The organism is Pontibacter virosus (genome assembly GCF_003096355.1).
In the GTDB taxonomy this organism is placed as follows: Bacteria; Bacteroidota; Bacteroidia; order Cytophagales; family Hymenobacteraceae; genus Pontibacter; species Pontibacter virosus.
Map to the genome: position 1 here is coordinate 1 of NZ_QEKI01000019.1, position 57,012 is coordinate 57,012.

Annotated in this window: 54 protein-coding genes (1 of these 54 only partly in view); 15 read left to right on the plus strand and 39 right to left on the minus strand. The window is 50.8% G+C overall.

Annotated elements, in window-relative coordinates:
• Positions 1-93: 93 nt before the first annotated feature.
• The 4 genes from C8E01_RS19260 to C8E01_RS19275 form a co-directional block, all read right to left on the minus strand.
• On the minus strand, positions 94-393 hold the full coding sequence (locus C8E01_RS19260; protein ID WP_007656043.1) for a HigA family addiction module antitoxin: 300 nt from the start codon (positions 391-393) through the stop codon (positions 94-96).
• 10 nt (positions 394-403) lie between these two features.
• Entirely contained in the window at positions 404-685 is a 282-nt protein-coding gene (locus C8E01_RS19265) for a type II toxin-antitoxin system RelE/ParE family toxin (protein ID WP_116545148.1), read from the minus strand.
• Between the two features lie 204 nt (positions 686-889).
• Complete coding sequence (locus C8E01_RS19270; RefSeq protein WP_116545091.1) at positions 890-1,660, minus strand: arylamine N-acetyltransferase family protein; 771 nt, start codon at positions 1,658-1,660, stop codon at positions 890-892.
• A 91-nt stretch (positions 1,661-1,751) separates the two neighbouring features.
• On the minus strand, positions 1,752-2,651 hold the full coding sequence (locus C8E01_RS19275; protein WP_116545092.1) for a S66 peptidase family protein: 900 nt from the start codon (positions 2,649-2,651) through the stop codon (positions 1,752-1,754).
• A 164-nt stretch (positions 2,652-2,815) separates the two neighbouring features.
• On the opposite strand from C8E01_RS19275, the gene C8E01_RS19280 reads away from it, so the two are divergent.
• Positions 2,816-4,348 (plus strand): AbgT family transporter, encoded by a 1,533-nt coding sequence (locus C8E01_RS19280; RefSeq protein ID WP_116545149.1) that lies wholly within the window; start codon positions 2,816-2,818, stop codon positions 4,346-4,348.
• A gap of 99 nt (positions 4,349-4,447) precedes the next feature.
• Here the strand turns inward: C8E01_RS19280 and C8E01_RS19285 are convergent, their stop codons facing one another.
• Positions 4,448-5,050, minus strand: a complete 603-nt coding sequence (locus C8E01_RS19285) for a porin family protein (RefSeq protein ID WP_116545093.1) — start codon at positions 5,048-5,050, stop codon at positions 4,448-4,450.
• Between the two features lie 361 nt (positions 5,051-5,411).
• A complete protein-coding gene (locus C8E01_RS19290) occupies positions 5,412-5,807 on the minus strand; it encodes a RidA family protein (protein ID WP_207774921.1) in 396 nt (131 codons plus the stop codon).
• 386 nt (positions 5,808-6,193) lie between these two features.
• Here C8E01_RS19290 and C8E01_RS19295 point away from each other — a divergent pair, with 386 nt between their 5' ends.
• On the plus strand, positions 6,194-7,171 hold the full coding sequence (locus C8E01_RS19295) for a radical SAM protein (protein WP_116545095.1): 978 nt from the start codon (positions 6,194-6,196) through the stop codon (positions 7,169-7,171).
• 189 nt (positions 7,172-7,360) lie between these two features.
• Complete coding sequence (locus C8E01_RS19300; RefSeq protein ID WP_116545096.1) at positions 7,361-7,882, plus strand: gamma carbonic anhydrase family protein; 522 nt, start codon at positions 7,361-7,363, stop codon at positions 7,880-7,882.
• A 43-nt stretch (positions 7,883-7,925) separates the two neighbouring features.
• Here the strand turns inward: C8E01_RS19300 and C8E01_RS19305 are convergent, their stop codons facing one another.
• Entirely contained in the window at positions 7,926-9,263 is a 1,338-nt protein-coding gene (locus C8E01_RS19305) for a hemolysin family protein (protein ID WP_116545097.1), read from the minus strand.
• A gap of 186 nt (positions 9,264-9,449) precedes the next feature.
• Positions 9,450-9,758, minus strand: coding sequence for a hypothetical protein (locus tag C8E01_RS19310; protein WP_116545098.1), 309 nt, complete (start codon positions 9,756-9,758; stop codon positions 9,450-9,452).
• A gap of 402 nt (positions 9,759-10,160) precedes the next feature.
• Between C8E01_RS19310 and C8E01_RS19315 the strand changes: the two genes are divergently transcribed.
• On the plus strand, positions 10,161-12,380 hold the full coding sequence (locus C8E01_RS19315) for a protein-disulfide reductase DsbD family protein (protein WP_116545099.1): 2,220 nt from the start codon (positions 10,161-10,163) through the stop codon (positions 12,378-12,380).
• Between the two features lie 97 nt (positions 12,381-12,477).
• On the opposite strand, the gene C8E01_RS19320 is transcribed toward C8E01_RS19315, so the two are convergent.
• From C8E01_RS19320 to C8E01_RS19330, 3 genes are all read right to left on the minus strand, one after another.
• Positions 12,478-13,086: a superoxide dismutase gene (locus C8E01_RS19320; RefSeq protein WP_116545100.1), complete on the minus strand. Its 609-nt coding sequence runs from the start codon at positions 13,084-13,086 to the stop codon at positions 12,478-12,480.
• 87 nt (positions 13,087-13,173) lie between these two features.
• Positions 13,174-13,623 carry a nucleoside deaminase gene (locus C8E01_RS19325; RefSeq protein WP_262509651.1) on the minus strand — a complete coding sequence of 150 codons (450 nt, stop codon included), beginning with the start codon at positions 13,621-13,623 and terminating at the stop codon, positions 13,174-13,176.
• A 94-nt stretch (positions 13,624-13,717) separates the two neighbouring features.
• Positions 13,718-14,272, minus strand: coding sequence for a hypothetical protein (locus tag C8E01_RS19330; RefSeq protein WP_116545150.1), 555 nt, complete (start codon positions 14,270-14,272; stop codon positions 13,718-13,720).
• A 211-nt stretch (positions 14,273-14,483) separates the two neighbouring features.
• On the opposite strand from C8E01_RS19330, the gene C8E01_RS19335 reads away from it, so the two are divergent.
• Positions 14,484-14,915, plus strand: coding sequence for a hypothetical protein (locus C8E01_RS19335; RefSeq protein ID WP_116545101.1), 432 nt, complete (start codon positions 14,484-14,486; stop codon positions 14,913-14,915).
• Positions 14,916-15,474: 559 nt separating this feature from the next.
• Complete coding sequence (locus C8E01_RS19340; protein ID WP_116545102.1) at positions 15,475-15,870, plus strand: GtrA family protein; 396 nt, start codon at positions 15,475-15,477, stop codon at positions 15,868-15,870.
• On the opposite strand, the gene C8E01_RS19345 is transcribed toward C8E01_RS19340, so the two are convergent.
• Positions 15,871-17,490 (minus strand): glycosyltransferase family 39 protein, encoded by a 1,620-nt coding sequence (locus C8E01_RS19345; RefSeq protein ID WP_116545103.1) that lies wholly within the window; start codon positions 17,488-17,490, stop codon positions 15,871-15,873.
• A gap of 85 nt (positions 17,491-17,575) precedes the next feature.
• Here C8E01_RS19345 and C8E01_RS19350 point away from each other — a divergent pair, with 85 nt between their 5' ends.
• Both C8E01_RS19350 and aspS read left to right on the plus strand, forming a co-directional pair.
• Positions 17,576-18,484: a glycerophosphodiester phosphodiesterase gene (locus tag C8E01_RS19350; protein WP_116545104.1), complete on the plus strand. Its 909-nt coding sequence runs from the start codon at positions 17,576-17,578 to the stop codon at positions 18,482-18,484.
• A gap of 251 nt (positions 18,485-18,735) precedes the next feature.
• The gene (gene aspS / locus C8E01_RS19355; RefSeq protein ID WP_116545105.1) at positions 18,736-20,493 is read left to right on the plus strand and encodes an aspartate--tRNA ligase; all 1,758 of its coding nucleotides are present in this window, start codon (positions 18,736-18,738) and stop codon (positions 20,491-20,493) included.
• 606 nt (positions 20,494-21,099) lie between these two features.
• Here the strand turns inward: aspS and C8E01_RS19360 are convergent.
• The 4 genes from C8E01_RS19360 to nuoK are packed head-to-tail and all read right to left on the minus strand — an operon-like array spanning position 21,100 to position 26,330.
• Complete coding sequence (locus tag C8E01_RS19360) at positions 21,100-22,491, minus strand: NADH-quinone oxidoreductase subunit N (protein WP_116545106.1); 1,392 nt, start codon at positions 22,489-22,491, stop codon at positions 21,100-21,102.
• Positions 22,492-22,519: 28 nt separating this feature from the next.
• Positions 22,520-23,980: a complex I subunit 4 family protein gene (locus tag C8E01_RS19365; RefSeq protein ID WP_116545107.1), complete on the minus strand. Its 1,461-nt coding sequence runs from the start codon at positions 23,978-23,980 to the stop codon at positions 22,520-22,522.
• Between the two features lie 12 nt (positions 23,981-23,992).
• Positions 23,993-25,954, minus strand: a complete 1,962-nt coding sequence (gene nuoL / locus C8E01_RS19370) for an NADH-quinone oxidoreductase subunit L (RefSeq protein ID WP_243409712.1) — start codon at positions 25,952-25,954, stop codon at positions 23,993-23,995.
• Positions 25,955-26,000: 46 nt separating this feature from the next.
• The gene (gene nuoK, locus C8E01_RS19375; RefSeq protein WP_116545108.1) at positions 26,001-26,330 is read right to left on the minus strand and encodes an NADH-quinone oxidoreductase subunit NuoK; all 330 of its coding nucleotides are present in this window, start codon (positions 26,328-26,330) and stop codon (positions 26,001-26,003) included.
• Between the two features lie 440 nt (positions 26,331-26,770).
• Between nuoK and C8E01_RS19380 the strand changes: the two genes are divergently transcribed.
• Positions 26,771-27,712: a DUF6929 family protein gene (locus C8E01_RS19380; protein WP_116545109.1), complete on the plus strand. Its 942-nt coding sequence runs from the start codon at positions 26,771-26,773 to the stop codon at positions 27,710-27,712.
• Between the two features lie 54 nt (positions 27,713-27,766).
• Here the strand turns inward: C8E01_RS19380 and C8E01_RS19385 are convergent, their stop codons facing one another.
• The 13 genes from C8E01_RS19385 to C8E01_RS19445 form a co-directional block, all read right to left on the minus strand.
• Entirely contained in the window at positions 27,767-28,285 is a 519-nt protein-coding gene (locus C8E01_RS19385) for an NADH-quinone oxidoreductase subunit J family protein (protein ID WP_116545110.1), read from the minus strand.
• A gap of 4 nt (positions 28,286-28,289) precedes the next feature.
• Complete coding sequence (locus tag C8E01_RS19390) at positions 28,290-28,799, minus strand: NuoI/complex I 23 kDa subunit family protein (protein WP_165820697.1); 510 nt, start codon at positions 28,797-28,799, stop codon at positions 28,290-28,292.
• 73 nt (positions 28,800-28,872) lie between these two features.
• Entirely contained in the window at positions 28,873-29,934 is a 1,062-nt protein-coding gene (gene nuoH / locus C8E01_RS19395) for an NADH-quinone oxidoreductase subunit NuoH (protein WP_116545112.1), read from the minus strand.
• Positions 29,935-29,937: 3 nt separating this feature from the next.
• Positions 29,938-30,918, minus strand: coding sequence for a 2Fe-2S iron-sulfur cluster-binding protein (locus C8E01_RS19400; protein WP_116545113.1), 981 nt, complete (start codon positions 30,916-30,918; stop codon positions 29,938-29,940).
• A 225-nt stretch (positions 30,919-31,143) separates the two neighbouring features.
• The gene (nuoF, locus tag C8E01_RS19405; RefSeq protein ID WP_116545114.1) at positions 31,144-32,490 is read right to left on the minus strand and encodes an NADH-quinone oxidoreductase subunit NuoF; all 1,347 of its coding nucleotides are present in this window, start codon (positions 32,488-32,490) and stop codon (positions 31,144-31,146) included.
• Between the two features lie 63 nt (positions 32,491-32,553).
• A complete protein-coding gene (nuoE, locus tag C8E01_RS19410; protein ID WP_116545115.1) occupies positions 32,554-33,087 on the minus strand; it encodes an NADH-quinone oxidoreductase subunit NuoE in 534 nt (177 codons plus the stop codon).
• Positions 33,088-33,140: 53 nt separating this feature from the next.
• Positions 33,141-34,391, minus strand: a complete 1,251-nt coding sequence (gene nuoD / locus C8E01_RS19415) for an NADH dehydrogenase (quinone) subunit D (RefSeq protein ID WP_007655230.1) — start codon at positions 34,389-34,391, stop codon at positions 33,141-33,143.
• Between the two features lie 15 nt (positions 34,392-34,406).
• On the minus strand, positions 34,407-34,913 hold the full coding sequence (locus C8E01_RS19420) for an NADH-quinone oxidoreductase subunit C (RefSeq protein WP_116545116.1): 507 nt from the start codon (positions 34,911-34,913) through the stop codon (positions 34,407-34,409).
• Positions 34,914-34,918: 5 nt separating this feature from the next.
• Entirely contained in the window at positions 34,919-35,446 is a 528-nt protein-coding gene (locus C8E01_RS19425) for an NADH-quinone oxidoreductase subunit B (RefSeq protein ID WP_243409714.1), read from the minus strand.
• Between the two features lie 107 nt (positions 35,447-35,553).
• Positions 35,554-35,928: an NADH-quinone oxidoreductase subunit A gene (locus C8E01_RS19430; protein ID WP_116545118.1), complete on the minus strand. Its 375-nt coding sequence runs from the start codon at positions 35,926-35,928 to the stop codon at positions 35,554-35,556.
• A gap of 596 nt (positions 35,929-36,524) precedes the next feature.
• The gene (gene pruA, locus C8E01_RS19435; RefSeq protein ID WP_116545119.1) at positions 36,525-38,159 is read right to left on the minus strand and encodes an L-glutamate gamma-semialdehyde dehydrogenase; all 1,635 of its coding nucleotides are present in this window, start codon (positions 38,157-38,159) and stop codon (positions 36,525-36,527) included.
• Between the two features lie 117 nt (positions 38,160-38,276).
• The gene (locus tag C8E01_RS19440) at positions 38,277-38,981 is read right to left on the minus strand and encodes a YjjG family noncanonical pyrimidine nucleotidase (RefSeq protein ID WP_116545120.1); all 705 of its coding nucleotides are present in this window, start codon (positions 38,979-38,981) and stop codon (positions 38,277-38,279) included.
• A gap of 137 nt (positions 38,982-39,118) precedes the next feature.
• Positions 39,119-39,505 carry an ArsR/SmtB family transcription factor gene (locus C8E01_RS19445; RefSeq protein ID WP_116545121.1) on the minus strand — a complete coding sequence of 129 codons (387 nt, stop codon included), beginning with the start codon at positions 39,503-39,505 and terminating at the stop codon, positions 39,119-39,121.
• Positions 39,506-39,578: 73 nt separating this feature from the next.
• Between C8E01_RS19445 and C8E01_RS19450 the strand changes: the two genes are divergently transcribed.
• Positions 39,579-40,253: a carboxypeptidase-like regulatory domain-containing protein gene (locus tag C8E01_RS19450; RefSeq protein ID WP_243409715.1), complete on the plus strand. Its 675-nt coding sequence runs from the start codon at positions 39,579-39,581 to the stop codon at positions 40,251-40,253.
• A gap of 212 nt (positions 40,254-40,465) precedes the next feature.
• Positions 40,466-41,812, plus strand: coding sequence for an NAD(P)/FAD-dependent oxidoreductase (locus tag C8E01_RS19455; RefSeq protein ID WP_116545122.1), 1,347 nt, complete (start codon positions 40,466-40,468; stop codon positions 41,810-41,812).
• A 226-nt stretch (positions 41,813-42,038) separates the two neighbouring features.
• Here the strand turns inward: C8E01_RS19455 and C8E01_RS19460 are convergent, their stop codons facing one another.
• Positions 42,039-42,884 carry an alpha/beta hydrolase gene (locus tag C8E01_RS19460; protein ID WP_116545153.1) on the minus strand — a complete coding sequence of 282 codons (846 nt, stop codon included), beginning with the start codon at positions 42,882-42,884 and terminating at the stop codon, positions 42,039-42,041.
• Positions 42,885-43,042: 158 nt separating this feature from the next.
• On the opposite strand from C8E01_RS19460, the gene C8E01_RS19465 reads away from it, so the two are divergent.
• Complete coding sequence (locus C8E01_RS19465; protein ID WP_116545123.1) at positions 43,043-43,405, plus strand: SpoIIAA family protein; 363 nt, start codon at positions 43,043-43,045, stop codon at positions 43,403-43,405.
• A gap of 161 nt (positions 43,406-43,566) precedes the next feature.
• Here C8E01_RS19465 and C8E01_RS19470 read toward each other — a convergent pair whose 3' ends face one another.
• The 7 genes from C8E01_RS19470 to C8E01_RS19500 form a co-directional block, all read right to left on the minus strand.
• Positions 43,567-44,004 (minus strand): nucleoside deaminase, encoded by a 438-nt coding sequence (locus C8E01_RS19470; RefSeq protein WP_116545124.1) that lies wholly within the window; start codon positions 44,002-44,004, stop codon positions 43,567-43,569.
• A gap of 144 nt (positions 44,005-44,148) precedes the next feature.
• Positions 44,149-46,767, minus strand: a complete 2,619-nt coding sequence (gene clpB / locus C8E01_RS19475; RefSeq protein WP_116545125.1) for an ATP-dependent chaperone ClpB — start codon at positions 46,765-46,767, stop codon at positions 44,149-44,151.
• A gap of 223 nt (positions 46,768-46,990) precedes the next feature.
• The gene (locus C8E01_RS19480; RefSeq protein WP_116545126.1) at positions 46,991-47,548 is read right to left on the minus strand and encodes a hypothetical protein; all 558 of its coding nucleotides are present in this window, start codon (positions 47,546-47,548) and stop codon (positions 46,991-46,993) included.
• A gap of 11 nt (positions 47,549-47,559) precedes the next feature.
• Positions 47,560-48,915, minus strand: a complete 1,356-nt coding sequence (locus C8E01_RS19485; RefSeq protein WP_116545127.1) for a hypothetical protein — start codon at positions 48,913-48,915, stop codon at positions 47,560-47,562.
• A gap of 23 nt (positions 48,916-48,938) precedes the next feature.
• The gene (locus tag C8E01_RS19490; RefSeq protein WP_116545128.1) at positions 48,939-49,538 is read right to left on the minus strand and encodes a YceI family protein; all 600 of its coding nucleotides are present in this window, start codon (positions 49,536-49,538) and stop codon (positions 48,939-48,941) included.
• A 411-nt stretch (positions 49,539-49,949) separates the two neighbouring features.
• On the minus strand, positions 49,950-50,636 hold the full coding sequence (gene nfi / locus C8E01_RS19495) for a deoxyribonuclease V (RefSeq protein WP_116545129.1): 687 nt from the start codon (positions 50,634-50,636) through the stop codon (positions 49,950-49,952).
• 220 nt (positions 50,637-50,856) lie between these two features.
• Positions 50,857-51,546, minus strand: a complete 690-nt coding sequence (locus C8E01_RS19500; RefSeq protein WP_116545130.1) for a hypothetical protein — start codon at positions 51,544-51,546, stop codon at positions 50,857-50,859.
• Between the two features lie 145 nt (positions 51,547-51,691).
• Here C8E01_RS19500 and C8E01_RS19505 point away from each other — a divergent pair, with 145 nt between their 5' ends.
• Together C8E01_RS19505 and C8E01_RS19510 are read left to right on the plus strand one after the other, a co-directional pair.
• The gene (locus C8E01_RS19505) at positions 51,692-52,369 is read left to right on the plus strand and encodes a dienelactone hydrolase family protein (protein WP_116545131.1); all 678 of its coding nucleotides are present in this window, start codon (positions 51,692-51,694) and stop codon (positions 52,367-52,369) included.
• A gap of 136 nt (positions 52,370-52,505) precedes the next feature.
• Positions 52,506-53,129 (plus strand): phosphoribosyltransferase, encoded by a 624-nt coding sequence (locus C8E01_RS19510; RefSeq protein WP_116545132.1) that lies wholly within the window; start codon positions 52,506-52,508, stop codon positions 53,127-53,129.
• Between the two features lie 11 nt (positions 53,130-53,140).
• Here the strand turns inward: C8E01_RS19510 and C8E01_RS19515 are convergent, their stop codons facing one another.
• Together C8E01_RS19515 and C8E01_RS19520 are read right to left on the minus strand one after the other, a co-directional pair.
• Positions 53,141-54,460, minus strand: a complete 1,320-nt coding sequence (locus C8E01_RS19515) for an SGNH/GDSL hydrolase family protein (RefSeq protein WP_116545133.1) — start codon at positions 54,458-54,460, stop codon at positions 53,141-53,143.
• Between the two features lie 87 nt (positions 54,461-54,547).
• Positions 54,548-55,426 carry an SGNH/GDSL hydrolase family protein gene (locus tag C8E01_RS19520; protein WP_116545134.1) on the minus strand — a complete coding sequence of 293 codons (879 nt, stop codon included), beginning with the start codon at positions 55,424-55,426 and terminating at the stop codon, positions 54,548-54,550.
• A gap of 284 nt (positions 55,427-55,710) precedes the next feature.
• Between C8E01_RS19520 and C8E01_RS19525 the strand changes: the two genes are divergently transcribed.
• On the plus strand, positions 55,711-57,012 hold the 5' portion of the coding sequence (locus C8E01_RS19525; protein ID WP_116545135.1) for an NADP-dependent isocitrate dehydrogenase. The gene runs 927 nt beyond the window's last position; 1,302 of the gene's 2,229 nt are visible here — the first part of the coding sequence; it begins with the start codon at positions 55,711-55,713; the stop codon falls past the right edge of the window.

Sequence of the window (57,012 nt, forward strand, 5' to 3'; positions counted from 1 at the left end):
AATCTCTTCCGACTTAAAACCCATAACGGGTCGCACGGTTAGTGCAACCACGGCTTCATTGTCGGAACTCCGTACCCAACGAAGCCTTAGTTGTTAGGCTGCGTTTTTCTCAAATCGTTTTATGGATTCCAGTTCTTGCTGCTTGTTAGCCTTCTCTTCTTCCAAATCGTAATCATCTTGCAAACCAAGCCAGAACTTAGGTGAGTTGCCAAAGTAGTAGCTTAGCCTTAAAGCCGTGTCAGCTGTAATGCGCCTGTTTCCTTTCAAAATTTCAGACACTCTGGTTTGAGGTATACCAATGTCCTTTGAAAGTCTGTAGGCGGTAATGTTTAGCGGAACAAGAAACTCTTCTTGCAGTATTTCTCCTGGATGAATATTAGGTAGTCGCTCCATGTTGTTCTTTTTAGTGGTAATCAATGATTTCTACTTCTGATGCCTGGCCGTTACTCCATTGGAAGATGATTCTCCACTGGCTGTTTATTCTGATGCTGTAGAACTCTTTCAGGTTTCCCGACAACTTTTCTAATCTGTTGGAGGGAGGAATGCGAAGGTCAGCAATATCCTGGGAGTTATTAAGCATCCTTAATTTACGTCTGCCAATCGTTTGTATTTCCAAGGGCAGCTTAACAACCCTTTCCCCATTCCAGATTTTTTCAGTTTCCTTTGACCCAAAAGATATAATCATACTTACTTTTAGCGTTACTAACGCCAAAAGTAAGTATTGAGTTTTATTCTAAAAAGATTTGTAGAAATTTTATTCTTTGAAATACAAACACTGTGTACACGTCATAATGACGTTTATCCACCTAATATAGCATTTTAGGGGGATAATCTTGCCCTGACATCCCCAGCTTTCAGCCTTGCTTGTTCGCAACATACCTGTGCCAGGCTAGTTACTGCGGCCAGCTGGTTTTACCCCGAAGTATTCCCACAGGTATGCTTCGTACTCAGTTGCGTCTTTCAGTGTGATTTCTTTGGTAAGGTCACCCTCTTTTATCTTGAGTTTGTTCTCTGTAAGTGTGATCCGGCCTTGTTCGGTGGGGATCGTGATCATACTTCGCTGCCTGAAATGGGAACGAGGATCGGTCTGGTGGAAGTGACACATGCCGGAAAAATCCTCAAATGTCCTTTCTTCTTTCCGGAAGATGTATTTGGGCCGGATCTCACCGTTCTCAACACGGCTTACCCGGAAATAGCTCTCATCATACCTGTCGAAGACGTAATTGCCCCGTGCATCAGCTTGTACCTTGTTTAACTCAATCTTCAGCGGCTCAAAACTAAATTCTCCGAACCCGACATCTGTCAGATATTCTTCGCCCGCTATCGTTACCAGCAAGGCCAGATGATCATACTCCGGTGAGTAGGTACCATCGTTGCTGGAATAGACCTTTGCGGAAATTCGTCTTACATCAAAACCGAGTGCAGAGAGTAATTCGAAGTATAAACCGTTCAGCTCGTAGCAGAAACCGCCCCGCTTCTGAAGCATCACCTTGTCAAAGATCTTTTCAACGTCAAGTTCGATGAGAACACCGTTGTGAATGTCAAGGTTTTCGAAGGGAACGGATAACAGGTGACGTTTCTGTAATCGCTGCAGTACTTCAAGGGTTGGCTGCAATTCCCCGATGTATCCGATGCGCTCCAGGTATGCTGTGTAGTTCATGTGCTTTGATGTTCCTTTTGCAAGCTTTGTGCTCAGTAGTACATACGTTTTGCCATACCTGATACCTGCCCTTTTACATCCGGGAGTCAAATTAACTAAATTGTACGTATGTCAGTGACGTGCTTTGAGATGTTACTTCCAGCCTCGCTTTTCTGCCGCATACCAGCGCCAGGTTGTCCGGTTCGTGGCCGGTCGGGAAGCCGTAGCATACGGGGTAGTTGTACTTGCCGGTATGCTCAGCTATGATCTCGTAGGCGTCTTTGCCGAAAGGTATAGCGTTATCTTTCATGTCGCTGAAATGGCCGACGATCAGGCCTGCTAAGTCCTTCAGCTTGCCGGCACGGTCGAGGTGGACCATCATGCGGTCGATGCTGTAGAGGTACTCGTCCACGTCTTCCAGGAACAGGATTTTACCCTTCGTAGTGAAGTCGGAGCGGGTACCGGAGACGTTGTGCAAAAGTGCCAGGTTACCACCGATCAACTGGCCTTCAGCTATACCTGTGCGGTTGAAGGCGTGGGGGCCGGTGCTGTAGCTGAGATCCTCACCGAAGAGTACACGGCGTAGGCTGTCCAGCGCTTCTTCTGTTCCTTTCGGGAAAAGCAGGGGCATAATGCCATGCACGCTTTCTATACCTAAACTGTGGATGTGGCAGAGGAGGGAAGTGATGTCGCTGAAACCAACGATCCATTTGGGATGCTTCTGAAACTGGCTGAAATCTACCTGGTCGAGGATGCGGGTGGTGCCGTAGCCGCCACGGGCACAGATGATGGCCTTGATGTCGGGACGGTCGAGGGCCAGCTGCAGGTCCTGCAGGCGCAGCGCATCGTCACCGGCAAATACACCATATTGCGCCCCTACGGTCGGGCCAACTTCCACTTCCAGGCCCCACCCTTGCAGTATGTCGATGGCGGCGGCTATAGCTTCGTGGCTGATTAGGCGGGCGGTTGCGATGATGGCGATTTTGTCGCCGTGCTGGAGAGGTGTGATCATGGAGAAAGCAATTTTTGATGATAAACGAAGGTATAGCTTTTTGCTAAAATTTGCGAGGCTGCAAAATTTTGAACAATTTCGGAACCTCGTTTGCTACGGCCTTGAACGCCCGGCGCCTATACCTGAACAAACGCTGCGCGGGCGGGAACCAAAAAAACCTTTTTATGACGCAAATCCAGAAAAAAAAGTCAGGGATTGACAGATTCCTGTCGGTGGTGGAACGCATCGGCAATGCGCTGCCGCACCCGGCCACGCTCTTTGCAGGCTTCGCGCTGCTCGTGATCATCCTGTCGTGGGTAGCCAGTTTGTTCGACCTGGCCGTAACCCACCCGGGCACAGGCAAGATCATAACACCGGTTAACCTGCTCTCCACCGAAGGTCTGCACATGATCCTGACCCGCATGGTGACCAACTTTACCGACTTCGCCCCGCTGGGCACGGTGCTCGTTTCTTTGCTAGGTATAGGTATAGCCGAGGGCACAGGCCTGATTGGTGCGGTGCTGCGCCTGGTGGTGCTTTCATCGCCTAAACGACTGCTCACTTTCGTGATCGTGTTTGCGGGCGTTATCTCCAACACCGCTTCTGAAGTGGGTTACGTACTGCTTGTGCCACTAGCGGCGGTGATCTTCCTGGCGGCCGGTCGTAATCCGCTGGCTGGTCTGGCGGCGGCTTTTGCAGGTGTGTCGGGTGGCTACAGTGCCAACTTGCTTTTGGGTACCATCGACCCGCTGCTGGCCGGTTTGTCTACGGAGGCGGCCCGCATTATCGACGCCGACTACACCGTGAACCCTGCGGCTAACTATTACTTCATGTTCGTGTCTACTTTCCTGGTGGCTGGTTTGGGTACCTGGGTGACAGAGAAAATTGTTATACCGCGGCTAGGAGAGTACAACGGCGATGAAAAACCGCAGAGCATCGATCGCCTGAACAAGCAGGAGAAGCGCGGCCTGCTATACGCTTCGCTGGCTATACTGGCTTCCATCGCTTTCATCTTAGGTGGTTTGCTACCCGAAGACGGCTACCTACGCAACCCGGAGACAGGAGAGGTGCTTAATTCGCCGTTCATGTCAGGTATAGTGGCCTTCATCTTCCTGCTGTCAGCCATTGGCGGTATAGCGTACGGCATAGGGGCTAAATCCATCAAGAACGACAGCGACGTGATGCGTGGTATGTCCAAGTCCATGGAAACGCTGGGCTCGTACATCGTGCTGGTGTTCTTCGCGGCGCAGTTTGTGGCCTATTTCAACTGGACTAATCTGGGCTTGATTTTGGCAATCAACGGAGCGGATGTGCTGCAGACGATGGGTTTGAGCGAGATTCCGCTGATGATCATGTTCATCCTGGTAGCTGCTGTAATTAATTTGGTAATGGGCTCGGCCTCAGCCAAGTGGGCGATCATGGCGCCGGTGTTCATCCCGATGTTCATGCTGCTGGGTTATACCCCGGAGTTCACGCAGGTGGCCTATCGCATCGGCGACAGCGTGACCAACATTATCTCCCCGATGATGTCGTACTTTGCCCTGATCGTGGCCTTTATACAGCGCTATGACAAGAATGCAGGTATAGGCACCGTTATCTCGACCATGCTGCCTTACTCTATCGTATTCTTCATCGGTTGGGTACTTCTGCTGATTGTCTGGATTTTGATTGGCCTGCCAATTGGACCGGGAGCCGAGATGTATATGCCGCAGCCTTAACAGGTATGCTGTCTACATAAACAAAACAGCCGATGCAGTTTTATACCTGCATCGGCTGTTTTGTTTTATACGAGGTAAGCTCGCAGCTTCGGATTATACCTAAAATAACTTCAGCCCGACACTCACCAAAATCTGTTTATTGGCCAGATCGTAGTTGCTCTGATTGCCTGGGTCATCGTAGTTGCGGCTGATGCGCTCGTAACGAACGTCCAGGGTCAGGCGCTGAATGTCTAGACCTACACCTGCCTGGTACCCCCAATCAGAGTTCTCCATAAAGCTCTTGATGTTCTGCCCATCTTGCCGCGCACTCAGCAAAGTAGAGGCCACGGGGCCAGCCTGCAAACGCACTAGGTTACCGAGGCTTATACCTGCCATAATGGGCACGTCGAGGCGGTTAAACTTGATGTCAGCTACCCGATTGGCCAGGCTCGCATTGGGGTTAGACTCCAGGCGTCCGCCTGTCTGCGTAAACACAGCTTCAGGCTGAACAAATAAGCCCAGAATGTTGAGGCGGGCAAATGCGCCGGCATGGTAACTGGTCACAGATTCTTTGTTGGCATACTCCGCCGGATTGCTGGTGACGTCGCGCACGCTTACGCTCGAAGAGCCTACGCCTGCTTTAAGTCCACCAGTTAGGGCCTGCGCCTGCGCTGTCGCACCCAAGGCAAACAGCGCGAATATAGTTAGCACTAAATTTCTCATAGCTATCGTTTTAAATTCTACATGGTTAAACCTTGGCCAAAGCGGCATGGGTATAACGAATAGTCAATAGCCCTTTAGTACGTAACGGTGTAAATATAGGGTATAAGGTATTGTATTGTGGTATTATTCTTATAATGAACTGTTTGTAGGTTAAGCCTGACTTTTCCAATGTGACACATGTTTGAGCTATTTCTTTCATCAAAATTCCCTAAAACCTTTTTGTTAGTTGTAAAGCGGAGCGTAGTACCTAGCGCGTAAATAAGCTTTAACACATTCTCGCCACGCAACAGGTTTTGCTTGACACCGGATTTGAAACAAACAAGCAACTATACCTCCCTAGCAGGTATGGCAAGCAGGTTGCTTAAGTTATCGCTGCATCGACTATAGCCGTGGCCTCTATCTCCACTAAGTGCTGTGGGTTGATCAGGGCTGCAACTTCGACCATGGTGGAGGCGGGGCGTATATCCCGGAAAAACTCCCCATGTGCCCGGCCAACTTCTTCCCACTGGCTGATATCCGTTACATAGATGCGGGTGCGCACCACCTGCTGCATGGTTGCGCCGGCTTCCTGCAGAGCCTTCTCTATTTTTTGCAGAATAAACCGGGTCTGCTGATAGGCATCGCCTATACCTATCACCTGGTCGCCATCCATAGCCGTCGTGCCTGCCACCTCCACCACATTGCCCACGCGCACAGCACGGCTATACCCGATCGTGTTTTCCCATACTGCACCGGAAGAGATGTTTTGTCTTTTCATCATTTAGAAGGTTTAGGAGTTTGAGAGTTTTGGACCTTAGAAAGTTTAAAAATCAGAAAATTATCATGTAGCGTCGTGACACTGCAACGGCGTGTTGGGATGGCAAAGGACCCCAGGGCAGTATAAATTACGAAAGCCTGTTGAGACAGCGCTGGACCGATCCGCATCGTGCCAGAAAGATCCCTTATGGGGTAGTGCCCCTCGATAAGCGAAGAGACAGACCAATAATACACCCAACCATCAGGAATCAACAATTTAACAATTTAGCCATTTAACCAAACAACCATCAAATTAGCCGATGCATCAGCAGGTATTTCGCATCCTCGCCTACTTCTATACCCGATACTCCGGCAGAATCCTTAATTTTGAGTAAACAACTGCCCTGGATGCGCCTGAGATCGAAACCCGTGCTTTGCAACTACTACGTTACGTACCGCTGTAACGCAAAGTGCTCGTTTTGCGACATCTGGGAGAAGCCGTCGCCCTATATTACCTTAGAAGATGTGGCGCAGAACCTGCGAGACCTGAAACAATTAGGCGTGCAGGTTATTGACTTCACTGGTGGGGAGCCTCTTTTGCACCGGCAGATCGACCAGATGCTGGGTATGGCACACGATATGGGCTTCATTACTACGCTCACCACCAACGGAATGCTTTACCCCAAACTGGCCGATCGCCTGAAAGGCAAAGTGGATATGCTGCACTTTTCACTGGACTCGGCCCACAAAGAAGAACACGATGCAGGCCGGGGCGTGGCCTGCTACGATTTTGTGATGGAGTCGATACAGTTAGCTAAAAAGCTGGGTGAGCGGCCGGATATTTTGTTTACAGTATTCCGACACAATCTGGACCAGTTGGAGGAAGTATACCGCACCATTACGCAGCCCAACAAACTCATGCTCATCATCAACCCGGCTTTTGAATACAATGAAGTGGCGGTTGGGAAGCAGCTCACCGAAGAAGAGTTGAACTACCTGACGGCCTTCGGTAAGCGCAAAGGGGTATACCTGAACGAGGGCTTCGTGCAGCTGCGCCGCGACGGTGGCAACAAGGTGGCAGATCCGGTTTGTAAAGCCGCCAGCACCACGCTGGTCATCTCCCCCGAAAACGAACTGGTGCTGCCCTGCTACCACCTGGGCACCAAAAGCTTCCCGATACAAGGTAAATTGCGCGAGCTATACCTGAGTCAGGAGGTGGAGGAGCTGAAACAGCTGGAGGGCCGATTGCCGGCCTGCGAAGGATGCACCATTAACTGCTACATGCAGCCGAGCTTTGCCGTAGAAATAAACAAATACTTCTGGAAAGCCCTTCCCAGCACGCTGAAGTATAACCTGAGCAAAGGGACGTGGAAGAGGTTGATTTGACGGTTGAAGTGTTAAATTGTTGAATGGTTGAATTGTTGTTCGTGTACGATTCGGATATTATTTCCTGCATGATTGTCGGTGCACGATCGGACAGGTCGCGACCTGTCCCTACAAAACCGATCTTAACTCGAGACTCTCAAATTCCCAAACTTTTTAACCTTTTAACTTTCTAACTTTTTAACTCAAAATATGCCAGTTATACTACCTGTAAAAGGAATAAGCCCGCAGTTGGGCGACGATTGTTTTGTAGCAGAAAATGCTACGATTGTGGGCGATGTGGTGATGGGCCGTGAGTGCTCTGTGTGGTTCAATGCCGTTATTCGGGGCGATGTAAATGCGATTAGGATTGGTGACAAAACCAACATTCAGGATGGCGCTGTGATTCACTGCACCTACCAGAAAGCCGCTACCACCATTGGCAGCAATGTTTCCATCGGGCACAATGCCATTGTGCATGGCTGTACTGTAGAAGACAATGTGTTGGTCGGGATGGGGGCTATTGTGATGGACAATGCCTTGGTGCAAAAGCACTGCATTGTAGCGGCAGGAGCTATTGTGCTCGAAAATACGGTGTGCGAGTCGGGTTATATTTATGCCGGTATACCTGCCAAAAAGGTAAAACAGCTCAGTCAGGAACAGATCGACGGACTGGACAAGGTAGCCAACAACTATGTGATGTACAGCGGCTGGTTTGCTAGTCCGGAGGTATAGGGATAAACATAGAGGCTATACCTGTTTGGTATAGCCTCTATGTTTAATGGTTCGGCTCTTCTGTTTGCGGCTCTATCTGGGAATGAAAGTCTTCCTTGACTGTGAAGAGTACCCATTCCACGCGGCGGTCTGATTTGTCCAGCACCCGTATCGTATACTCGCTAAAATCGGCAGCCTCGTTCAGGTCGTCTGGTATGTGGCCGTAGATCATGGTCACAAAGCCACCCACCGTTTCATAGTCGTCTCCCTCGGGAATCGGGAAGGGCAGGTAGTCGTTCACATCAGAAACTGGGGCGCCACCGTTCACACGGTATTCAAAGTCTCCTATACGCTCCACAATGGGCACCTCCTCATCGTATTCATCCTGAATCTCGCCTACCAGTTCTTCGATGATGTCTTCTATGGTCACGATGCCAGACACACCGCCAAACTCGTCGGTTACGATAGCCATGTGCATGTGGCGGCGCTGGAACTGCTGTAGCAGGCGCGGTATCTTTTTGGTCTCCGGTACAAAATAGGCCGGGCGCATCAGCTTCTCAATAATGATCGGCTCATTCAGTCGCATCAGGCTCAGGATATCCTTCACATAGAGTACGCCCACAATATTGTCGATAGAGTCATCATATACCGGGAGTCTGGAGTAGCCTTCCTCGAATATGATCTCCATCAGTTCCGGCTCTGGTATATTAACATCAATGGCCACCATGCGGGTGCGTGGTACCATGATCTGCTTCACCATGCGCTCGTTAAACTCAAACACATTTTCGAGCAGGGCATGCTGTGAGTCGACCAGTAAGCCGCCCTCGGCGCTCTGCTCAAAAAGCAGGCGAAGTTCCTCAGGTGAGTGTACCTCGGAGCCATGCACGGGGCGTATGCCCATCGAGCGCAATACCATGTTGGCAAAGCCATTGAGGATCCAGATAAAAGGTCTGAACAGGTAGTAGAAAAAGCGGAGCGGCAGCGTAATGGCCAGCGTAGTAGCTTCGGAGCGTTGAATAGCAAGCGACTTAGGGGCCAGTTCGCCAAACACAATGTGCAGGACCGTAATGATGGCAAACGAGATCGGCAGGGCTATTTTGTGCGCCAGTGCTTCGCTTCCCTGAAAGCCGAAGAAATTCATTACGTTGATCACGATCTGGGATACGACGCTTTCGCCAATCCAACCCAGACCAAGCGAGGCCAGCGTGATGCCTAGCTGCGTAGCCGAAAGATAGGCATCGAGGTGGGTGAGCATGTGCTGGGCCAATTTGGCCATAGAACTGCCCGCCTGAGCCCGAAGTTCAATTTGCGAGGCGCGCACCTTCACAATTGCAAACTCTGCCGCCACAAAGAAGCCGTTCAGCAATACCAGAAATATAGTGAGTAAGATGTTTAGAACCATAGTGTGTTACGGCGCGGTATGCTTCCGGCTGCGTAAAATTAAACTAAAATACGTGTTTTTGCTATATATGTGCGAGCTATTAACAAGAATCCGCACCTACAGTGTGCTAGGAAGGTCGCAAAGGGACTAAAACAAGAAAAGGTGCCATGGGGCACCTTTTCTTGTTGATACATCTTCAGTTGGCTACTAGCGAACCAGCATGACGGGAGCCTGGGCGGTGCTAAACAACTCGCGGGCATTTTCCAGAGAGAGCAGTGGCAAAAAGATTGCCTTTGCCTCTTCTTCGGAGATCATTCTATAAACATGCTCTGAAGAGGTATCGAGGAAGGGATTGCAGAAGGAGTAAATAAATTCATCGGAGAAAGTGCGGTACACAATATGGAAATTGTGCTTCTCGTCGCGCGCCAGCTTAATCGCCTTAAAGGTAGAACCAAGCTCTCTGCCGCAGACAGTTTTGATGGAGGTAGATTCCTGTGGCTGAAAGTTTGTATTCATAGTTTCGGATGTTGTTGCTAATGTAAACTGCTATAAAGTAGACGTTCAGAAGTCGCGTATAATTCCGTAGTAACACCTGCTATACCTCTTATATCCGCGAACGGTACTAAATACAGGGTGAATGTAAGTGTGTTGATTATCAGTGTTTTGTTATGCTTGCATACAGCTCCATGTTAAAGCTGTGTTATGAAAAGACCACTCTGTAAGCTTATTCAGAAACAACCTGTTGTTTCTTTTTGTTATTCATGGCATCAGGAGCGGCATTGACAGGCAAAAGCTTGCCTTCTGTCTTTCAGGATGGGACGTAGCTGCCAGACAGATGGGGCTTTCAACCAAAATTTGTACTTTTGTAGTGGCGCCTGCGGCGTCTGTGATCAAACCGAATTAACTAGGTATACCCTTATGAGAAATAATTTGAGGCTAGCGCTTCGTCTCCCCTGGCTGTTGGTGGTCCTGCTGACCTTTACAGCCCAACTGGTGCAGGCACAGGTGCTGAAGCCTGCTTCCTGGAGCTACGATGTTTCCAAAAAGGAAGTAAAAGTAGGTGAGGAGGTCGACCTGATTTTCAATGTAAAAATTGATAAGGACTGGTACCTCTACTCTTCTGATTTCGACCCGGACCTGGGACCAATGGTGACAGAGTTTACATTTGCCAAGCATCCCTCTTACCAACTAGTGGGCAAGATCAAGCCGGTGAACCCTAAAAAGAAGTATGATGAGCTGTGGGAGGGGGAATATACCTATTTTGTGGGCACCGCTCAGTTTAGGCAAAAAGTAAAAGTGCTGCAGCCTGACCTGGTCGTGAAGGGCTCTTACGAATACCAGGTATGTACGGATATCGACGGCAAGTGCATTCCGTTTGATGATGACTTTGCCTTTACCAATGCGCAGATAAAAGTAACTGCAGCCAGCGGTGCGGCTACGCCAGCCACTACGCCTACCCAAACACCCGCTGAAGCCATAGAACAAGCCCCTAAGCAAGCCACGACACAGGCCGCAGCACCCGACGGCCTTGATACCGCCGTGCCGCCTACCCTGCCACTTGACTCGGCGCTGGCCGCAGACGATGCCCTGGAGGCTGCAAACACTTCAGAACAAACGGTAACGCCTGCCCTGATCGATTTCTCGAACGAAGATGCGTCGTCAGACGGAAACATCTGGACTTTCATGCTGATCGCCTTTGGCTCTGGCCTGGTGGCGTTGCTTACACCCTGCGTGTTCCCGATGGTGCCCATGACGGTGAGCTTTTTTACGGGCAGCAGCCAGAGCCGGGCGCAGGCTATCGGCAAGGCCCTGCTTTACGGCATCTCCATCATCGCCATCTATACCGTAGCCGGCACCGTAGTTGCGAAGCTATTCGGCGCTGACGGCGCTAACTTCCTGAGCACACACTGGTTGCCCAATGTGCTCTTTTTCGCTGTGTTCGTGATTTTCGGTATGTCCTTTCTGGGCTTATTTGAGATTACGCTGCCAAGCTCCTGGCTGAATAAAGCCGATGCGCAGGCAGACAAGGGCGGCATACTGGGCGTGTTTTTCATGGCCTTTACCCTGGTGCTGGTGTCTTTTTCCTGCACGGGACCTATTGTGGGCAGTATTTTGGTAGCCTCTGCCGGCGGCGAAACACTGCGCCCGGTTATGGGCATGTTCGGCTTCTCGCTGGCTTTTGCCTTGCCGTTCACCTTATTCGCCATTTTCCCGTCATGGCTGAGCAGCCTGCCGAAGTCCGGTGGCTGGCTTAACTCCGTGAAAGTAGTGCTGGGCTTCCTGGAACTGGCTTTGGCGCTCAAGTTTTTGAGCATAGCTGATCAAGTATACCACTGGGGAATCCTTGACCGCGAGGTATACCTGGCGCTGTGGATCGTGATCTTCACGCTGATGGGCTTCTACCTGCTCGGCAAACTCAAGTTTGCCCACGACTCAGATCTGCCTTACATCAGCGTACCCCGTATTTTCATGGCTATCGCAACTTTTGCCTTTGTAGTATACCTGATACCGGGTATGTTCGGGGCGCCGCTCAAGGCTTTGTCTGGCTACCTGCCGCCGCAGTCCACCCACGACTTCGACATCAACGCATTGGTGCGCCAGAGTGGAGGAGGAAGCACGGCGCAGTATACCTCTAATAACCAACTGTGCGAGCCACCTAAGTATGCCGACTTCCTGCACCTGCCGCACGGCCTGCAGGGCTACTTCGATTTGGAGCAGGCCAAACGCTGCGCCGCTGAGCAGGGCAAGCCGATCTTCATCGACTTTACGGGGCACGGCTGCGTGAACTGCCGCGAGATGGAAGCCAACGTATGGTCGCATCCGGAAGTGCTGCGCCGCTTGCAGGAGAATTACGTGATTGCCGCCCTCTATGTGGATGATAAAAGCGAGCTGCCGCAAAGCGAGTGGTATGTGAGCGAGTACGACGGCAAAGAGAAGAAGACCCTTGGCAAGAAGTACGCCGACTACCAGATCACAAAGTTCAACGTGAACGCCCAGCCCTATTATGTGCTGATGGACGAGAACGAGAACGTGCTGGTAAAACCTATCGCCTACGACCTGAGCGTGGAGAACTTTGTGAAGTTCCTGGATGCTGGCGTGGAGGCGTATAAAAACAATATACAGGTAGCGAAGAAGTAGCGAGCTATACCTGTTCAGCCACTGAACAAGAAAGCCCCACCTTTGCAGGCGGGGCTTTCTTGTTTTTGAGGATGTCTCTGGCATCCTGCGATATTATTTACTTCGCCTCGTTATAGCGACGGGTTACTTCTTCCCAGTTCACCACGTTCCAGAAAGCGTTCACGTAGTCCGGACGACGGTTCTGGTAGTTGAGGTAGTAGGCGTGCTCCCACACGTCAAGACCCAGGATCGGTGTGCCTCCGCAACCCTCTGCAAACGGCATCAGGGTGTTGTCTTGGTTTGGCGTAGAGCAAATTTCCAGGGAATTGCCTTTTACGCACAGCCAGGCCCATCCAGAACCGAAGCGAGTCGCAGCAGCTGCGTTGAACTTCTCCTTCATCTGATCGAAAGAGCCAAAAGTGGAGTTGATCGCGTCTGCCAGTTCACCGGATGGCTGACCGCCGCCGTTTGGCGACAGGATAGTCCAGAACAGGTTGTGGTTGTAGTAGCCACCGCCGTTGTTGCGAACCGCTTTGTTGTCTTCCTTCACATTTTGCATGATCTCCTCGATGCTCATGTTCTCCATCTCAGTGCCTGCAATCGCCTTGTTCAGGTTGTCGGTATAAGCCTGATGATGTTTCGTATGGTGGATTTCCATCGTGCGTGCATCAATGTGCGGCTCCAGCGCGTCGTAGGCGTAAGGTAGTTTCGGTAATTCGAAAGCCATAGTTTTATGTGGTTTTATATGTGAATAATAGCATGCGTACGGATTTCTAGGTGTACGTATGCGTTTGAAATGCAAGTTTCAATTTAGTTATTTTCTTTTAGCTGCAAAGAACGAGGCCATCAGCTCAGCACACTCCTGCGCCATCACCCCACTTACCATTTCTGTTTTAGGATGCAGCAGATTGCCCACTCTTCTATACCCACGCTTGGGCTCAGATGTTCCGTACACCACCCGTTTAAGCTGCGCCCAGTAGCTGGCACCTGCGCACATCACGCAGGGCTCCACTGTCACAAAGAGGGTGCAGTCGTTCAGGTACTTGTTGCCCAGGTACTCAGCGGCGGCAGTAAGAGCCAGCATCTCAGCATGGGCAGTTACATCGTTCAGTTTTTCGGTCTGGTTATAAGCTTTGGCAATGATGCGGTTGTTGCTTACAACCACAGCCCCGATCGGAATTTCCCCTTCCTCAAAGGCGTAAGTTGCCTGCCGGTAAGCCTCCTGCATGAAATGGTCGTCACTGTGTATAGATAGTAAATCCACAGGTATAGGTATAAGTGTTCGCTTTGGCACAAGATACAAAAAAAAGCCCCTCCAGGAAAGGAGAGGCCTCAATGAAACGGGTATAGGGCGTAATCTATTTGGTTTTTATTTTCAGGGAACCCATGATCTCACGGGCTGTGTCCTGCAAGTTGTTTTTCATCATGAATGGCATGTGCATTGAGAACACCATCAACTGCTTACCCTGTATTGTGTAAAGCATGATGCTGTACTTTTGCACAGGTGCCAGATGGCTGCCGTTGCGCTCATCGGCCATCACTGACACAAATTCAAACACAATGTAGTCTCGACCATTGATATTGGCCACCTCATCTCTTATGAAATCGACTTTCGTGAAGCGCTCCAGCATGTTGGCCTTGTACACTTCGCGCAGCATCTTCAGATCCTGCACACCAAACTGTGATCGCTTTTGGGTCATACTGAAGTCAACCTGGCCATTGGGGCTCGAATAGACAGCCACCGGTCGGTTGGCAGCCGGATACTTACTGGCGATACCATCGTCATGGAGCGGGGTGAAATCGCGGGGTAGCATGATGCTCACCTCCTTGGTGATCTGTGTTTTCTTGAGCTTCGTGTCGGCCAGGGCTACGCCGGCAATCAGGATAATAGCTAAAAAGGCTAAGTAGCGCATGTTCATAGGTTTGTTGGGGCAAAGGTACCAATTAATAAGGACTGTGAGGGAGTGTAGCAATTATTTTGCCAAAGCTGAGACAGCGCCTGTTAAGTATGTATACCTGTAGCTTTATATCTTCTGTAGGTGAATGACGTTAAAAATTAAACAGCCGGACTTAGCCATATAATTCCTGCTGTCTGAAATTAAATACCATGTTAACGTTAAAGCTATGTTAGAAAACATCATCAACAGTGTAAAAGGCCAGCTGACTGGCGAGCTGCAAGACAAATTTAAGCTAGACCCAGGCCAGGCAAACCAGTCCGTTGATCTGGCAAAAGACCATGTAACGGAAGGGCTTAAGAAAGAGGCTTCGGGTGGAGATGCCGGAGGCATCATGAACATGCTGAAAGGGCAAAAGGCGCCGCAGGATAGTCCGGCCATGAACAGTACGATCCAAAAATATCTTGGTGACCTGACCTCAAAAGTAGGTATACCGGAGTCGGTAGCACAGCAGGTAGCTCCCTTTGTGGTGTCGTTTCTGATGAATAAGATAGGCGGCAACGTGGGTAGCCAGTCGGATATAATGGGGATGCTGGGGGGCGGACTGACAGACAAACTGCCCAAAGGAATGGGCGATAAGCTCGGTGGACTTTTCAAGTAAGCCAGCAAGAGGCCTAAAATAAGAGAAGCCATACCTAGCAGGTATGGCTTCTCTTTGGTTGTGTTGTTGTGTTTTTTGGTTGCAAGTCGGCAACTTACTTACATCTCACCTTAAACAAGTATGCCTATAATTGCCGGAGCGGGGAGCTCCAAGGCAATATCTTTATGAATGATCTATACCTTTCAGAAAATTAATTTACCAGTATCTGCCCGCTTCATAACCAAGGCAGGCTACAAAAAGTTTAGAGGTAGAACAAAATCTGGCGCAGATTATCAGCTTAGCAGTTGATGGTGCCTTTGTGCAGAAAGGCCATGCAAATATAGAGCAAAGTTTTAAGTTCGCTAGAAATTAGCTGCCTGCCTGTCTTTTTTTGTTGTAACACCAAAGTAGTGTTTTGCAGCGCATGATGCAAATAAATTAGACCAATACACCCGTTTCGTCGACCAATCCTTGGGCAATGATACCCAAAGCTGCATTGGCATTCTGTAGGATTTACTTAATTTTACTTTTGGATTTTTGTGTAACGGCTTCAGTCACCTTATATCAACCTCTTGCCGGCATGTCCGAAGGTATAGGCACTCTCTTTCTGAAATTCCTGAAATTTGGTCTGGTAGGCTTTACAGGGCTCATCATCGACTTCGGCGTTACTTTTCTGGCAAAGGAAAAGCTGCGCTGGAACAAGTATGTGGCCAACAGCCTGGGCTTCATTCTGGCCAGCATCAACAACTACATCCTCAACCGCCTCTGGACCTTCCACAGCCACGACCCGGAAATAGGCTGGCAGTTTTCCAAGTTCCTGCTGGTGGCCGTGGCCGGACTGATCATCAACAACCTGATTATATACCTGCTCACCGAAAAAGGGAAGCTCAATTTCTACTTCTCCAAGTTCATCGCCATTGTAGTGGTGTTTATCTGGAACTTCCTGCTCAATTACCTCTATACCTTTACCCGCTAGTTACTCGCCTTGTATGCGGTAGATGCGCACATGCTCATCTTTGTGCACACGTGGGTTGAGGAAGTGCAGCACCCGGTCGTAGAGCGAGGGCGTGATGGTGGTTTCCAACTCCAGCGTAGGGTATAGGCTGTTGATGCGCTGCATACGCTCCTCCATATCCTTCTGGCCTATCACCACGACATAGTCCGGTTGGTAAGGGTATAGGCTAAGCTCTGTTTGCAGGCTGTCCAGCGATTTTTCTCCGTTCAGGCTGTAGGTCATCGCAAAATCCTGCGGAAGCGGCTTACCGGCCTTATACACGTCCCAGTCGCGCTTTTGGTTGAAGTGGTACTCGTGGAACTCGGCTGCCAGGCGATTCAGGTAATAGAGCGGTGGCTGTTTCATAGAGGAATTACCAAACTCGAGCAATACGGCATCCATGTCCTGCTTCTCCGACAGGTATACGAGCGGCGCTATGCGGCTTTTTTTAGTGTAAGTGAAAGACATCGCCACGGCCACCACGATGTTGAGGATCCAGAAGAAGGCCCAGCTGGCGGCTAGTAGTTTCTTGCGGCCCTGCCAGAATTTGGCGGTACGCACGAAGTCCTGCCAGCCGATTACGCCCAAAATCATGATAAGCGGGAAGAGCGGCAGAATGAAGCGCTCCTGCTTGTTCGGGAACAGGGAGTGTACCACAAAGAACAGCAGTCCGCCCCAGAAGAGCATAGGAGCTAGCCTGGCCGTGCGACTGTAGCCCAGCAACAGGTATACGCTGATGGGTGGCACCATAAAGCCCAGTATGGTCAGCAGGAAGCGGTATACCGGTCCGGTGCTGTAGTTGTAGGCATTATCGGCGTTGTAGAAGAAATAAGTAACCACCGAGTGAAAAGGGTAGTCGAAGAAGATCAGGTCGATCGTGCCCTGGATCAGGGTTGCCATCAGCAGGAAGCCTAGCACCAACCAGCCAATCTCTTTCCACTGGCGGCGGTATAGCAGCACCATACCTGCACCAACTGCAAAAAGCAGAGTATGGTAGCGAAATACAAAGGCCAGCGCAAACAGTGCTCCCGCCCACAGAAAGTGCAGGTTCTTTCTTCTGTCATCCTGCTTCAGCATGAAATAGAAGGCTGCCAGGTAGGGCGGTATGCACACCATCTCCACAAGATTTCGCACACTCATAAAAGGCATGAACCACATCAGTGCGAGCATCAGCCCCACAATGCGCGCATTTGCCTGGTTCGAAAGGCGCTCCGTAATTTTGTAGCCGTAGTACACGATCAGAAGCGAGTACAACCCGTGCAGCACCCGCACAATAGTCATTTTAGTATCCGGATTCGTAATGCCGACACTCTCCATCAGGTAAAACAGGCCGTAGTGTATACCTGCATAGAACATGCTGTGGCGCGGCGGCATGGGCTCGTGCAGCCACGAAGGCAAACCATAAAGCCAGTGCTGCGCAATCGTGATCACGTCAAAGTGATCGTCGTGAAAAGCAAAGCCCTTGGAAAAAAAAGCGGCCAGCATGCGAATGACGAAAGCGATCAGCATGATGAGCGACAGCGGCACCATAAGCCGGTTATGAACTCCGACCTGATCTGCAGTAGTGGGCTTATCGGGCGCTATTTGAGGAGAGAATGACATAAGGAATATTAGATAATATGGATTGGCCTATGATTTTTTAAGACAATCCGCTCCAAAGTTAAAAGATATACACTTAAGTTTGTGTATGAATTTGACTGAGCCGAAGCAGAAGACTCCATTTTTAGAGCGCAGAAGCACTGCCATGCTGGTTGGCATACTCGGTTTAGCAGTGCTCGTGTTAAGTGTATACAACATCCTGCAGCCTGAATCAGGCATCTATTCCCGCAATGCTTTGGTGATAGGCCATGCTGGCTCGGGCTTTTTTTCACCTATCAATCCCTACAATCCGCTGCCTGCCAACAGCATGGCTTCAATTGTAAAGGCCATGGAAGAGGACGGCGCCGATGGGGTAGAGGTGGATGTGCACGTGAGCCAGGACGGCGTGCCGATTCTCTACCATGACAATACACTGGAGACGATGAGCAAAGGGGACGGCGTCATCGCAAACCTTACAGCCGCCGAAGTGGTAGGCCTTCGGTATCAAGGGGGACCGTTGTATGACTTCTTTCACAGCGAAAACATCATTTCGATGGAGACCATGCTGCAGCGTTTCCAGACCTATCCGGAGCTGCCCTATCTGCACATCGATATCCGGAACCAGGATGGTAACCGAAACACCTTTTATGCGCAATCGGTCTTGAACTTACTTCGTAAATATGAGTACCCGGTCGGGAAGTTGGCCTTTATTTTTAATGATCCGGCCATACTGCATACAGTACGGGAACTGGAACCGGAGGCCATGTTGATGCTAGACGCTGGCGAGGATTTTGACCTTTCGGCACAGCAAGCCCTGGATAATAAGTTGCACGGTGTGACTGCCAACGGCAAGCATGTGAGCCGGGAACAACTGTTGCGCGCGCGGGCACAGGGTTTGCAGGTGGTGCTCTTTGGAGGCAAATCGAAAGGCAGCATTGCCAAAATGCTGGAGATGGAGCCCGATGCCATACAGGTGAACAACGTCAGGCGCATGCGCTCGCTACTGGGCAGTGACTAGGGCCGAGTTTAGCCTACCAGCATCATCAGTAACGCCAGCAGCATAATCGCCAGCGCGATGTTCCGGAAAGTAAATATAGTGCGTTTCATGGATGCGCTTGTTTAGCATTAAACTCCAATTACAGATATAATAACGTGGTTGGCGGAGCCTTAGATTAGCGCTACAAGATTATACCCCTTCGGGCCTTGTTTTCGAGGCATAACAGCGAAACAATTATTACTTTTGCACTATATCATAACAAAACGACTTTTATGCTCCGGACACATACTTGCGGCGAACTAAGAATAGACAATGTAGGCGAAGAGGTTGTACTAACAGGCTGGGTACAGCGCCTGCGCGACAAGGGCGGCATGCTCTGGATTGACCTGCGCGACCGTTACGGCATTACGCAACTCACCTTTGAAGACGGTGTAACGTCAGCCCACTTGTTTGAGCAAGCACGCGGACTCGGTCGTGAGTACGTGATCAGGGTGGTGGGCAAAGTGATTGAGCGCTATTCCAAAAACGACAAGATTCCAACAGGCGATATCGAGATTCACGCTTCTAAAATAGAGGTGCTCAACGCGGCCAAACTGCCTCCGTTCATGATCGAAGACGAGACAGACGGCGGCGACGACCTGCGCATGAAGTACCGCTACCTGGACCTGCGCCGTACGCCGGTACGCCGCAACCTGGAGCTGCGCCACCAGATGATGCGTGCCGTGCGCTCCTACTTAGACGAGCATTATTTCATTGAAGTAGAGACGCCGGTGCTGATCAAATCAACGCCGGAAGGAGCCCGCGACTTTGTGGTGCCAAGCCGCATGAACCCAGGCGAGTTCTACGCCCTTCCGCAGTCGCCACAAACCTTCAAGCAATTGCTGATGGTGTCGGGTTTCGATAAGTACTACCAGATCGTGAAGTGCTTCCGCGACGAAGATTTGCGTGCCGACCGCCAGCCGGAATTCACCCAGATCGACTGCGAGCTCTCTTTCGTGACGCAGGAAGACATCCTGAACACGTTTGAAGGTTTGATCCGCCACTTGTTCCTGAAAGTGAAAGGCGTGCACATCGAGAAACTGCCGCGCATGACGTATGCCGATGCGATGAAGTTTTACGGTTCCGACAAGCCGGACACCCGCTTCGACATGCGTTTTGTGGAGCTGAATCCGCTGGTGAAGAACAAAGGGTTCAAGGTGTTTGATGATGCTGAGCTCGTAGTAGGTATAAACGCGAAAGGTGCGGCCAGCTATACCCGTAAGCAACTCGACGAGCTGACCGATTTCGTGAAGCGTCCGCAGATTGGTGCCACCGGTTTGGTGTACGCCCGCGTGCAGGAAGACGGCTCTGTGAAGTCATCTGTAGATAAGTTCTATACTCCGGAAGACCTGCAGGTATTGGCTACGGCTTTCAACGCTCAGCCAGGCGACCTGATCTTGGTACTGGCCGGTGGCAAAGACAAGACCCGTAAAGCCCTGAACGAGCTGCGTCTGGAGATGGGTGAGCGTATGGGATTGCGTGACAAAAACGTATTCTCACCGCTGTGGGTAGTGGACTTCCCGCTGCTGGAGTGGAACGAGGACAGCAACCGTTTCCATGCCATGCACCATCCGTTTACCTCTCCGAAGCCAGAAGACCTGGAGTTGATCGATGACCGCCCGGGTGACATCCGTGCCAATGCCTATGACATGGTGATCAATGGTGTGGAAGTGGGCGGTGGCTCAATCCGTATCCATGACCGTCGTCTGCAAGAGCAAATGTTCCGCCTGTTGGGCTTCAGCAATGACGAAGCCAAAGCACAATTTGGCTTCCTGATGGACGCCTTTGAGTACGGTGCGCCGCCACACGGTGGCATCGCCTTCGGCTTCGATCGCCTCTGCTCACTCTTCGGCGGCTCCGACTCCATCCGCGACTACATTGCCTTCCCGAAAAACAACTCAGGCCGCGATGTAATGATCGACGCACCTTCTCCTATTGCGCATGCACAGTTAGATGAACTGCATATTAAGATGAAGAGCCTGCCTTCGTAAGGTATAGGTTGAAATATTGAAAAGGCTGTTCGTGAGGACAGCCTTTTTATTTTTGTCAGAATCAGGATTTTCAGGTTTAAAGGATTGACAGGATTTTTGTGCATGATTAACATCCCCCTGCCTCCTTCGAAGGGGGACTTTCTGCCGTTGCATAATTCTATTGTATAAGCTTTGTAGTTGCATGAGTTCTATTGCTTTGCCGGGTCAAACCACCCCTGCCCCTCCTTATCCAAGGAGGGGAGTCTGTAATTGCCAATTATCAGGTATAGGCTCTGTGGCACCTGTCACACACCACTGGCAGGTATAGCAAGACTAATTTGCACTGGACCTACGAAGTAAATTACCTGGGCCCAGTGCACCAAATGACGCTCCACTGTTTGAGCGTTCAGCGAGTGGGGGTAGGGGCCATCGATTTGGAGCGTCTTGACCTTTTTGCTTACTTTTTGTGTCAAGACAAAAAGTGAGTGCCCGCCGCACAGGCGAAGCTACAAAGCAACATAGTTTGCTATACCTGCAACAGCCGCAGCTACGCCAGCAAGGTATAGACAAACAAAAAAAGCGGCTGCCCTTCCAAAGAGCAGCCGCTTCCTATATCTCAGCTATACCTTATAGCACACCACTTAACAGTGCAGGCGCTATACCTAGCAGAATCGTTAAGGCAGTAATGATAATCAGCATGGCATTGATAAAACTGGTTGATTTGATAGCAGTATGGCCCTCAGCAACAGGGTGCAGGTACATGGCAATCACTACACGGAAGTAGTAGTAGATACCCACCGCAGCCAGAATCACCGCTACTACAATCAGCCACATCATATTGGGTTGTTCGATCAGGGCGGAGAACACAAAGAACTTACCGAAGAAACCAGCCGTCAGCGGTATACCTGCCAGCGACAGCATCGCCACGGCTACCGAGAAAGCCAGCAATGGATTCGTTTTGCCGAGGCCGTTGAAGGCTTCGTAGTTCTCGCTCTGACGCTGTCTTGATACAAGCTGCAGCACACCGAAAGCGGCGATCGAAGCAGTAGAGTAAGCGAAAGAGTAGAACAGGATAGCAGAAGTAGACAAATTGTTGAAAGCAAGCAGCGTCATCAGCAGGTAGCCTGCGTGCGAGATACTGGAGTAAGCCAGCATACGCTTCATGCTTTGCTGCACCACCGCGCCTACGTTACCAATCAGGAGCGACAGTACGATAATGGCTACCAGCGTTGGCATCCAGCCTGGGTAGGAAGCAGCAAAGGCAGCATCCATCAGCTTGTAGAAAGCAGCCACACCAGCCGTCTTCACGACAGTTGACATGTAGGCCGTCCATACCGTTGGCGTACCTTCGTACACGTCAGGTGTCCAGAAGTGGAAAGGAGCAGCGGAAACTTTGAAAGAGATACCGATGATGATGATCAACACACCCAACATGAACATCACGTTGTTCACACCACCTGTGCCCAGGGCTTCGGCTGAACCGGCAATCTCGGCGATGTTAAACGTGCCTGTCGCACCGTATACCATCACGATACCAAACAGCATCACACCTGTGAAGAAAGAACCCATCAGGAAGTACTTCAGTGCAGCTTCCGCAGAGCGCATGCTTTGCTTGTCGCTACCGGCCAGCACGTACATGGCAATCGAGAGAATCTCTATACCTATGAACAGCATCAGCATGTTGTTGTAGCTTACCATCATGATGGCGCCCACCAGCGAGAACAGAATCAGGGCGTAAAGTTCGCCGATGTTTTCGTCGTTGCGGGTGATGTAGTGCTGCGTGAAAGGAAGAATCAGGAGCGTCGAAAGCACCATGATACCTGTGAAAGCCACCGCGAAATTGTCGATGGTAATCATGTTATCGAAGTAGCTCTTGGTGTCGTTCCAGTCAAGTAGGTTGATGCCGAATACGATCGCTAAAAACAGCAGCGACAGCGGCAACAGAATTCTTTTAGATTTCAGGAAACCTACAAAGAGGTTGATAATCCCAAATCCAGATAGAAGTATAATCGAAATCATGTCGTTTATTATCGTTTCTTTTTGCGGACTATCGGTTGATAATGCTCAGCAGCTGTCCAACCGCAGGCTCTGAAATGCTCAGGAAAGTGTTCGGGAACAAACCAATCCAGAAGACCATGATCACCAGTGGAATCAAAACAGCTTTCTCGTGGAAGGTCAGGTCAGCGAAGCTCTCGGTAGCCTCTGACTTCGTGCCGAACATCACGCCCTGGAACATACGCAGCATGTATACCGCTGCCAGTATAATGGTCATACCAGCCACAGCGCCGAAGATGTAGTTGTACTGGAACACGCTAGACAGCAACAGGAACTCGCCGATGAAACCGTTTGTAAGCGGAAGCGCTACAGAACCCATCAACAGAATCAGGAACATGATCGAAAGCGCTGGTGTGGTCTGGGTGATGCCGCCCAGGTTGGAAATTTCTCTCGTGTTCGTTCTGCGGAAAATGATGTCGATGATGAAGAATAGGCCTACCACATTGATACCGTGGCTCAGCATCTGAATCATGCCGCCTTGCAGACCTTGCTCGTTCAGCGTGAAGATACCCGCCGCGATCAGGCCCACGTGTGCGATAGACGAATAAGCGATCAGGCGCTTCAGGTCATGCTGGCGGATGGCGATGATAGAACCGTAGATGATACCAATGATAGACAGTACCAGCACCGTGTCAGCCCACTGGCTTACACCAAGCGGCACAACTGGCAGCAACCAGCGAATAACGCCATAGATACCCATTTTGAGCATGATACCGGCCAGCAACATTGTCGCCTGCGTAGGAGACTCGGTATAGGTATCCGGCTGCCAGGTATGGAATGGGAAAACAGGCATTTTGATGGCGAAGGCAAGGAACAGGAACCAGAAGATCCAGCTCTGCGTCGCGCTGTCCATCGTCAGTTGGTAGAAGGCGTTCACATTAGACGAGTGCGCTGCCAGTTCTGTGCCAGCCGTCTGGAAGTACAGGTATATAAACGCGGCCAGCATGAAGAGCGAACCGAAAATCGTATAGATAAAGAACTTAAACGTAACCGGTATTCTGCGTGCACCGCCCCAGATGGCCGCGATGAAGTAAATCGGAATCAGGGCCACTTCCCAGAAGAAGTAGAACAGGAACGCGTCCATCGACACAAACACACCAATCAGACCCGTCTGCATGAACAGCACCAGCGCGTAAAACACGTGTGGGTTCTTGTAGTCATGTTTGAAGGAAGAAAGCACGATAAGCGGCACCAGGAAGGTCGTCAGGAGCACCATCAGGAGGCTAATGCCGTCCATGCCGATGCTGAAGCCTATACCTGCACGCTCCACCCACGGCGTGTCGATGGCGAACTGTGTGGTGGCGTCCGGAACAAAGTTTACGGTTGCAAACAGGGCAATGGCAAACTCAACAAGTGTTGCTATAAAAGCCACTTTCTTGGCACCTTCGCCTTTTATCAGCAGCACCAGCAGTGCAGCTAGGGCAGGCCAGAAAAGTAATAGAGCTGTAATCATCTTCTTAGAACCTTAACCGATAAAGAAGTTTAAAAATAGAATCAGGACAATGCTGGCTACCATCACAAACACATAGAAACCAGTTACGCCACTCTGTGTCTGGCGCAGCACGCGGCCGCTCGCCATCACCAATTTGCCAAAGCCGTTGACAATTCCGTCCACCACAACCACGTCCACGAAGCGGTGCAGGGCAGTCGACAGCGCCATCACTGGGCGAACAAACACGGTATCGTAAATTTCGTCGATGTAGTATTTGTTGTAGATCAGGTTGTGGATAGGAGACAGGCGCGTTCCTTCCGGAACCGGCACTGTTTCTCTCTTCACATACATGATGTAAGCAATGATAATGGCGATGATGGAAACCACAACCGACACACCCATCAGGATGTATTCAGTGGCATGGTCGATGTGTGCAGGTTCAAGTGCCGTAGCGTTGGCCTGTCGCGCAAAGTTGTAGATCGGCGACAGGAAGTTACCCAGGGTATGCGTGTCGCTAAACACGGCTGGCAGGCCGATGAAACCACCTACTGTGGAAAGGATAGCCAGTACGATCAGCGGAATGGTCATGGAAGAAGGCGACTCGTGCAGGTGCGAGCGCTGTGCTTCCGTGCCACGGAACTTGCCGAAGAAAGTCAGGAACAGGAGGCGGAACATGTAGAAAGCCGTCATGAACGAAGCCAGCAGGCCAAGTCCCCACATCAGTCTGTTGTGCTCCCATACATGCGCCAGCAATTCGTCTTTCGAGAAGAAACCGGCAAACGGCGGTATACCTGAAATAGCGAGTGTACCGATCAGGAAGGTGATGAAGGTAACCGGCAGCCATTTGCGCAGGCCACCCATGTTGCGTATATCCTGTTCGTTGCTCACTGCGTGAATTACAGAACCAGCACCCAGGAACAGGAGCGCTTTGAAGAACGCATGCGTGAGTACGTGGAAGATAGAAGAAGAGAAGGCCATCACACCCAGCGCCAGGAACATAAAGCCCAGCTGCGATACAGTAGAGTAAGCCAGTACTTTCTTGATGTCATTCTGCGCCAGACCAATGGTAGCGGCCACCAGGGCAGTGATCAAACCGATGATGGCGATAAACTCCATCGTGGTTGGGGCCAGTACATACAGCACGTTCGAGCGGAGCACCATGTAGATACCCGCCGTCACCATGGTCGCGGCGTGAATCAGGGCCGAAACAGGCGTAGGGCCCGCCATCGCGTCAGGAAGCCACGTGAACAAAGGGATCTGCGCACTCTTACCCATTGCACCTACAAAAAGGAGCATCGTAATCGCGATCATCACACCGCTGTCCGTCATGCCCGACATCTGCGAAGCTGAAAGGAACACTTCCGGGTAGCTCACGCTGCCGAAGGTAATGAAAATCAGGAAAATGCCCAACAGGAAGCCCAGGTCACCTATACGGTTCATGATGAAGGCTTTCTTCGCGGCATTGTTATAGTTGTGGTTTTTGTTCCAGAAACCGATCAGCAGGTAGGAGCAGAGGCCCACACCTTCCCAGCCCACGAACATCATCACGTAGTTAGAGCCCATCACGAGCAGCAACATCGAGAACATGAACAGATTGAGGTAGGCGAAGAACTTGCCGTAACCTTCGTCGTGGCTCATGTAGCCCGCTGAGTACACATGGATCAAGAAACCGATGCCTGTCACCATCAGCAGCATAAGCAGGGTGAGCTGGTCAATCATGAACGAGAAACCGATCTCGAGGCTGCCTACCGAGAACCAGTTGTACAGGTCCACAATGTAAGGGCGGCTGCCATTGGAAGTGAAGTCGATGAACAGGTATACCGAGATCAGGAACGAGGCCAGCACCGTGCCAGAGCCCAGCAGCCCCACAAGGGCCTTGGGCAATTTGCGGTTGCCAAGTCCGTTAATCAGAAAGCCGATGAACGGCAGGAGCGGAACAAGCAAACACAGCAGCGCCATTTCCTGGTTGTTGAAGGGCATTACTACTTCTTGCATTTAGCGTATGATTTAGTTAAGCTATTCAAATTATTTAGGTGTGCGGCTACCACTTCAGGTAGTTCAGCAATTGCACATCCGTCGAGCGGATATTGCGGTAAATCATCACGATGATGGCCAGACCAACCGTTACTTCCGCTGCTGCCACTGCCATGATGAAGAACACGAAAATCTGTCCGTTCGGGTCAGAGCGATAAGACGACAAGGCGACCATCAGCAAGTTCACGGCATTGAGCATCAGCTCGACGCACATGAAAATAACAATCGCGTTTCGTCTGGTGAGAACCCCTATCACGCCAATGGCGAAAAGGGCGGTGCTGAAGTAGAGGTAAAATTCTAACGGGATGGTTCTGATTACATCAGGCATTTGGTTCATCGTCTGAGTGGCTGAACGTATTACTGGTAAATTACAATTCTGAAATCAAGTCGCAAAGTTATCCCCATTTTTGTAAAATCCATAACATATTTCTAATCTTCTTGGGTGGATTTCGCCAAATCCGGTCTTCTAGAAAGATTTATATTTTTAAAGCCGCTGGTCGCGCCATGTTATGGCTCCTTTTATACCTTGCATATGCTTATTGCGTAGGTATAAATTCTGCTGCCAGCTTAGTTTTTGTCAACTTATATGGCTGCTGTCACTCGTATACCTTGTATGCCTTCTCCTATAGTTGGCCTTTGCTATACCTAATTTTGCGTTCAATTTCTATGAATCGATTTTTTGGTCTCTTATACCTTGCCCTGCTGTCTCTGTCGTTGCCTTCGTGCCAACAGCCTTCCGCTAGCTTAAGCAACGGACCCGCTCTATCTGAACTCCATATGAAAGCCACCATTACACAAACTTTGCACTATGACAACGTGCCTTCCGCCTCGGGCCTCGAGCTACTGGGCGACCACTATTATGTTGTCGGAGATGATTCGCCCTATCTGTATCGACTTGACAAAAACTTTCGGTTGGAATCGCAAGAAGCCATCTTCGACACGACGGGTTTTGGGAGCGGTCGTATTGCCAAAGATGAAAAAGTGGACCTGGAAGGTCTAACGCTTCTGCAACACCAGGGCAAACCCTACCTTTTGATGATGGGCTCCGGCTCAGCACCCGCCCGCCGCAAAGCCTACCTCTACAACATCTGCGGCGATGACATTTGCCGGGAAGGAGCGGGGGGGCATGGGGCCAAAACAGTTGACCTTGACCAACTCTACCAGCAACTTGAACAGGAAGCCGATACCCTGGGCGGAAGTTTGCTCAACATTGAAGGCGTAGCTGCTGGGCACGGGAAACTATACCTGTTGCAGCGGGCCATCGGCACAGGTCAGAATGTGCTGATTTCTTACCGGCTATCGGAGTTTATACCTTTCCTGTTAGGAGAAACCGACGCGCAACTGCCGCAGCCTGAGTTAAGTTATTTCCGTCTGCCCGGCCTAAAAGACCTGCAAGCCGGTTTCTCAGGCGCCTATGTGTACGACGACAAGCTGTTCTTCACCGCTTCCCTGGAAAACACCAGCGACGCCTATGCTGACGGCGAAGTGCTCGGAAGTTATATCGGTTATATCCCGTTCACGTGGGTAGGCAAGCAAGATACGCTGCAGATTCCCACCACGCCTATTTTGCAAGCGGATGGCAATCCCTATACTGGCAAGGCGGAATCCCTGGTAGTACAGAAGCGGGAAGGTAAGGGCAGGTATAAACTGGTCGTAGTTTCGGATGATGATCAGGGTGGGTCTGAGTTGTTTGAGGTGATGTTGAGTATGGAGCAATAAAAAAGCCAGCGCTTTTCAGCACTGGCTTTCTCTATTCTTAAAGCTATACCTCGATTAGAAGTTTTGTTCTCCTGTTTCGCGTTTGCCAATCATTACGGCGCCTACCATCGACACCAGGAACAGTACCGCTACCAGCTGGAACGGCAGCATGTACTTGGTGAAAAGCACTTTGCCCAGGTTCTCTACCATACCTACCTGCGATTCATAAGTGGCTGGGTCCGGGTGCCCGAGCGTCACATCTTTCAGAGCGGCTACTACTACCGTAAAGAGCAAACCACCTGCCACAGTACCCGCTATTTTAGCCAGCACATTTCGTTTGATAGTTCCTTCCACGTTTTTACCTGTGTTGATGAACATCAGTACGAACAGGAAGAGTACCATGATAGCCCCTGCATACACGATGATGTTCACTGCTGCCAAAAACTGGGCATTCAGCAGGATGTAGTGAGCTGATATAGTGAAAAACGTCAGGATCAGGAAGATAACGCTGAACACGGGGTTCTTGGAAATAACAACCATGATGGCGCAAAGCAGCGTTAGCGATGCGAAGAAGAAAAACAGGCTTTCTGTCATCGGATTATTTAGTTTCAGTGGTTTTTAACGGTTCTACCAGGCGGTCTTTGCCGTAAATGAATTCGTCGCGCTCGTAACGGGCCGGTGCAAGTTTGTCATCCTGCAGGAAAATGGCCGCTTTCGGGCAGGCCTCCTCGCACAGGCCGCAGAAAATGCAGCGTAGCATGTTCACCTCGTAGGTCACGGCGTACTTTTCCTCGCGGTACAGGTGCTCTTCACCCTTCTTGCGCTCGCCAGCCGTCATCGTAATGGCTTCGGCAGGGCAGGCAACGGCGCACAGACCACAGGCCGTGCAACGCTCGGCACCGTTCTCATCGCGCTTCAGCACGTGCAGACCGCGCCAGATCTCGCTACGCTGACGTGTTTCCTCCGGGTAGTTGATCGTAGCCTTCTTCTTGAAGAAGTGCTTTATCGTAATGCCCAAACCTTGCGCGATAGCAGGCAGGTACATGCGCTCAGAAAGCGTCATCTCCTTTTGTGCTACGTTCTTTCTTCTATTTGATAATGGTTCCATTGTATCTCGATTATGATTGCTGTCTATGCCGTCTGTCTATAACAGCCCTTAGCATGGCAGCATTCAAATGTCGTTATCCTTTTGTAAAATATTCGTAGAGCAGAATGCCACCGCCCGTAAGCAGGATATTCAGAATCGCCAGCGGAATCAAAATGTTCCAGCCCAGCTTCATCAACTGGTCGTAGCGGAAGCGCGGCAATGTCCAGCGTACCCACATGAAGAAGAAGATGAAAGCAAAAATCTTGGCAAACATCACCCCGACACCTATAATCGTCACCACGTTGTTACCCAAAACAGGGTCATCAAACGCGTTGCGTAGGTTCTCCATGAACGGGAAGTTGTAAGCGCCGAAGTACAGCGTCGCCATCACAGCCGACACCACAAAGATGTTGATGTACTCTGCAAACAGGTACATCCCCAGCTTCATCGAGCTATACTCAGTGTGGTAACCGCCAATCAGTTCGGCTTCCGATTCTGGTAAGTCGAATGGTGTTCTGTTCGTCTCAGCAAAGGCACAAATAAGGAAGATCAGGAAGCCCAGCGGCTGGTACCAGATGTTCCAGTTAAAGCCTGTCTGTTGCTCAGCAATTACTTTTAGCGACAGTGAGCCGCTCAGCATCAGCACCGCAATCAGCGACAGACCCATGGCCAGTTCATACGAAATGTTCTGCGAAGCAGCACGGATAGCGCCAAGCAACGAGAACTTGTTGTTCGAAGCCCAGCCACCGATCATCAGACCGTACACACCCAGCGACACCACACCAAAGATGTAGAGGATACCGATGTTTACGTCAATGGCAATCAAGTCGAAGGATGTCTCGCCTATGATGAGCGTGTCGCCAAACGGAATAACCGCACTCGACATGGCTGCCACCAGCATAGCTATACCTGGGCCCAGAATGAAGAGCGTTTTGTTTGCCTTGGCAGGTATAAATTCTTCTTTGAAGAACAGCTTGCCGGCGTCGGCCAGCGGCTGCAGTAAACCCATCGGACCCGCTCTGTTCGGGCCTACACGGTCCTGAATGAAAGCGGCAATCTTACGCTCAAAGTAAGTCGAGTAGGTCGCAATCAGTAACGAAATACCGAAAATGGCCAGAATGTAGATGCCTTTGTATATGAGAAGTACAGAATCCATGCTTTATTCCGTTGGCATTTTTTTAACAGTAGATTTAGGGAGATTCGGCACGATTGGCACGTTTATCACCGGCAGTTCGTAATGGTTGGCTGATATAACAGAACCCCTGTCGATGTTGCGCGGACCTTCGATGGTCCAGTCGCTCACCTCTTTCTTGTCGAAACGGCAGGTGTTACAGATGAACTCCTCCACCTCCGCGTACTCGTCCTTGCGGGCTGTTACACGTAGAACCTGATCGCCTCTTGACCACAGGGTTACTTTACCACTGCAGGTAGGGCAGTCGCGGTGCGCGTTCAACGGCTTCGTGAACCACACACGGTTCTTGAAGCGCCAAGTCTTATCAGTAAGAGCACCCACAGGGCACACGTCAATCACGTTTCCTGAGAAATCGTTATCGATCACGTTCTCGATGTAGGTACCGATCTCGGCTGCATCGCCTCGGCCCAATACGCCATGCACCCGCTTATCCGTGATCTGGTCGGCAGTATACACGCAGCGATAGCACAGGATGCAGCGTGTCATGTGCAGTTGGATGTAAGGACCCAGGTCTATTTTATCGAAAGTACGACGCGGTTCTTCGTAGCGGGTAGCACTCACACCGTGCTCGTACGACAGGTTCTGCAGGTCACACTCACCAGCCTGGTCACAAATAGGGCAATCCAGCGGATGGTTGATCAGCAGCATCTCCACGATGCCTTTGCGGGCGTTGAGTACGTCTTCGTTGGTTGTGTTTTCCACCACCATGCCATCCTGCACCGGCGTTATGCACGAGGCAACCAGTTTCGGCATCGGGCGTGGGTCGCGGGCAGAACCCTGTGTTACCTTCACCAGGCACACACGGCACTTACCGCCACTGCCTTTGAGCGGGGTATAAAAACACATGGCAGGAGGCACTACATCACCCCCGATTTTACGGGCGGCCTGCAGGATGGTGGTTCCATCCTCAACCTCTACCTCGATGCCGTCAAATGTTATTTTAGCCATCTTTTAATTCGTTATTCGTTATTCGTTGCCCGTTTTTCGTGAAGCGTCGCAACAAACGATGTAAGCTATACTTTCCTTTTCAGGATGATTTATTTATCTCTTTTCTTTTGTCTTCCTGTAAGGATCTTGTTGGCAAGTTGCAAAGGCTTAACCTCCCGGGGGTAGGGGCCCTCTATTTCGACCAAATTTCTTCCAGAATGACAGAATAGAAGATATTTTCGTCAATTATACAGTAGCTGCAGCCAGTTGCCCTCTGTACACCGCACCTGGAGCCGTAGCCTCTTGCGGGTGCTTGATGTGCCATTCGAACTCCTCGCGGAAGTGACGGATCGCGCTGGCTACTGGCCAAGCTGCCGCGTCACCCAGCGGGCAAATGGTGTTACCTTCGATTTGCTTGGCTACGCTTACCAACAGGTCTATGTCTTGCTGATGACCGTGACCGTGCTCGATACGGTGCAGCACGCGCTCCATCCAGCCAGTACCTTCACGGCAAGGGCTGCACTGTCCGCATGACTCGTGATGGTAGAAGCGGGCATAGTTCCACGTGTTACGCACAATGCACTGGTCTTCGTCAAACACAATAAAGGCCCCTGAACCCAGCATAGAGCCGCTCACGAAACCACCGTCAGACAGCGATTCGTAGGTCATCAAGCGCTGCTCGCCGGCGGCTGTTTTCAGAATCAGCTCGGCTGGCAGAATCGGAACAGAAGAACCTCCCGGCACTACCGCTTTCAGTTGCTTGCCTTTCCAGATACCACCGCAGTACTCGTCAGAGTAGATAAACTCCTCCACCGGAACACCCAAGTCGATTTCATAAACGCCCGGACGGTTTATGTTACCGCTGGCAGAAATCAGTTTGGTACCTGTGCTACGACCTATACCTATTTTAGCATACTCCGCACCTGTGTTGTTCACAATCCACGGCACAGAAGCGATGGTCTCTACGTTGTTCACCACCGTCGGCGACTGGAATAAACCTTTCACAGCTGGGAATGGCGGCTTGTTACGCGGGTTGCCACGCTTGCCTTCCAGTGATTCCAACAGGGCAGTCTCTTCACCGCAGATATACGCACCGCCACCCGGCGCCACATGCAGGTCGAGGTCGTAACCTGAGCCCAGAATGTTCTTGCCTAGCAAACCAGCGGCATACGCCTCGGCGATTGCTTTCTCCAGAATGCGCAGGACAAACAATAACTCACCACGGATGTAGATGTAAGACGTGTTCGCACCCAGCGCATAGCTCGACGTAATCATGCCTTCAATCAGGGCGTGCGGGTTTTTTTCCATGAACACACGGTCCTTGAAAGTACCTGGCTCCGATTCGTCGGCGTTGCAAACTAAGTAACGCGGAACACCCTCTGGCTTGGCCAGGAAGCTCCACTTCATACCAGCTGGGAAGCCAGCGCCACCACGACCACGCAGGCCCGATGTCTTCACTTCTTCCACCACCTCGTCCGGAGTCATCGTTTTCAGGGCTTTTTCTACCGAGCGGTAGCCGCCATGCTTGCGATACATCTCCAGGGTTTCGATACCCGGTACGTTAATATGTTCGGTTAATATCTTGATTCCCATTGTGACAGGATATATAGCTCGGCAGTCGCTGTGTTAGGGCAGGCTGCCTGATTTATCAATGAATTACTTCGCCCACTCAGGCGTTTCCACCTCTTTGTTGCGCATCATCTCCAGAAACTGGTCCACGGCCTCTTCGCTGTCGATGTTCTCGTAGTAGGTTTCGCGCACCTGCAGCATCGGGCCTGTTCCGCACGAAGCCAGGCATTCCACCGGCTTCAGGGTAAACATGCCGTCAGCCGTTGTTTCGCCTTCTTCGATGTTGAGCTTCTGCTTGAGCGTCTCAATCATCTGGTCGGCACCGCGCAGGCAGCAAGGGCCAGTGCGGCATACCTCGAGCACGTGCTTGCCAACCGGCTTCAGGTTGAACATGGTATAGAAAGTAGCCACTTCGTATACCTCAATTGGCTGTATGTTCAGGATTTCGGCAATCGCGTCCATCGCTTCAGGGCTCACCCAGCCGTTGTTTTCCGCCTGTGCAACGTGCAGGGCAGGCAACAGGGCAGACTTCTGGCGTCCTTCCGGGTAGTGGCTGATATAGCGCTGAATCTCAACTAGGGCCTTATCAGAAAACTTAAATGCGTTTATAGTCTCTGCCATCTTTGTAAATGTCACCGACTAAGAGCCGGTGTTAGATGATATTTAATAATGTATTATGCGTCCAGTTCGCCGGCAATCACGTTCAGGCTACTCAGCGTCAGGATGGCGTCGGCCAGCTGACCGCCTTTGATCATCTCGGTGTAAGCCTGATAGTAAATGAAGCAAGGTCTTCTGAAGTGCAGACGGTATGGCGTTCTGCCGCCGTCGCTGATCAGGTAGAAACCAAGCTCGCCGTTGCCGCCTTCCACGCTGTGGTATACCTCGCCTTTCGGAGCGTCAATCTCACCCATCACAATCTTAAAATGATAGATAAGTGCTTCCATGCTGGTGTATACTTCCTGCTTTGGAGGCAAATAGTAATGCGGTGCGTCGGCGTGGTACGAGCCTTCTGGCAGGTTTTTGTAAGCCTGTTCGATGATTTTCAAGCTTTGCCATACCTCTTCGTTGCGCACTAAGAAACGGTCGTAGGTATCGCCTTTCTCGCCAACTGGGATTTCAAACTCGAAATCGTCGTAAGAAGAGTAAGGGTTCATCACACGCACGTCGTAGTCAACGCCCGTGGCACGCAGGTTAGGACCTGTGAAGCCGTAGTTCAAGGCACGCTCCGCCGAAATGGCACCCACACCCACCGTACGGTCGATAAAGATACGGTTGCGGGTCAGCATTTTCTCGAACTCCGCCCATACCTTCGGGAAGCGCTTCAGGAACTCACCAATCAGGTGCAAGGCCTTTGGCGAAAGGTCGCGCTCCATGCCGCCGATACGACCCATGTTGGTCGTCAGACGGGCACCGCATACCTCTTCGTAAATGTCGTAAATGTGCTCACGCTCCTGCATTACGTACAGGAAGCCGGTGAAAGCGCCGGAGTCCACACCCAAGATTGAGTTACAAATCAGGTGGTCGGAAATACGGGCCAGCTCCATCATAATTACCCGGATGTACTGCGCACGCTTCGGGATTTCTATACCCAAAAGCTTCTCCACTGTCATGTGGTACCCCATGTTGTTGATAGGGGACGAACAGTAGTTCATGCGGTCGGTGAGCGGCGTAATCTGGTAGAACGGTCTGCGCTCGGCAATCTTCTCGAAAGCACGGTGAATGTACCCGATGGTCGGCACGGCATCCATGATAACCTCCCCGTCCATCTGTAGGATGTTCTGGAAGATACCGTGTGTGGCCGGGTGCGTCGGACCCAGGTTCAGGGTCGTCAGGTTCTCGTTCTTTTTGTCCTGCAGTTTCAGGTCGCGGTTGTCGCGGAATTCCTGCAACTGGTCAGTATCAGCTGTTTTATTATCAGTAGCCATAGTGGTTTATCTGGCTTAGCGTCCGAAATACGTATCGATTTTGTCTTCCCGCGTCTGGTCTTCCAGCGGATACTGCTTGAGCATCGGGTGGTACTCCATCTCCTCGATGTTGAGGATGCGGATCAGGTTCGGGTGACCGGTAAAGATGAAACCGTAAAAGTCATAGGCCTCACGCTCCATCCAGTTGGCGGTGGCGTAAATGTTGGTCAGCGTTGGCAATACCGGGTCTTCGGCAGGCACAAACACCTTAATGCGCAGACGGTAATTGTGACGCAGGCTATGCAATTGGTACATCATGCACAACTCCTTGCCTTTGTGGTCAGGGAAGTGAATGCCTGCCATCGTGGTCAGGAACTGCACCTGCAGATCCTTGTCGTCATACAGGTATTGGATCAGGGCAATGATGTTCTCACGAGTAGTCGTGAAGGTCATGATTCCGTCCGGGTTGTAGGCATCAAAGATGCTCTCTTCACCGAACTGGGCTATCAGTTTACCGAGTACGTTTTCGTTCGTAAGCTCCATGCTGCTTATTTAATGTTGTAAGAAGCCAAAAGTGCCTGGTATTCAGGTGAGTTGCGGCGGCGTAGCGATTCGTTCTTGGCCAGATCCTGCACACGCATCAATCCGTCCAGAATCTGCTCCGGTCTTGGCGGGCAGCCCGGTACGTACACGTCAACCGGCACGACACGGTCTATACCTTGCAGCACAGAGTAGGAGTCGAAAATACCGCCTGAGGTAGCGCAAGCGCCAACAGCCACCACCCAGCGTGGCTCGGCCATCTGCTCGTATACCTGCTTCACGACAGGACCCATCTTTTTGGCAATGGTACCCATCACCAACAGGATATCGGCCTGACGTGGCGAGAAGCTCGGGCGCTCCGAACCGAAACGGGAGATGTCGTAGGTAGCGCCCATGGTCGCCATAAACTCGATACCGCAGCAAGAAGTGGCAAAAGGCAATGGCCAAAGCGAGTTCGCGCGGGCCAGACCAATCACTTTCTCAAAGGAAGTAGCAAAGAAACCAGCACCGCTATGGCCTTCAGGTGCCTCTGCCATGTTTATATCTTTATTTAAATCGCTCATGTCTTCTAAATTCTAGGTTTTAATCTGCATTTACCCCTGAAAAAACACCGTTTACCCTATAAAAGTTTAATGGTGCCGAACTACTTGAGAATCCCTTTTTTGATTTCGTAGAAGAAGCCAGTCAGGATAACGCCCAGGAACAACATCATCGGCAGGAAGCCCTCCAGACCGAATTCACGGAAGTTCACTGCCCAAGGGTACATGAAGATAATTTCAATATCGAACAGCACGAACAGGATGGCCGTGAGGAAGTACTTGTAAGAGATCGGCGTGCGCGCATCACCCACAGACTCCACACCACTTTCCCAGGGGTTGTCCTTTACCTCACTTTTTCTTTTCGGGCCCAATAAATGGGTTACCACCAGCGCGAAAATAACGAAGCCGAGCGCTGCCGCAAATTGTATCAAAATAGGGAGGTAGTCCGACGGTAGATACTGAGTATCAGTAGTTTCCATATTGCTGCTATGCTTTATTGAAATTTGGGAGCAAAATTAGGTATAAATAGCCAACAATCAAAAGACTATATCCAATGTAAATAGCGTTTGAAATTGTTCTAAAGTATTATTTGCCGGTGTGAATGCAATTCTGGTCGTTTTTGCAATGTGTACAGCTCGTGTTGTTTGTAGATAGAGGGTTGTCAGGTATAGCTATCAGGTATAGCGGGGTGGATGTTAGAACAATGGTTGGGTGTTTTCTCTTTGGATAAGTGCCAATGTGAAAGTGATGCCGTTTCAACTTACTCTTTGTTATCCTGTAAGAATCTTATTGGCTTATAGTAAAGGCTTAATCTCCCTTCCACCAAGTTTCTTAACAGAATGACAGTGAATTTTGAGCTTTTTATCTTAACGCAAAATGATAATTCCGGGTCCAACCGCCACTAGCCCCGCCCTGTCTAGGGCGGTGAATCCGCAATTACTCCTTCCAAAGTATAAGCATTGTCGTTAGGCAGGTATAGACTGAAGACTTTACGGGTATAAACCAAGGGTGGTAAAAACAGGAAGCACCACGCCCTTTCGAGCGTGGTGCTTCCTGTTTCAGGTATCGCTATACCCTATTTATTCTCACCCAGGAATGGGTAGCGGTAGTCTGTTGGCGTTACGAACGTCTCTTTGATAGAGCGGGCAGATACCCAGCGCAACAGGTTCAGCATAGAACCAGCCTTGTCATTGGTACCCGAGGCACGGGCTCCACCGAATGGCTGTTGGCCTACCACAGCACCGGTTGGCTTGTCGTTGATGTAGAAGTTACCAGCTGCGTTCACCAGTTTCTTCGTTGCAAACTCCGCTGCATAACGGTCACGGCTGAAGATAGCACCTGTCAGAGCGTAGGGTGACGTTGAGTTTACCAGTTCCAGTGTCTCTGCAAAGTTGTTCTCGTCATACACGTAGATCGAGATAACCGGGCCGAAGATTTCTTCGCACATGGTCACATACTGCGGATTGTGCGACAGGAGTACAGTCGGTTCGATGAAATAGCCTTTCGATTTGTCGTAGTTACCACCGGCAATTACTTCTACCTCGTTGCTCTCCTTGGCGTTGTCGATGTACCTGGCGATCTTGTCGAATGACTTCTCGTCAATCACCGCGTTGATGAAGTTAGAGAAATCTTCTGGCGGACCCATCTTGAAAGTCTTCAGGTCTTCCACCACGTAGTTTTTCACGTCTTCCCACAGGTTACTCGGGATGTAGGCGCGTGAAGCGGCAGAGCATTTCTGGCCCTGGTACTCGAAAGCGCCACGCACAATACCGGTCGCAACCTGCTTGGCGTCTGCAGAACTGTGCGCCACGATAAAGTCCTTGCCGCCTGTCTCTCCCACAATGCGCGGGTATGTTTTATACTTGTGAATGTTCTGTCCAATGGTCTTCCAGATATTCTGGAAGACGCCTGTGCTGCCCGTGAAGTGGATACCCGCGAAATCAGCGTGGTTGAAGATCACCTCGCCAGCCGTTGGGCCGTCTACGTACACCAGGTTGATCACACCATCCGGCAGACCAGCCTCACGGAACAGCTCCATGATCATTTGGGCGGCGTACACCTGCGTGTTGGCAGGTTTCCATACCACTACGTTACCCATCATAGCCACGCACGAAGGTAAGTTACCGGCAATAGCTGTGAAGTTAAAAGGGGTCAGAGCGAACACGAAGCCCTCCAACGGACGATGCTCCATGCGGTTCCATACCCCCGGCGATGACTCAGGCTGCATGTGGTAGATCTCCGTGGCATACTGCACGTTGAAACGCAGGAAGTCGATCAGTTCGCAGGCAGCGTCGATCTCTGCCTGGTACGCGTTCTTCGACTGGCCCAGCATGGTAGCGGCGTTCAATCTGGCTCTCCAAGGTCCAGCCAGCAGTTCGGCGGCTTTCAGGAAAATGCTCAAACGGTGCTCCCAACCCATGGCAGCCCACTCTTCACGGGCAGCAAGTGCTGCGTTAATCGCTTGTTCCACGTGGGACGCATCGCCTTCGCTGAAGTGACCCAGGATGTGCTTGTGGTCGTGCGGCTGAAGCATCGGCTTCTTGTTGTCGGTGTATACCTTGTCACCGCCGATATACATGGGTACATCGATTTCTTGCGACTTAAGTTCTTTATAAGTGCGATGCAATTCCTCACGCTCCGGAGAACCAGGAGCGTACGATTTTACAGGTTCGTTTATGGGGGTAGGTACTCTAAAAAATCCTGTTGCCATCTCTTTTGATATTTTACAGATTCAGAATAAGACATTCGAAAGACCACTTGGGGCAGTCCTCTATACAAAGGTAAGGCGAATTATTTTATTTTCCGGCCTGTGAAGGGAGTAGCTTTGCTATAACATAGCCTGCAGTTCGCTCAGGCAGTGGATGTGGTAGGTAGGTTTAGGCGCCAGCTTACTTTTACTCTTCTCCGGGTTGAAGAAAACCTGGTCTATACCTGCCAGGCGGGCGCCGTCTATATCGCACTCCAGGTTGTCGCCGATCATCAAACAGTCTTCGGAGCGCACCTGGATGCGGTCCAGCGCATGCTCGAAGATTCGCTTGTCGGGCTTCTTGTAACCGCAGCACTCTGAGGTCACGATCTCACCGAAATAGTCTGTCAGCTTAGAGCCATTCATTTTGATGTACTGCACATCCTTGAAACCATTAGTGATAATGTGCAAACCATATTTCGGTTTGAGATAGTCGAGTACCTCAAAAGTATAGGGGAACACGGCCGTTTTCTGCGGGCACAGGTCGGTGTAGGCTTCTGATATACCTGCCGGTACCTGGTGCGGCTCCAGGCCCAGTCCGGTCAGGGTTTTAACGAAGCGGGCCTCACGCAGCTCTTTCTGGTCGATTTTGCCTTTGTTGTAAAGGTCCCAGAGGAGGTGGTTTACGAACTTGTACTTCTTGTAAAAGGAGTCGCGGTCGAACAAGTTTTCAAACTCAGCCAGACCAAACTCGTGGTATAAGGTGTAGAGTGTCTCCTCGGAGTTTTTTTCAAAATCCCACAGCGTGTGGTCGAGGTCAAAAAATATATGTTTATATGGCTTCATAATCGGGTGTCAGCTTTATTGAAACGACTTGGCGGGCTGTATGTTTAAAAAATATATGTGAGAGCAACAGGCTAAAGTATACTAAAAGTTCTATATCACTGTTTAAACCAATGAACTAAAAAACTGTCTTACAGGGGTTAACTCTCGGTCCAGCGGCGGGTTTGCATGCGGTTAACGGCCAGCTCGCGGTTAGAGTACAGGATGCGGTAAGTTTCCAGATCCTTTTGCAGGATGGCATCGCGCTCCAGGTAGGCGAAAATCTGTTGAACGAAATCGGAGGCTTCTTCCTTTAATGAGTAGTATACCCACTGATCGAGTTTGCGCGGTGTTACCAAGCCGGCATTGCGAAGGTAAGCCAGGTGGCGGGAAGTCTTGGTCTGGGTAAAGTCCAGTACATGCTCCAGGTCAGAAGTGCACATCTCCTTGTTGCGCAGGATCAGGTGCAGCATGCGCAGCCGCGAGTCATCTGCCAGCGCCTTTAAAACCTGTTCGCCGAAGGTAAGACTGAAATGTTTGAGCCTCATAATTGAACGCGTATCCGAACAAAATTAGCCAAAAGCTGCTATAATAAAATTATATGAAGTATTATTGTACTACATGATGCCCCAATTACAAAGACTACTACTTAAGAATAATCGTGCCCTCGGCCTGATACTGCCTCTGGCCCTATTTGCTTTCCTGATGCTGGGTGTTTCCGGCGAGGTAGCAGCCCAGGGTCATAAACGGGTGGTGCAGCTGACCGGCTTCGTAACCATCGGCGACAGCCTGTATGGTGTGGCCGGCGTGAACGTGTTTGTGCCCAAAACCAGCCGTGGCGCGCAGACCAATGCCTATGGTTTCTTCTCGGTGCCGGTACTAACTGGTGACAGTGTGGTGTTCAGTGCCATCGGTTACAAAAAACAGTACCTGAAAATACCGAAGAATTACCAGAGCCAGAGCTACTCCATTATTATGCAAATGCAGGAAGATCCGACGCAGCTGCCTGAAGTTCAGGTGTTTCCCTGGGCAACGGAGCGTGATTTCAAAGAGGCTGTGCTGGCCGTGAAACTGCCGGATGATGGCATGGCCATTGCGATGCGGAACCTGGACCCCAAACGGCTCGAAGAACTCTTCAGCGTGACGCCGATGGACGGGAACGCCAACTTCCGGGCCTGGAACATGCAACAAGTGCAGCGGCAGGAGCAACGCAACATGTTCCCGACGGTTAGTCCGTTCGCCATCATTAAATTGCTCGATATGCTCCGAAACGGAGAATTCAATAACAAGAAGTAATCCCCTGAAAATTTACAGAAGCCCGGCGCAGGTATAGCTATACCTGCGCCGGGCTTTTTTTATGGCCTTCCCGGCTTGCGCCCCGTTCCAAATTGCACCAAAAGTAACCAACATCATTGGCTTGCGTTAGTCCCCAATATAGAAAGAAACGTATACAGATTGGCCTTGCATTGGCTTTGGCCGCGTTGTTTTCAACAGAAAAAAATCACCTTATGCTGGATGTAGATAAACTATCGCTCAATATACCTGATACCACCAAGCCCCGCGTCGTGATCATTGGCGGCGGATTTGGGGGAATAAACGTAGCCCAACGACTGAAATGCAAAGACTTTCAGGTGGTGATGCTTGATCGCCAGAACTACCATGGCTTCTGGCCGCTGCTTTACCAGGTGGCTACCGCCGGTCTGGAGCCGGATTCTATCGCCGAGCCGCTCCGCAAAATGTTCGGTAGCGACAAGTTCGAAGATTTTCACTTCCGACTGGTTAAAGTAAATGGCGTTAACCCCATCGCTAAAATGGTGCATACCGTTGTGGGTGACCTGGCTTACGACTACCTGATCATCGCGACTGGTACCAAAACGAACTACTTCGGCAATGATGAGGTGAAGAAAAATTCCTTCCCGTTGAAACAGGTGCCGCATGCCCTGAACCTGCGCAGCCATTTGTTTCAGTGCTTTGAGCAAGCCAGTATGACCGCTGACCCCGAACTGCAGCAGAGCCTGCTCAACTTCGTGATTGTGGGAGGCGGACCAACAGGCGTGGAAACCGCCGGAGCTCTGGCCGAAATGCGCAAGCACATCCTGCCGACCGACTATCCGGGCGTGGACTTTAACAGAATGAACATCTATCTGGTGGAAGGGATGGACCGCGTGCTGCCGCCTATGTCACCGGAAGCGAGCGAGAAGACGCTGAAGTACCTGCAGGAAATGGGTGTTGTTGTGAAGCTGAATGCGCTGGTGGAGGGATATGACGGCTATGTAGCCACCATTAAAGGGGGAGAGGAAATCCAAACGCAGACTTTAGTATGGGCTGCCGGTGTGCAGGGTGCCCTTATTGACGGTCTGCCGGCTGAAGCTGTGGAGCGTGGCCGTATACTGGTAAACCGCTACAACCAGGTGCTCGGCTATGATGACATATTCGCGATAGGGGACATTGCCTTTATGAAAACCGATAAGTGGCCGAAAGGGCACCCTGGTGTGGCGCAGCCCGCCATACAGCAGGGCAAGCTGCTGTCCAAGAACCTGAGGCGCCTGATCAAAGGTGAGAAGATGGAGGAGTTTGAATACGTTGATAAGGGCTCGCTGGCGATCATCGGCCGCAACAGGGCGGTGGCAGACCTGCCTGGCAACATCCACCTCGGAGGTTTCTTTGCCTGGATGACCTGGCTGTTTGTGCACGTGATGGCCTTGGTGGGCTTCCGGAACAAACTGGTGGTGCTGAGTAACTGGGTATACCGGTTCTTTACTTACGAAAACGGCACGCGCCTCATCATTCGTCCGTTTGTCAGGAAAGGAGACACGGTGAGGCAGCAATTCATTAACAAGTACAACACGGAGTGATGTTGGTAATTTGATTGTTAAATTGTTGATGGTTAAATTGTTGGTTCATAGGTTGTGCTAACTGGTGCATGTTCCCGAACTTGCGGCTAATTAGGATGAAGAGTTTTTGAACGGCGAACTCAGAGAGGCCAACAAATACAAAAACACAAAAGGCATAGAATCCGTTGGTTCTATGCCTTTTGTGTTTTTAGGCCCTCGCCAGAGGCAAGTGAGGGCAACTTACTTCCTATTTATCAACACCTCCACGCACTTTCTGAAAGAACAGCAGATGGTACTCCAGTGCATTGCCCCAGTAGGCCCAGCTGTGGGCGCCGGGGCGCTCTATGTAGTCGTGGGGTACCTTTTCGTATACCAGGCGGCGGTGCAGTTCGCGGTTGTCCTCTATCAGGAAATCATCCACACCGCAGTCAATGATCAGGTGCACACCGCTTTGCTTGAGCTGCGGCACCATGTGCACAATGGAGTTGGCTAGGTATACCTGTTGGTTCTCCGCCTTCGGACCAAGGACGGCCTCTATGCTGGGGAGCAGATTCTGGCGGTCTATACCTGACACGTTAAGAGAGCCGCTCATGCTGCCGGCCGCCAGGTATAGCTCCGGATTTCGTGCCGACAGGTATAGCGCCCCGTGCCCGCCCATGCTCAGGCCGGAGATAAAGCGGCCACTGCGTTCAGGTATAGCTTTGTACCTGCGCTCGATTTCCTGTCGCAACTCCTGCGTGATGAACGTTTCGTACTGGCTCGACTTGTCAACCGGGCTGTCGTAGTACCAGCTGCCGTAGCCGCCGTCGGGCGTCACGATGATGAGTTGGTATTTGTCGGCCATGGTCTGGAGGAGGTTCTTCTGAGGTGGTACTTTAAGCCAGTTGCTGAAGTTGCCGCTGTAGCCGTGCAACAGGTATAGCACCGGATAAGGTCCGCTCTTTTTCTTCTGGTAACCCTCGGGAGTCACCACGCCGGCCTTCAGTGTCTTCTGCATTGAGGGGCTCTGGATAACCAGCGTGTCTACTTTCGCCTGGGCGGTGAAGAGGATGAGAGACAGGATAAGAACAAGGGTATAGCGTAAAGGTGTCATCTTTTTGTTGGGGTGGCTTGAACTTGCAAAATAGGCATTCGGAAGCAAAAAGCTTCAGGGCATCGCTACTTTCCTGCTTTTCGCCTGTGCCAGGTATACCTGTTTGTAAAGTTTCTGGTGCAGGTGCGTATGTACAATAGGAACCAATAAGGAGAATTATGCTCGAAATACTTCCCGAAACCCATGATAACATACTGGCCGTGCGGGTGCGCGACAAGCTAACCATACCTGACTTTGACCAGTACCGCAACATGGTGCGCGACCTGATGCTCAAGCACAAAGAAACGCACATTTACTACGAAATGGTGGATGTAAGCTGGATACAGCCAGTTGCAGCGATCGAGAATGGGCTGTTCGACATCATCCACGGGTTGGACTATGGCCGTGTAGCGATGGTGGGGGAGAAGAAGTGGCAGGAGTGGTCGGCGAAACTGGCCAGCACCGTAAAAAAGCACGGCATCCGCTACTACGACCTGGCTGACAAAGACAAGGCAATGAAATATGTGCTGGAAGGGGAGTAGTAGTTTACCTGTACCTTCATGAAAGAGCTTTCGATGATAGACAAAAGACTTTTTTGCAGCTACAGGTATAGCTCACTCGTAGCGGCTATACCTTGAAAATTCTGCATCTCGTTACCTGCGCTTTTAGTCCCTACTCGGAAAGTCGAGCGTCTTATGTCCCTTTATTCCAGCTCCATGATATCCTCGTTCCAGAGTTCCGGCTTCTCTCTTATAAAGTCCTCCATCATTTCGATACACTCGGGCAGGTTCATATCGACTACTTCCACGCCATGCGACTCCATAAACTTGCGGGCACCGTCAAAGGTCTTAGATTCACCCACAATTACCTTCGGAATTTTGAACTGCACAATGGTGCCAGCGCACATGTAGCACGGCATCAGTGTAGAATAAATCACGGTATTGCGATAAGAGCCGATGCGGCCGGCATTGTTGAGGCAGTCCATCTCGCCGTGCAGGATGGGGTTATTTTCCTGTACCCGCTTGTTGTGACCTGTCGCCACCACTTTGCCGTCTTTCACGAGCACCGAACCAATCGGTATACCGCCTTGGTTACGTCCTTTCTTCGCCTCGTCAATCGCCAGTTGCATGAATTCATCCATAGGTATAAGTATTATATATAAGGTGTGAAAAACAGTCTGTGCTTTGGGTACGGCTGCGCTATACCTACGGTTCAAAAACAAAAAGGCCTCTCCATACGGAAAGGCCTTTTGCTCAACTAAACTTTAATTTAATACACAATCGATTTACTTTTCGGTCGGCAATTCGATGTCTACATTGTTGAAACGAATCTGCCCATCGCTTAGTACAGCCTCCACCACAGAATCTTTGTTGATGTGGCCGGCCAATATCTCCTTGGACAGCTCGTTGAGCACCTGGCGCTGCAGCACGCGCTTCAGCGGACGGGCACCGAACTGCGGATCATAGCCCTGCTCGCCCAGATAATCCAGCACCTCGTCGGTGGCGATCAGGCGTATACCTGCTTCATCCAGGCGGTCCTGAATGTGCGCAAACTGGATAGTCACGATCTTGCGGATGTCGCCACGGCTCAGCGGACGGAACATCACCAGTTCATCGATGCGGTTCAGGAATTCCGGTCGAACGGATTTTTTTAAGAGCTCGAACACCTCGTCCTTCGTCTGTTCCAGCATTTCGTCCTGGTTGAACGGCGTCATCTTCTCGAAATTCGCCTGTATAATTTGCGAACCAATGTTAGAGGTCATGATGATGATCGTGTTTTTGAAGTTCACCACACGGCCTTTGCTATCGGTCAGGCGACCGTCGTCGAGCACCTGCAATAGGATGTTGAACACATCGGGGTGTGCTTTCTCAATCTCGTCGAGCAGCACCACAGAGTAAGGCTTGCGGCGGACGGCCTCGGTCAGCTGACCACCTTCGTCGTAGCCCACGTAGCCCGGAGGCGCTCCAATCATACGACTCACCGCGTGGCGCTCCTGGTACTCACTCATGTCAATGCGCACCATCGCATTCTCGTCGTTAAACAGGTAGTCGGCCAGCGCCTTAGCGAGCTCGGTTTTACCTACACCGGTCGTGCCGAGGAAGATGAACGAACCAATCGGGCGTTTCGGGTCCTGCAGACCAGCACGGCTGCGGCGCACAGCGTCGGAAATAGCCTGAATCGCTTCTTCCTGACCCGCTACACGCTTGCCCAGTTCTGCCTCCAGGTGTAATAGTTTTTCGCGGTCGCTTTGCAGCATCTTGCTCACGGGTATACCTGTCCATTTGGCTACCACTTCGCCAATGTCTTCGGCAGTCACTTCCTCCTGTAGCATGGGGTTCTCGCCCTGCATCTGGTGTACCTGCTCCTGGAGTTGCTTCAGGTGTGCTTCTGCTTCCTGAATCTTGCCGTAACGAAGCTCTGCCACACGGCCATAGTCACCAGCGCGTTCGGCCTGCTCAGCTTCCAGTTTATAGTTCTCAATGTTTTCTTTCGCTTTCTGGATGCCCTCAATGACCTGCTTTTCGTTCTGCCACTTGGCTTTCAGGTCATCTCGTTTAGTGGAGAGTTCAGCAATCTCCTTAGAGAGCACTGTCTCTTTGTCTTTGTCATTCTCGCGTCGTATTGCTTCCCGTTCAATCTCGAGCTGCATGATGCGGCGCTGAATCTCATCCAGTTCTACAGGTAGCGAGTCGATTTCGATACGCAGTTTAGCCGCTGCTTCATCCATCAGGTCAATGGCCTTGTCGGGCAAAAAGCGGTCGGTGATATACCTGTTCGATAGCTCCACGGCCGCAATAATGGCGTCGTCTTTGATGCGCACGCCGTGGTGCACCTCATACTTGTCTTTGATGCCGCGCAGGATCGAAATGGCATCCGGCACGCTTGGCTCGTCTACCATCACCGCCTGGAAACGTCGCTCCAAAGCCTTGTCCTTCTCGATGTACTTCTGATATTCTTTGAGTGTCGTCGCACCGATGGCATGTAACTCGCCACGCGCCAGGGCTGGCTTAAGCAGGTTGGCTGCGTCCATGGCACTTTCACCGCCGGCACCCGCCCCGATCAGGGTATGGATCTCGTCGATGAAGAGTACGATCTCGCCCTCTGCATCCACTACTTCTTTGATCACGGCCTTCAGACGCTCCTCAAACTCACCCTTATACTTGGCGCCTGCCACCAGCAAGCCCATATCGAGGCTCATCAGCGTCTTGTTTTTCAGGTTCTCCGGCACGTCGCCTGAAACGATGCGTTGCGCCAACCCTTCCACAATGGCGGTCTTACCCACACCGGGCTCACCCAACAGCACCGGATTGTTCTTGGTGCGGCGACTCAGGATCTGCAGTACGCGTCGAATCTCTTCATCGCGACCAATTACCGGGTCAATCTTGCCATTGCGGGCCATTTCGTTCAGGTCACGGGCGTAGCGCTTAAGGGAGTTATACTTGGCTTCTGCGTTCTGGTCGGTTACCTTGGCGCCGCCACGTAGTTCTTTTATCGCTTTTTTGAGGTCTTTTTCATTGAAGCCCACATCCTTCATCAGGCCAGCCACCTTGTCGCGGCCCGCCATAATGCCGAGCAGCATATGCTCAATGGCCACGTACTCGTCGCCAAATTCCTTCAGGTATGCCGTAGCTTTTTGTAAAGCGGCTGCTGCATCGTTGGCCAGGTATGGACTGCCGCCGCTTACTTTCGGGTAAGCCGCTACTACCTCGTCCAGCTTGGTGTGCAGGATGTTTCCGTTGATGTTGAGTTTCTTCAGCAGAAAGCTGGTCACGTTTTCGTCCGTTTCCAGAATCGCTTTTAAAATGTGCCCAGTCTCAATAGCCTGCTGCTGGAAGCCGCCTGCTATCTCAGTGGCCTTCTGAATGGCCTCCTGGGCTTTGATGGTATAGTTGTTAAAATTCATATCGCTTTACTATTTTTCCCCTAGTCTTAGTTCTACGAGCTAAGTAGCAAAGGATACACCAATGGTATTATGATATGATTTTACTGAAATTATGGCAGGTTGGGTTGGTGTAAAATTAGACTTTGAAGACAGAATGGCATATAAAGGGCAGTCAAAAGGCTATAAATAGCGAAAGGCAGCCAATCGGGCCGCCTTTCGTTCTGGAAATTAAATGTACCCCGGCTTACTCTGCTACCTGCAGTTCTACCATAACCTGTAACTCATCTTCTACTTTAAACAAACCGCCCATTTTCCTGGGTGTGGCTAAGCCTAGTTCGGAGAAGTTCAGGCAGATGTTGCTTTTTAGGTTCGTTACCCCCTTGCCTGGGTAAGCATGAAAGTTCACGTCCCGAAGCGGAATCGTTTTGCCCGCCACGATCAGGTTTAAATTGCCTTTGTAGCTTTTGCCCTCTTTCTTCAGGCAAACGACTTCTATTTTTGTGTAAGGGTGCTGGCTGGCGTTCAACGCTTTCTCAAAGTCCCTGTCCAGAAGAATGTTACCGCAGTTGAAATCTTTTACAGGTATAGCCAGTTTGAGCCTGTCTCCCTGTGGAATCTGCCTGTTTAGCACCAGTGTATCTTTCTGGGTGCTGCTGGTGTAGGCGCAGTTGATACTGCCCAGTGAGGTGCCTGCTGCTACGGATACTTTATTCCCCGTGATCACAACATACTCTCTTTTCTCAGGCAAAACTACGGCGCTCAGCATAGAGACAGCAACCAGAAAGATACTTACAGGTAACATGGTATTAAGTGTTAGAAAGATATGGCGCCTTCGATCATGAAGCCATTGAACTCACCACCGTGGCGGATGTCCGTAGGGGTAAAGCCTTTGTACTGTTGCTTCACATATTCAGCCTTGGCAAGTATATTTTTGGTCACAAACCAGCCGCCGCCTACCTGTACCCTGTTCAGGTTCACGCTGTTGTTCAGCTCATTTGGTGCAGAGGCCATTGGTGCAAGGCGTCCTTCTACCACATTGTAGCGTCCTGCCACATACAGGTTCTCGTTGCTGCCGAATCGGTATACCAGGTCAGTGCCCAGTTGTCTCCAGGTGCGGTCTGCTGGTTCATCGTTTGCGCCCAGTCTGCCTGTGCCTTTCGCCTGCTCAAAGTTACCGAAGAACTCCAGCCCGCGGAACTTCACGAAGGGGTTGACAACAAAGGCCGTGATGCTGTTGGTGAGGCCCGGGTTGATATGACCGGAGGTGAAGTGGGTCGCTTGCGTAACGGCTGCACCACTGGCAACTTTGGCAGGGTCCATCACCATGTAGTAGCGTGAGCCGGCGCGGTCGCCGCCGTAAAGTGTGTTTCTAACGGAACCAGCAGTTGTGTACACAGAGCCTGTTAAGCGTACCCGCAGCTCCTCGTTCAACTGGCTGTCGTAGCCAAGCTTACCGATGTAAGAAGGCTTGCGCTGATCCGGAGTCGTGATGCCGCCCTGTATTTCACCGCCAGTCACGGAGCCTACCGCCAGGAAGCCTTTGTATTGGTAGATCAGTTCAGCGCCTATCTCCGTCGTGAAGGCATCCATGATGTAATTGCCAACAAAAGGGTTCTGCAAAGCATGGGCGTTATCGGTTCTGCGGAAGTGGGCGTCGCCATAGTTGATCTCCATGTGACCCACTTTCACAGTCAGGTTTTCCATCAGCTTATCCACCAGCGGGCTGTTCAGGAATTCTGCTTTGTCTACCTGTATGAAACCACCTTTTACCCAGGCCTCCGGGTGGTGTCTTGATGACAGGTACGTGATCAGGTTGAGTCGGATACCGTCCGCAAGCGCAACATCGAGGTTCAGGTTGGCAGCGGCCAGGTTAAAGCCGTTCTCGATTGGCATCAGCTGGTTCAGGTTTACCTCGTTGTTGCCCTGCTGCTGCATCAGCGCTGTTGCCGAGTTCTTGTGCTTGAGTCCCTGGAACTGCTGTGCAAAGCCGCCACCAAGTCTCACTTTAATGCCATCAAAGGCTATGGTGTCCTGCTTCGGCGTCTCGAAGGTGTTCAGTCCCCTTTTATCGTAAGGGCGGGCGTATGGCAGGTCCGATAAGGTAATCTGCGCAAAAGAGCTCAGGCTCAAGCCAAGCAACAGGCCCAGTGAAAGTGTAATTTTTTTCATGATGTTCGGTATTTAAGAGTTCTTTAGTTTTTTGAATAAGAAGTAACAGGCTGGAAATTTGCCTTAAAGCTCAGCTTAAGCTCGTTGCCGGTTTTTACAGTGCCTAAAAGCGCTGTGGGTGGCTTCATGTTGAAGTCGGTGAATTTGATGTTCGCCTCGCCTGTCAACTGTACCAGACCGGCTTTCGTGCTCGTCTCCACATTGAAGGTGACAGGCTTTGTGGTGCCGGCAATGGTCAGGTTGCCGGTAGCCTGGGCGCGGTTATTGTCCAGCGTGCGGAAAGAGGTCAGGGTAAAAACGATGTCAGTGTGCTTGCTTGCCTTGAGCGACTCGTATGCAATCTCATCCATCTTGGCCGTGCCGCTCTTGATAGACTGGGTCTTCATAGTGACGGAGGCAGACTTCACGTTTTTTAGCGTGGTGCCTTCCAGTATCATTTCGGCAGTGCCCTGGGCCTGCGCCGATGTCATTTCCCAGTCGTGTATGGTAGAAGTGCCCTTTACTTTAAGTTCGGGCTTGCCGGCCAGTTTGTACTGGTCCTGAGCGAGAAGCGTGTTGCCTAGGCCTAATCCTAAAAGGAGGCCAAACAGACTTAGCAGTTTTATGGGGTTGAAAATTTTCATGATACAGGGGTTAAGGGTGATACTATTTGTCTTATTTCTATGATGCAAAGCTATAGCAGCCTGGCTGCGCAGGGTATGACATCGGACACTTCAATAGATGACCTTTGATAGCTTTTAAAATGACGAAGGAGGGTAATAAGAGATAAAAGCCGATTTATAGCCCGATTTGTTATATTTCGGCAATTGGCGGTAGTCAGCAAAGGTTTGCTACTATACCTTGCACATGAAATGAGGACTGAGGATTAAGAAAAAGTATGACTTGGCTGTTGGATCAGGTATACAGCTTTTTTGAACGCTGGGGGTTGCGTTGCTTTTCCTGCTATAAACGATTGAGCGTCTGCAGGCGACACGGTAAAGTGCTTCCAGATATCCTCTGGATCAGGGAAGTACAAAAAGAGAACTGCATTTGGATTACTTTACTTCACTCTTAAATACTGCCGCATAATGGTCCGCCAGCCTGGTCGGCTCGGGTAGTTTGTGTTTCACAGCGCAAGCCAGTGCTATCTCCGTGGCGGATGGCAGGTCCATCAGGTGGCCGGGGGAGACGAAGACGGGCTTCACGTTATCCTTGGTGCGCACCACGTTCCCGATCAACTCTCCTTTATGCTCCAAGGGTGAGATAGAGCCTTTTAAAGTATCAGGCTCTTTATACCTGCCTACCAGCACTTTTTTGGCTACTCCCATCGTAGGCTTGTTTAGTTGCAGACCCAGGTGTGTGGCTATACCCAGGCGGCGGGGGTGCGAAATGCCGTGACCGTCCACCATGATCAGGTCGGGCTTTTGCTGTAGCTTTTCGTAGGCTTTGAGCAGGTTGGGTGCTTCGCGGAAGGAGAGAAATCCGGGAACATAAGGCAACTCCACTTCACCATAGTGCCATACCTTTTCCAGTACCTCCAGCGCAGGGTATGAGAGCAGCACAAACACAGACAGGATATGGTCTTCACCCACAAACGAAGAGTCACAACCGGCAATCAGCTTCAGATCGAAGTCAGGCTTCTGGAGAATGACCCGCTGCTGCATTTCGCGTTGCTGTTCGGTGAGGCGTGCAAGCAAAGCAGGATCGGGAGCAGGCTGATCGAAGCGTCGGTAGTAAGCCATGGAGGTGGGATTGAGTGAGTTAGTGATTGAGTGATTGCGCGAGTTAGTGAATGAGTGAGTATTTTCTCGTTTGCTTGAGAATACGTTAGGTATAGCAGTGCGTTCAAATCTTGATGGATCTTTTACTGATTCTTCCAGGCCATCCCATGATTAGGCTCATGGATTTTTTTGCCCATTAACCCAAACACTCCTTCACTCCATCACTAACTCACTCCATCGCTCAAGCGCTGCAAGGATAGATTAGTTTGGCGAACAGCAAGCGCCATTGGCCGTCTACTGGGCCAAAGTGAAACTCAAAAGAAGTGGCCGTATGCAACACAGATTTTTGCAAAAGGGGTAAGGCGGCCTTGACCTGCTTGATATCTGTATCCGTAAGGCTGGCATAATCCCAGTAACCGCTTTTCTGGAACTTAGCGGGGGCCGACACAAAACAACCATCTTTGCTGTAGCCCGACTGTCCTTGGTCGTAGTTCATGTCCGCGCAGTCGAATGAGGGCCAGGCCTCATCAAGCGGGTCACAGGTTTTTACTTCGTCCCGGATAGTGAAAAAGGACCTCCCTTCAAACTCACGCTTGAACTCCCGAATGTCCGTAACCCGTGTCATCTTAGGCATAGCACCAGGCTGCTCTATCATCCAAAGGCCTTGGTCTGGGTGGATGAACTGGTTGAGTGTGGTGGTGTCAGCAGCCTGTATGGCAGTCATGAAAAGTGCGAAAGCCTGCTCGAAGGAAAGGGAATCCTGCTCCAGGCCGCTCCCTCTGCGGATATGCTCTTCCTGTACCTCCTCCAGGCGCTGGTGCTCTTCGGCACGTTGCTCCGCCAGGCTCTGCTCCGAGTCTCCCGATCCGCAGGCTGTTATACCTGTCATAAGTGGCAGGCAGGTCATTAATGTGAAAATAGTGCTACGCATACGTCTTACCCTCAGGTATAGCTTCTATACGGTGTTTTGTCTGATGGGGCTTATAGGAAGGGGAATCACTCACACTGCTTTTAACTATTACTATACCAAGACGTAAATTAATTATAGAGAAGCTTTACTAGCGAAAACAAACTTGATGGCAAATTTCATATTCAACGACAGCCTCCAGCTTAAGGCTGGAAACGCAATGCTGACCGCAGATCTGGTTGTGCCGGAGGATGCAAAGGGGCTGGTTATTTTTTCGCATGGCAGTGGCAGCAGCCGCTTGAGTTCACGCAACCGTTTTGTAGCAGAGCACCTGCAGCGTTCCCGTTTTGCAACCTTGCTTTTTGATCTGCTCACCGAGGAGGAAGACCAGCGACAAGAAAACCGGTTTGACATAGCGCTGCTCACCACACGCCTGATTGATGCCGTGACGTGGGTACAGCAAAATGATTACACGAAAGACCTGCGCATCGGTCTGTTCGGAGCGAGTACCGGAGCTGCCTCGGCGCTTAGCGCTGCCGCCGCACTTGGTGGTGATATCATCGGTGCGGTGGTGAGCCGCGGTGGTCGCCCTGACCTGGCCGGTGAGGTGCTGCCCGATGTGCAAAGCCCGACCCTGCTGATTGTAGGCGGCCTGGATGAGGAGGTGCTAGATCTGAACAGGTGGGCACAAGACCGGCTGCAATGCTTAAAGGACCTGGAGATCGTACCCGACGCCACGCATTTATTCGAAGAACCCGGGGCGCTTGAAATGGCAGCCCAGCTGGCAACCGACTGGTTCCGGAAATACCTGGAGCCCGGCAAGCAGCACCCGCTGAGGGAAAGTTAGTTAGGGAGTGAATGAGTGAGTTAGCAAATGAGTGATTGAGTGAATTTAATTCCAGTATTAACAATCAACAATTTAACCATTTAACAATTTGACAATTCACTCCATCACACAACCACTCAATCAAAAATTAAAAAGAATGATACCCAACCGACAAGTCGCTGCAGAGCTGTTGGCCGATAGGCTGGAGCATTACAAGGGGGAGAAGGGGGTAGTGTTGGCTATACCGCGGGGAGGAGTGCCTGTGGCAGCGCCCATCGCCACGCGGCTCAATATGCCTTTGGATGTGATCGTCTCCAAGAAAATCGGCCATCCTGCTAACCCCGAGTTTGCAATAGGGGCAGTGAGTCTGGAAGATGTGGAGGTGGATAATCGGTCAGACGTACCCGTTGAATACATACAAGCTCAGGTAGAGCGAATAAAGGAGAGTCTGCGCCAAAAGTATAAGCTCTTTATGGGCAACCGGCAGCCGGTGGACCTGCATGATCGCATTGTGATCATCGTGGATGACGGCATCGCCACAGGCAAAACGCTGCTGTCTACTGTGCACATGGCCAGGCACAAGCAACCCCGCAAAATCATTGTAGCAGTACCCGTTGCCCCGAAAGCTGCTATTAAGCAGTTTGAGGCCATTGTAGATGAAGTGGTATGCCTGCTGGTGCCGCCCATGTTTCAGGCAGTTGGGCAGTTCTATGAGGAGTTTGAGCAGGTAAGCGATGAAGAAGTGATACGGCTGCTCAGAGAGCAGCATGACAACCAGTAGCAGGTATAGCCTTAACGGTCGATCATGAGGTGGCGGATAAAAGCCCTGCCCGGCAGCGAGGCTCTTACCATGTACATGCTGCCATCACTTAGCTCGGCTGTATTGAGCAACTGTATAAAATTACCCCGGTTGTCAGCTTCCGCTTCAAATTCCTTAATCAGTTTTCCTTCCAGGGTATAGATCGAGATGTTGAACTTCTCCAGTGGCTGCAAGGCTAGCATTTGCACCGTAACCGGAGTGCTGCTTTTGGTGCGGGTCGGATACACCCGCATTTCTTCTGTTGTAGCCTGCATCAGGCTCACCGCCACTACCGGAGAATAGCTCTCTGTGCCATCAAAGTCCACCTGGCGAAGCCGGTAGTAGTTTACACCGTTGTCGGCTTTTTTGTCCTGAAAGGTATAGCTTTGGGTTAGGGAGGTTGTGCCGGCCCCTTCCACATGGCCAATGGAATCAAACTCAGTGGCAGATTGTCCACGCTGCACTTCAAAAAATGCGTTGTCCAGTTCCGAAGCCGTTTCCCAATCCAATTGCACCCCGCTTTGAGTGGCTATACCTTTAAAGCTGTGCAGCTCCACTGGTAGCGGAATGATGACCTCTTCCATGATGGCGTCAAACCAAACTTGGGCCATTTTTTCCATACCGCTCTCATTTGGATGTATACCGTCATAGGTATCTTCACCTGCTTTTACTTTAAACCCGGTGTTTTGGTCTACCAGTATAAGAGGGGGGCCATCAGAAGTTTGAGACTTTACCAATGCCTCGATTTGCTCGTTCAATTCTTGTATATTTTGAGCTTTGTCTAACCCAACCACCTGCCCATCAGCTGGAATTAGTTTGGCTAAAAATATAGTTACTCCGGGCGATTTTTTGTGAATAGTGTCAATGACGGCTTTTATCTCGTCAATAGTTTCTTCGATGGCATGGCCTGAAAACATGTCGTTAGTGCCAAGGTGCATCAGAACCATATCTGGTTTAGAAGCATCTGCCCATTGTGCTATAGTGCCTTTACCATCTCTACCTTTCAGTATCTGATCAGTAGACCAACCCCAATGGCCTTCGTTTCTATTGCTAAAGGATTGGCCCTTATGATCGTCAAAAGATGGCGTGCCACCATTATTCTCAGTATGAGAACCGACAAACTCAAAATTTACGCCTGCATCGATCAGCTTTTTCCACAAAGGATATCTGTAACTCACGTAGTCCATATTTCCCTGTGTGATCGAGTTGCCCAATGGCATGATCCTGATTGGCTGTGCTTGAGAGAAAGCCTCAAAACCCAAGAAAAGGAATATGAAAAGGGTGTAAGTCTGTTTTCGGAGGAAGGGGAGCATAGAATCGTAAGCTAAGTGATTGGTACTAAGTAGCTCATAAAACGTGCGCAACCCCATTGAGTTGCGCTTGTTTAGTAATGTCAAATCCTATTTGCCAGACTCTTTACGATGGCGTTGTGCTGCTAAATTGTGCAATGTCTCTTCATTTGCCCGGATGGCGTCATACCAGCGCTTTGCAATGAACTTTTCGCCTGCCGTATTGGGGTGCAGCGAGTCATAGGTCAGGGTAGCAGGATTATAGCCGGTGTTTATATCTACTACAATAATTGGAGATTTCTGTGTCGAGAGTCGTGTTGCCAGCGCAGGCAGCAGCGATACAAAGTGCTGTGTAGAGTCCACGTTGGCGTAAGTGGAAGGTATAGGTGTGATTTTGGCCAACAGGATCGCAACGTTTTCGTTGTCAGCACGTAGTTGCCCGATGATCTGTTCTATCCTGCTGACAGTGCCCGATGTGGTTTTGCTGTGGATCATGTCGTTGGTGCCCAGATGCATCAAAACCACATCCGGGGTATAGCCTTTGAGCCAATCACTCAACTTGCCCTTGTCGCGTTTGTACGGGGTCGGATTTTCGTAGCCATTCAGGAGGTCAGTTGTTGTCCAGCCCCAATGCCCTTCATGTTTATTCGTAAAGGTCTGCTCTTTGTATACTTCTCCTATCACCGGAGAGGCTACGTCAGCGCCCTGCTCCGTATTGGGAGCTTCCCGGAACCAGTTGGTGTCCATGGAGCCTACAAACTCAAATTTTACCCCGGCATCTACCAGCATTTTCCAAAGTTCATAGCGGTAACTGGGGTTAACTTCCCCGCCCTGCGTGATCGAGTTGCCCAAAGGCATGATCTTGAGCGGTACTTCCTCCTCCTGTGGCTCTATCTCTTCCTTGGTCTCATCGTCGGCACAGGAAGTAGTAAATAGTATAAAAGAAAGAAATAATATATACCTAAAGTTGATATTAAGTTTCGAAAACATAATGTGAATTACAAATTATTAGTAAGGGTAGCACAGTGGCTAAAAACGTGAAGTATAAAATTCGGTTGCATTTGGGTTGCAAGTGTATCCTCTTTATTGTCCAATTTTATGAAAAAGAGCAGTACACGAAACAGTGCAAACGAAACACCGGGCGAAGGTTTAGCCTTATCAAAAAGACTCTTATATTTGCTTCTTGAACTAGCATGGGGGATTAAGCGCTTTGTCGGCTGATAAAAGGCGGCAGACGCAGGTACCCGAAACTAACTAACTAAATACGGATCTACATGACGACAAAATCATCTAAAATCATCTATACTATAACAGATGAAGCGCCTGCCCTGGCAACGCGCTCTTTCCTACCCATTGTGCAGGCGTTCACCAAAGCTGCCGACATCGAAGTAGAGACCAGAGACATTTCCCTGGCTGGCCGCATCATCGCTACTTTCCCGGAGAACCTTTCCGAGGAGCAGAAGCAGTCGGATGACTTGGCGTACCTGGGCGATCTGGCCAAAACACCAGAAGCAAACATCATCAAACTGCCTAACATCAGCGCTTCTATACCTCAGCTGACAGAGGCGATCAAAGAATTGCAGTCGCAAGGCTACAACATCCCGGACTATCCAGCTGATCCTAAGAACGACACTGAGAAAGAAGCAAAGGCTCGATACGCCAAAATTCTGGGTAGCGCCGTGAACCCGGTGCTGCGCGAAGGTAACTCTGATCGCCGTGTGGCCGATGCGGTGAAGCAGTACGCTAAGAAACACCCACACTCCATGGGCAAGTGGTCATCTGACTCTAAAACGCACGTAGCCCACATGACGGGCGGCGACTTCTACGGCAGCGAGCAGTCTGTGGTGGTAGACAAAGCAACCGATGTGCGCATCGAGTTTGTAGGCGCTAACGGCGAGACCAAAGTACTGAAAGACAAAGTAGCCCTGAAGGCTGGCGAAGTGATGGACTCGTCTGTGATGAGCCGCAACGCATTGCGTTCGTTCCTGGAGAAAGAAATAGCGGAGGCCAAAGAGCAAGGCATCCTGCTGTCGCTGCACCTGAAAGCGACCATGATGAAAGTGTCTGACCCTATTATGTTCGGCCATGCGGTGACGGTGTTCTTCAAAGACACTTTCGCAAAACATGCTGCTACTTTTAAGGAAATCGGTGTGGATGCAAACAACGGTCTGGGCGATGTATATGCCAAGATCCAGAACCTGCCAGCTGATAAGCGTTCTGAAATAGAAGCTGATTTAAAAGCAGAGATGACGCAGCGTCCTGAACTGGCGATGGTAAATTCTGACAAAGGCATCACCAACCTGCACGTGCCAAGCGACGTGATCATCGACGCGTCTATGCCAGCGGCTATCCGTTCGTCTGGCCAGATGTGGGGACCGGATGGCCAACTGCATGACACCAAAACGATCATTCCAGACCGCTCTTATGCACAGATCTACCAGGAAGTGATCCAGTTCTGCAAAGAGAACGGCGCTTTCGACCCGACCACCATGGGTACGGTTCCGAACATCGGTCTGATGGCGCAGAAAGCGGAAGAGTACGGCTCGCACGACAAGACGTTCGAAATGACTGCGGCC

What these genes read in the sequence shown, in the direction of transcription:
- C8E01_RS19490 (WP_116545128.1), bottom strand. Translation starts at nt 49,538, where the DNA reads ATGAAAATTTTCAACCCCATAAAACTGCTAAGTCTGTTTGGCCTCCTT.
- C8E01_RS19465 (WP_116545123.1), top strand. Translation starts at nt 43,043, where the DNA reads ATGCTCGAAATACTTCCCGAAACCCATGATAACATACTGGCCGTGCGG.
- C8E01_RS19420 (WP_116545116.1), bottom strand. Translation starts at nt 34,913, where the DNA reads ATGGAGCTTACGAACGAAAACGTACTCGGTAAACTGATAGCCCAGTTC.
- C8E01_RS19520 (WP_116545134.1), bottom strand. Translation starts at nt 55,426, where the DNA reads ATGTTTTCGAAACTTAATATCAACTTTAGGTATATATTATTTCTTTCT.
- C8E01_RS19425 (WP_243409714.1), bottom strand. Translation starts at nt 35,446, where the DNA reads ATGGCAGAGGCACCTGAAGGCCATAGCGGTGCTGGTTTCTTTGCTACT.
- C8E01_RS19380 (WP_116545109.1), top strand. Translation starts at nt 26,771, where the DNA reads ATGAAAGCCACCATTACACAAACTTTGCACTATGACAACGTGCCTTCC.
- C8E01_RS19265 (WP_116545148.1), bottom strand. Translation starts at nt 685, where the DNA reads ATGATTATATCTTTTGGGTCAAAGGAAACTGAAAAAATCTGGAATGGG.
- C8E01_RS19340 (WP_116545102.1), top strand. Translation starts at nt 15,475, where the DNA reads ATGTCCGAAGGTATAGGCACTCTCTTTCTGAAATTCCTGAAATTTGGT.
- C8E01_RS19400 (WP_116545113.1), bottom strand. Translation starts at nt 30,918, where the DNA reads ATGGCTAAAATAACATTTGACGGCATCGAGGTAGAGGTTGAGGATGGA.
- C8E01_RS19300 (WP_116545096.1), top strand. Translation starts at nt 7,361, where the DNA reads ATGCCAGTTATACTACCTGTAAAAGGAATAAGCCCGCAGTTGGGCGAC.
- nuoH (WP_116545112.1), bottom strand. Translation starts at nt 29,934, where the DNA reads ATGGATTCTGTACTTCTCATATACAAAGGCATCTACATTCTGGCCATT.
- C8E01_RS19500 (WP_116545130.1), bottom strand. Translation starts at nt 51,546, where the DNA reads ATGCGTAGCACTATTTTCACATTAATGACCTGCCTGCCACTTATGACA.
- C8E01_RS19450 (WP_243409715.1), top strand. Translation starts at nt 39,579, where the DNA reads ATGATGCCCCAATTACAAAGACTACTACTTAAGAATAATCGTGCCCTC.
- C8E01_RS19470 (WP_116545124.1), bottom strand. Translation starts at nt 44,004, where the DNA reads ATGGATGAATTCATGCAACTGGCGATTGACGAGGCGAAGAAAGGACGT.
- C8E01_RS19260 (WP_007656043.1), bottom strand. Translation starts at nt 393, where the DNA reads ATGGAGCGACTACCTAATATTCATCCAGGAGAAATACTGCAAGAAGAG.
- C8E01_RS19305 (WP_116545097.1), bottom strand. Translation starts at nt 9,263, where the DNA reads ATGGTTCTAAACATCTTACTCACTATATTTCTGGTATTGCTGAACGGC.
- nuoE (WP_116545115.1), bottom strand. Translation starts at nt 33,087, where the DNA reads ATGGCAGAGACTATAAACGCATTTAAGTTTTCTGATAAGGCCCTAGTT.
- C8E01_RS19485 (WP_116545127.1), bottom strand. Translation starts at nt 48,915, where the DNA reads ATGAAAAAAATTACACTTTCACTGGGCCTGTTGCTTGGCTTGAGCCTG.
- clpB (WP_116545125.1), bottom strand. Translation starts at nt 46,767, where the DNA reads ATGAATTTTAACAACTATACCATCAAAGCCCAGGAGGCCATTCAGAAG.
- C8E01_RS19430 (WP_116545118.1), bottom strand. Translation starts at nt 35,928, where the DNA reads ATGGAAACTACTGATACTCAGTATCTACCGTCGGACTACCTCCCTATT.
- nfi (WP_116545129.1), bottom strand. Translation starts at nt 50,636, where the DNA reads ATGGCTTACTACCGACGCTTCGATCAGCCTGCTCCCGATCCTGCTTTG.
- C8E01_RS19455 (WP_116545122.1), top strand. Translation starts at nt 40,466, where the DNA reads ATGCTGGATGTAGATAAACTATCGCTCAATATACCTGATACCACCAAG.
- C8E01_RS19360 (WP_116545106.1), bottom strand. Translation starts at nt 22,491, where the DNA reads ATGATTTCGATTATACTTCTATCTGGATTTGGGATTATCAACCTCTTT.
- C8E01_RS19460 (WP_116545153.1), bottom strand. Translation starts at nt 42,884, where the DNA reads ATGACACCTTTACGCTATACCCTTGTTCTTATCCTGTCTCTCATCCTC.
- C8E01_RS19515 (WP_116545133.1), bottom strand. Translation starts at nt 54,460, where the DNA reads ATGCTCCCCTTCCTCCGAAAACAGACTTACACCCTTTTCATATTCCTT.
- nuoD (WP_007655230.1), bottom strand. Translation starts at nt 34,391, where the DNA reads ATGGCTACTGATAATAAAACAGCTGATACTGACCAGTTGCAGGAATTC.
- C8E01_RS19390 (WP_165820697.1), bottom strand. Translation starts at nt 28,799, where the DNA reads ATGGAACCATTATCAAATAGAAGAAAGAACGTAGCACAAAAGGAGATG.
- C8E01_RS19505 (WP_116545131.1), top strand. Translation starts at nt 51,692, where the DNA reads ATGGCAAATTTCATATTCAACGACAGCCTCCAGCTTAAGGCTGGAAAC.
- C8E01_RS19295 (WP_116545095.1), top strand. Translation starts at nt 6,194, where the DNA reads ATGCGCCTGAGATCGAAACCCGTGCTTTGCAACTACTACGTTACGTAC.
- C8E01_RS19480 (WP_116545126.1), bottom strand. Translation starts at nt 47,548, where the DNA reads ATGTTACCTGTAAGTATCTTTCTGGTTGCTGTCTCTATGCTGAGCGCC.
- C8E01_RS19350 (WP_116545104.1), top strand. Translation starts at nt 17,576, where the DNA reads ATGAATTTGACTGAGCCGAAGCAGAAGACTCCATTTTTAGAGCGCAGA.
- C8E01_RS19365 (WP_116545107.1), bottom strand. Translation starts at nt 23,980, where the DNA reads ATGATTACAGCTCTATTACTTTTCTGGCCTGCCCTAGCTGCACTGCTG.
- pruA (WP_116545119.1), bottom strand. Translation starts at nt 38,159, where the DNA reads ATGGCAACAGGATTTTTTAGAGTACCTACCCCCATAAACGAACCTGTA.
- C8E01_RS19440 (WP_116545120.1), bottom strand. Translation starts at nt 38,981, where the DNA reads ATGAAGCCATATAAACATATATTTTTTGACCTCGACCACACGCTGTGG.
- C8E01_RS19310 (WP_116545098.1), bottom strand. Translation starts at nt 9,758, where the DNA reads ATGAATACAAACTTTCAGCCACAGGAATCTACCTCCATCAAAACTGTC.
- C8E01_RS19385 (WP_116545110.1), bottom strand. Translation starts at nt 28,285, where the DNA reads ATGACAGAAAGCCTGTTTTTCTTCTTCGCATCGCTAACGCTGCTTTGC.
- nuoK (WP_116545108.1), bottom strand. Translation starts at nt 26,330, where the DNA reads ATGAACCAAATGCCTGATGTAATCAGAACCATCCCGTTAGAATTTTAC.
- C8E01_RS19510 (WP_116545132.1), top strand. Translation starts at nt 52,506, where the DNA reads ATGATACCCAACCGACAAGTCGCTGCAGAGCTGTTGGCCGATAGGCTG.
- C8E01_RS19320 (WP_116545100.1), bottom strand. Translation starts at nt 13,086, where the DNA reads ATGGCTTTCGAATTACCGAAACTACCTTACGCCTACGACGCGCTGGAG.
- nuoF (WP_116545114.1), bottom strand. Translation starts at nt 32,490, where the DNA reads ATGGGAATCAAGATATTAACCGAACATATTAACGTACCGGGTATCGAA.
- C8E01_RS19275 (WP_116545092.1), bottom strand. Translation starts at nt 2,651, where the DNA reads ATGATCACACCTCTCCAGCACGGCGACAAAATCGCCATCATCGCAACC.
- C8E01_RS19290 (WP_207774921.1), bottom strand. Translation starts at nt 5,807, where the DNA reads ATGAAAAGACAAAACATCTCTTCCGGTGCAGTATGGGAAAACACGATC.
- C8E01_RS19335 (WP_116545101.1), top strand. Translation starts at nt 14,484, where the DNA reads ATGTTAGAAAACATCATCAACAGTGTAAAAGGCCAGCTGACTGGCGAG.
- C8E01_RS19445 (WP_116545121.1), bottom strand. Translation starts at nt 39,505, where the DNA reads ATGAGGCTCAAACATTTCAGTCTTACCTTCGGCGAACAGGTTTTAAAG.
- C8E01_RS19315 (WP_116545099.1), top strand. Translation starts at nt 10,161, where the DNA reads ATGAGAAATAATTTGAGGCTAGCGCTTCGTCTCCCCTGGCTGTTGGTG.
- C8E01_RS19270 (WP_116545091.1), bottom strand. Translation starts at nt 1,660, where the DNA reads ATGAACTACACAGCATACCTGGAGCGCATCGGATACATCGGGGAATTG.
- nuoL (WP_243409712.1), bottom strand. Translation starts at nt 25,954, where the DNA reads ATGCAAGAAGTAGTAATGCCCTTCAACAACCAGGAAATGGCGCTGCTG.
- C8E01_RS19285 (WP_116545093.1), bottom strand. Translation starts at nt 5,050, where the DNA reads ATGAGAAATTTAGTGCTAACTATATTCGCGCTGTTTGCCTTGGGTGCG.
- C8E01_RS19330 (WP_116545150.1), bottom strand. Translation starts at nt 14,272, where the DNA reads ATGCGCTACTTAGCCTTTTTAGCTATTATCCTGATTGCCGGCGTAGCC.
- aspS (WP_116545105.1), top strand. Translation starts at nt 18,736, where the DNA reads ATGCTCCGGACACATACTTGCGGCGAACTAAGAATAGACAATGTAGGC.
- C8E01_RS19345 (WP_116545103.1), bottom strand. Translation starts at nt 17,490, where the DNA reads ATGTCATTCTCTCCTCAAATAGCGCCCGATAAGCCCACTACTGCAGAT.
- C8E01_RS19280 (WP_116545149.1), top strand. Translation starts at nt 2,816, where the DNA reads ATGACGCAAATCCAGAAAAAAAAGTCAGGGATTGACAGATTCCTGTCG.